This window comes from Armatimonadota bacterium (assembly GCA_037138755.1).
Classification (GTDB): domain Bacteria; phylum Armatimonadota; class Fimbriimonadia; order Fimbriimonadales; family Fimbriimonadaceae; genus Fimbriimonas.
Map to the genome: position 1 here is coordinate 1547137 of JBAXHT010000001.1, position 57671 is coordinate 1604807.

Genomic DNA, 57671 nt, shown 5'->3' on the forward strand with positions numbered 1-57671 from the left:
AGAGCAAAAAGACCACACTGAAGAACTTCGTGCAAGTTAAAGAGATCGAGCCAGGAGTGTTCGAGTACTACGAAAAGATCGTCAATCCGAACCCCGACAAGACTCCAAATAGCGATATTGTCAAGTTCAAGGAGAGTCTTGGTAAAGCGCTTCCCGCTGGGGTTTCTCTCGATGACGAGGACGCCAATCTCGTTGCCAAGCAAATGGTCGTCAGCGTCTCCAGAATCATGTTTGGTCCGGACGACCACTTGTTTGGATCAATCATTACCAACCCCGAAGGTGCCGGCCGACGCCTGAAAGTCGGCCTTGGGAAGGTTTTGGATACTGCATTTAAGACTCACCTGTCGGCAAAGCTCAACGACGGACAGCGGAAAGAAGTTATCGCCAAGCTAATGGCCGAAGTGGATGGCGAATCGATCAAGAACTCCAAAAAGTCGGACGCATCGCCGGATAAGGCTGGCGAAGGCTCGTTTGTGGGGATGTCGGTCAGCGTAAAATTCCCGGGTGAAATCATCTCCACCAACGGAGAAATTGACCCTTATACGGGTGAGGTGTTCTGGGACTTCCTCTCGGCGAGCGCCGAGATCGAGCCTCTCGAACTCCGCGTCAGGTTTCGAGTCAAGTAGAGCACCTGCTTGAAGTGTGACAACTTTTCACGGCTATAGATGCCAGTGTTTCATAGCGGAAGAACACTGTTGACCACCCGCGGGCCGAGCAGGGGTCGGGCTGATTCGAAGCGAAACCAAGTTTGCGCACTGCAGATGAACCAACGGAACCTTCTAGGCTTCCCGCCGTCCATAATTACGGTATGCGCCGACTCGCCTTATTACTGTGTCTCGCCCCTTGCACCTTGCTCGCCTGGAGCGCCGATGGGCACATGCAAGTCGCCGACATCGCGTGGACAAAACTCACCCCAGCCGTCCAAGCCAAGCTCGCCAGAATCCTGGCTGCCGGAGAGCCAACGTTCACTCCGCTCAATAACGACGTTCGTGACTCTTTCCGCAAGTCGTCCACCTGGGCCGACTTTATCAAGGGCACAAAGCCGAGCATCTATGACGAGATGATCAAGGCGAACAACACGCGGTTCGAGCCAAACATCGAAAGCACCCCCGGAAACGAGGGCGTGAAGTGCAAAACGTGGCACTACTACGACGTCCCGATCCGCTACCGAGGGGCTGAACCTTCGGTTCGCCCTAGCAACGCTCTGGTTGCCCTCACCTTTTCCATCAACGAAACCGCTCGGCTCAACAAGCTCCCCGACGCAAGCCCCCGCGAGCAGGCTTTCTGGGTCTACTGGATCAACCACGTTGTCGGCGACCTGCACCAGCCGCTGCACTGCACCAGCAACCACGAGCACGATGAGGCCGGTGACGACGGTGGAAACAAGTTTATGATCACCGCACCGGACAACGACCGCTCGATCCGCCTCCACGGATTCTGGGATGGTGCGGTTGGGAAAGCAATCGCCAAAGACCGCGAAGCCGGTCTGAACGCCAATGTCGAGGCAGTCACCGAGCGTTGGGTCGCCGATCCCACCCTCCAACCCACCGCCGCCCAAGTGAAGAATCTCGACATCATGTCCTGGCTCAAGACTGGTGCCGCCCTCGCTGACAAGTTCAGCTACGACGGACTGAAGCCCAACGACAAACCGAACGAAGAGTACATGGAAGCCATGATCACCCTCAGCAAGAAGCAAGTTGTCCTTGCCGGGTACCGGATGGCGGCGATTCTGAATAAAGCTCTGGGTTAGGTCGGCAAAAGAAACGACTAGTCTCCACGCGTCGAATAGCGTAAAGTAGAAGCATGAGCCTCGTTGCCGTAGCTTTGTCTCTTCTTCTGTCTCAAGGCGGACAGAAGCCGAAGTCCACTCCTACTCAGCCGTTGCAAACAGCCCCGACATTGGGAACTGTTCAACTTCCTGGCGACAACGGGAAAGTGGGGGTCACCTATCAGCTTGGAGCGAAGGGACGCGAAATCCATTTCACGCTCGACTCCGCGACTGTCGGAATGAACTTTTCCGCCCCTGAGGACTCGCTCGTCGCTGGTGAAAATCAGCGCATCCTTGTCCTAAACTTCACAGTTCAGAACCCGCAGAAAGAGGAGATGGGACTCAGTGCGACGACGTTTGGGTTCACAGCGGTATCACCTGACGACGAGAACTTCAAGTTCAGCGGGTACCTACTAGGCCAGCCTAAAAGGGGCAGAATAAGCCAGTCTCTGAAGCCAGCCCAGAAGGTCAAGTGCGTCGTTGCGTTTCCGATCTATTCCACCGGCCCCGTCACCAAAGTGATGGTCAACAAGGGCGACGCTCCGATCCTTCGTTACGACCTCACTGGCAAGCTGGCTAAGATGGAATCCGCCTTCAGTAAAGACGGAATTGACCTTGACCAGACCACTAAGTTCCCCCTTCTGGCCAAAGGCGAGTCGCTCGACATGGGTGAATTCGGCGTAACCTATAATGGCTGGGAGTTCACCAGCGAAAAGATCAAAGGCTATGAGCCGTCGAAAGGTTTCAAATACCTGGTGATCAAGACCAGCTATAAGAACTTGGTTGCCAAAGACTCTTTCCTAAGCTTTGCCTACTTCGACTGGACAGTCAGCGACGCCTCCGGACAGAAGCTCCCCTGGAATAAGGACATCCTGTTCGAAGGCAGTGACACTCCCATTTACCAAAAACTGGTCTTTGGTGAAGACGAGATCAAGGGTCGCGTTTACTACCAAGTCCCCGAGACAATGACGTCCTTCGCCGCAACCCTGACCCATGTTGCTTCAAAAAGAAAAGTGAAACTCCAAACGAACTAGCAAAACGTCCTCTACAATAAACCCATGGCTCTGACGGAACGCGAGAAGATTGCACACCTGTATCGAAGGTTCTCCTTCGGGGGAACGGTGGCGGAGATTGACGAGGGCACTAGTGTTGGAGTCGAAGCAACGATTAAGAGGCTGATCGACTACGATACGGTTCCTCAAAATGTGACGGCACATCCTTATGAGTTTTCTTTCCGCGAAAAGGAGGAGGCCGACTTCGGCATCTGGCGATTCAGGCTTTGGTGGATCCTGCACATGGCTGCCAGTAAGCGACCGGCTCAAGAAAAGCTCTCGCTCTTCTGGCACAGCCACTTTGCCGTCAGCGACGCCAAAGTAGAACACGCCGGTCTGACCCTCGAGTATCTCCAGACCCTCCGAAAAAGTGCCAACGGCAAATTTGGCGATCTCCTCAAAAACGTCGCCAAAAACCCCGCCATGATGAAGTACCTCGATATGGATCGCGCCTTCCGAGGACGCCCTAACGAGAACTTCGCCCGCGAAGTCATGGAGCTATTCACCATGGGCATCGGGAATTACACCGAAAAAGATGTCCAAGAGCTCTCTCGGGCCCTCACCGGATGGGGCTACATCGACACCTTTTGGGAAGGCGGCAAGGACAACACCGAGCGGCTGATGACGCTGTACCGCGACAAACGCCCGTCCGGAGCCTTCTGCTACTTCCCGACCATGCGCGATACCGAGCCCAAGACCATCCTAGGGCAGACCAAAGACTTCGATGGCGACACTGCCTTGGATATGCTTGCGACTCGTCCCGAGACCGCCCGGTACATGAGCAGAAAGCTCTGGGAGTTCTACGCCTACAAGGACCCCGAGCAAGCCATCATCGACCGCCTTGCCGGAATCTGGACGAAGACCAACGGTGACATCAAACAAGTTCTGCTTGCCATCGCGCGCTCGCCAGAGTTCTACAGCGACAAGTGCGTGATGAAGCACTACAAGAGCCCTGCTGACTACGTTGTCGGAACCGTGCGCCAAATGGGTCTTGGCGAATCAATTCTCGCCATGCGCGCGAAGGATGCGAACCCGACAACACCCATCAAGCAGGAAGTTATCGATCAACTGGGTTACATCCAATACCAAATGTTTAAGATGGGTCTGGATATCTGCTACCCCAACGACGTGAACGGCTGGAAATGGGGCGAGGAGTGGGTCTCCACCAGCATGATGACGTACCGGATGCAGTACCACGGCATGATGATCTGGAATGACAAAGGCCCCTACACGGCTGCCCGTAATACCCAAGCTCTCATGCAAGCTAGGGCGCCAAAAACCGCTCCTGAAGCCAAGCAGCGCTTCCTCGAGATCTTTGACCTTCGCCTCTCTCCGAGCGCGGACCAAGTGATACAAAAGGTATTTGAAAACAACCCAACCAGCTACACCGACACCGGAGCCTGGGCTGGCACCCTCTACGCCTGCCTCAAACTTCTTTCCGCCTGTCCAGACATGCATGTCTGCTGATTCTCAACCCCCTCTCCCACCTGTCATGAAAGAGCGGCAGGGGGTGAGGGGAAAGAGTTTTCAAAGAAAACTGAAACTTTGGCGGTAAACTGAACGCAGGAATAGATATGCCAGTCGCACCCGAACGAATCGTTGGCCCGGACCTGATCGACATCTACCGAAAAGTCGACGAAGGAACGCGCCTCAGCTTCGAGGACGGCATGCGCCTCTATCAAACGCCGAACCTCACCGCCGTCGGCTACATGGCAAACATCGTGCGCGAACGACGTCACGGAAAGAAGACCTACTTCGTCGCTAACCAGCACATCAACTACACCAATATCTGCAACAAGTTCTGCAAATTCTGCTCTTTTTACGCCAAGAAAGGCGGTCCCGAGCCCTACGAGATGTCTCTTGACACCGTCAGAGAACGGCTGAGCTGGCACCGCGATGTGGATATCACCGAGGTCCACATGGTCGGCGGAATCAACCCCCGCCTCCCCTACCAGTACTATCTCGACCTCGTCAAAACCGTCAAAGAGGTCCGCCCCGGCGTCCACGTCAAGGCATTCACCGCAGTCGAAATCACCGAAATCGCCCGCCAAGGTAAGTGCACGGTTGAACAAGCTCTCGCCGACCTCATCGAAGCCGGTCTCGACTCGCTTCCAGGTGGCGGAATCGAGATCCTCTCCGACCGCGTTCACCAAGAGCTCTTCGGCAAAAAGCTCAACGGTGACGAATGGAAAGAAGTCGCCCGCGCTGCCGCCAAGCTCGGCCTGCGCCAGTACGCGACCATGCTCTACGGCCACATCGAAACTCTCGAAGAGCGCGTCTCGCACCTCATCCAGCTCCGCGAGCTGCAGGATGAAACCCAAAACTTTCTCACCATGACCCCACTCGCCTTCCACCCCGAGAAGACGGAACTTGAGCACATCCAAACCCCAACCGGAGACATGGATCTTCGAGGAATCGCGGTCACCCGGCTCATGCTCGACAACTTCGAACACGTCAAGAGCTTCTGGATCATGAACACCGCTCCCATTACCCAACAAGCCCTTTGGTACGGCGCTGACGACGCCGACGGCTTCGTCCACGAATACGAAATCACCTACAACGAAGGCGACTTCGGCAACAAGAAGCAGGTCCTCACAAGGTCAAACATGGTCAAACTCATCGAAGAAGTCGACCGAATCCCCATCGAACGCGACTCCCTCTACGAAGAAATCAAGCGCGAGCCAAAGAAGCCACTGGTTCCAATTGCTGTTGGCTAACGATCAGCGACGAAGCGCCGAAAGTCCCCTTTTCTTTCGATAAAGAGGGGATGCAAGGATGAGCCTGCTCACAACCGACCAGGCCAACGCCGCCAGCGCACGAGCTGGTGGTAGATAGTATAGAGAGAGTTACTTCGCGACAAACCCCCTCAATATTGGTCTGGCCTCGGCAAAGTTATGGTCGTCCTTGACCAAGGCATGCTCACCCCCGAGGAGTACGACGCCAAGCGCAAAGCGATCATCGACTCGATTTAGATCGCGGTGAGGTAAACATCGGAGAAATGTTGTTGCTTACTACGCTTCTCATTGCAGCTGTTCAGAACTCGGAATTTGATCCCGGTCCGAACCCGCGTTTGATGCAGCATCCGACGATCAACCGAACGACGGTCGTCTTCGAATATGCTGGTGATCTTTGGTCGGTGCCTCGCACTGGCGGCGATGCGAAGCGGCTGACGAGTTCGCCCGGGCTGGAATCGAATCCTAGCTTTTCGCCGGACGGAGAAACCATCGCGTTCACCGGCCAGTATCACGGGAACTTCGATGTTTACACCGTCCCGGCAAGCGGCGGTATTCCAAAGCGGCTCACTTACCACCCGGCCCGAAAGCTCGTGATGGGCTGGACTCCCGACGGAAAGTCCGTCATGTTCGCCTCCACAATGTTCTCGAACACGGCTGCGCCGATGATGTACACCGTAGGCACTGAAGGCGGGGTTCCCAAACAACTCCCGTTCCCGATGGGAACGATGGCGTCGATGTCGGCCAACGGCGAGCAGATCGCCTACGTTCCGGGCTACAAATGGCAAGAAGCCTGGAAGCGGTACCGAGGAGGACAGGCGTACTCGATCTGGATCGGAAACATGTCCGATTCTAGGGTCTACGAAATCCCCCGAAAGGGATGGGAGACGTTCCAGCCAATGTGGATCGGCGACAAGATCTACTTCCTTAGCGACGAGAAAGGGCCCGTCGGGCTGAGCAGCTTTGATGTCAACTCAAAGAGGGTGGCCGAAGAAATCCCTGGTAAGGGCTTCGATCTCAAATCCGCATCCGCCGGACCAGGAGCAATCGTCTACGAAAAACTGGGCTCGTTGAACCTGTTTGACCTGAAAACGAAGGCTTCGACCCGACTCCAAATTAACATCGAAGGCGACTTTCCAGAAGTGAGAACGACCTTCAAAGACGCCTCCAAGAACATCACTGGAACGGCCGTTTCCCCGAGCGGACAGCGCGCCGTTATTGCTGGTCGCGGCGCAATCTTCACTGTTCCCGCCGCCAAGGGCGATGCAAGATTGCTGACGCCCCAAACCGGCGTCTTCCGTCGCGACCCTTCTTGGTCGCCCGACGGCAAAACGATTTCGTACATCACTGACGAAGCCGGGAAGCAACAAATGGCACTGTTTGATGTTGCATCCTCGACGACCAAGCTCGTGGACCTCGGCGATTCTCCAGCCTACTATTACGGCTCAGGCAGCGCGTACTGGTCGCCAGATTCGACCAGGATCGCTTACTGGGACAACCGAAACAAGCTTTGGGTTCTGGAGCTCGCAACCGGCAAGAGCACGTTTGTGGATCAGACGCTGTTCACTGATCCAAATGTCGCTCAGCTGTCTCGTTGGTCGCCAGACTCAAAGTGGCTCACCTATGCGCGCGACCTCGAGAGCCACATGCAAGCGGTGTTTGTGTACAGCTTGGAGTCTGGAAAATCGACTCAAATCACCGACGGACTGAGCTTGGCGAAGAGCCCCATATTTGATCGCAACGGCAAGTATCTGTACTTCTATGCCAGCACCAACGCGGGTCCCGCGACAAGCTGGCTCGACATGTCGAGTATGACCAACCCGGTCATTTTGAGCTCGGTCTATTGCGTCGTTTTGCGGAAGGACCTTCCGAACCCTCTCAGCCCCGAGAGCGATGAAGAGGTGGTTCCTCCTGCAGCGGGAAGCGAACCGGCCAAGAAACCTGAGGAACCCAAGTTCTCGATTGACCTGGATGACATTGATCAGAGAATCATCACTCTGCCAATGCCAATCGGCGAGTACACCGGGCTCGAGCCGGCCACCGGTGGCTCGTTCTTCGCAATGTCCACACCGCCTCATGTGAACCCAATGGCGGGTTCGCCGATTTCATCGGTCAGTAAGTGGAGTATGGATTCCCGAAGAAGCACGCCCTTCGGATCCGCACTTTCGATCACCACCACGCCGAGTGGAGCGAAAGCAATGGTCGTCGGGCCAGCTGGTCCCGCAATCGTTTCAACGATGGCTCCTTGGGGACCAGGCGAGGGGGCGATCGACCTCTCCGGCCTCAAGTTGAAAGTGAACCCGCGAGAAGAGTGGCGGTCGATTTTCAATGAGATTTGGCGCAACGAACCGATGCTGTTCTATGCCGCAAATCTTCACGGTATCAACGCCGAGGAAATGCGTCAACGTTACGAGCCGTTCCTAGCCGGAATCTCGTCGCGCAATGATCTCAACTACCTCTTCACCGATATGCTCGGCGAGATCGTTATTGGTCACATGTGGGCCTCCGGTGGAGATATGCCCAGCGTGGGCGGAACTCCGGGCGGGCTTCTCGGTGCGGATTACACCATGGAGAATGGCAAGTACCGCCTCAATCGCATCTACAACGGGGAGCGATGGAATCCAGGACTTTACGCTCCGCTTGCTCAACCGGGAATCAACGCGAAGGTGGGCGAGTACATCTTGGCAATCGACGGGAAGGAGCTTGTTGATTCAAACGACATTTACGAGCTGCTGGAAGGCAAAGCCGGGAAGCAGGTAAAAGTTCGGATCGGGCCTAATCCTAACGGAACCGACGCCCGTGAGGTCACGGTGGTTGCGATCAATAGCGAAGGTGCGTTGCGCAACCGAGCTTGGTCAGAAGACAACCGGCGTTATGTCGATAAGATGACGAACGGTCGTGCGGGTTACGTTCATGTTCCGGATACAGCCGGTGGAGGTTGGACCTCCTTCATACGTTACTACTACTCACAGGTTGGAAAGGACGGAATTGTGGTTGACGAGCGCTTTAATCAGGGCGGTCTGATCGTTGACTACATCGTTTACGAAATGAGCAAGGTTCTGGACGGGGCCTTCACGCCTCGTGATGGACGCGACTGGCCGACTCCAGGGGCAACCATTTTTGGCCCGAAAGTCTTGATCACCAACCAGTTCGCAGGTTCGGGTGGCGACATGTTCCCTTGGCTGTTTAAGCATAAGAAGATCGGTCCAATCATTGGGAAAAGGACCTGGGGAGGCCTCGTTGCCTCGTTCGGCTTTCCGACTGTTGATGGCGGAAACATCAACTCGCCCAACTGCGCGTTTTACAACGTTGATGAAGGGAAGTGGGATGTGGAGGGGCACGGTGTTGATCCCGATTTTGACATCGAACTCGACCCATACCTGTGGCGCCAGGGCAAGGATTCACAATTGGAAAAGGCAATTCTCGAAATCAACAAACGCCTAGCCAACTACAAGGCTCCTGCTCTGAAGCGACCAACCAACCCAGACAAGAGCAAGATCGGCAACTGAAGCTCTGAGTCGCTTCTTCCTGGGGATCACCGCGGGGAGAAGCGACTTTTAGAGTAACTCGAAAAGGGATTCTAGTTTCGTAACGGCTTGCCAGTTTCAAGCATGTGCGCGACTCGAGCTTTTGTTTCGGGCCTTTGGCAAAGTAGGAGGAAGCGTTCGCGTTCGAGGCGGAGGCAGTCTTCGTAGGAGGTTGCTTTCACCATGCAGTGCTTCAGCTGGTCGCCGATGAGTACGTCGTAGGCGGTGTAGGTGGGGTCTTTGAGCTTTTCGTCGACCATGCCGGCGGTGTGCGGGGGCATCGGTGTCCAATCTTGGGCGGGTGTGGGCTCTACGGTCAACGCTAGCTCGCGGGCGCGGGTGATGAGCATATCAGGGTGGAAGGCGACTTTGTCTTGGTCGCGCAGGAATCCGTTTTGGCGGGCTTCGACGGCGTTTGTGGCAACGTAGCCACTGGTCATGAGTCCAATGGTGTCGCGCATCATCTGGGGGCCGCCCTGGCTGCGCTGTCGCATCATTGTGACGCCACGTCCGCCGGGGATGAGGCCGACCCTTGACTCAGGAAGTCCGATCTGGGCGTCGGAAAGGGCAACGACCTGAGGGCAACTCATGGCGAGCTCCAACCCGCCGCCGAGGGCGTAGCCGTGAAGTGCGGCAACGACTCGCCGAGAGGCGAGTTTCTCGCCGAGGGATTGAAGGCGCTCAAGAGCGGATTCGATCCCGATCCAGTCTTCGCGTTCTATGGCGTCGAGGAAGAATTTGAGGTCGAATCCGACGGAGAACGCCTTGGTGGATGAGGCGAAGACGAAGCGGCCCTCGGGCTCTTGGTCGAGCAAGGCGTGGAGATCTTCGACTCCTTGGGGCGGCACGGAGCCCATCTTGGTCCGCAGCTCAAGACTGCGGACGCCTTCGCCGAGGTCGCGGACATCCACGAGACCTTGGGTTGCGACAATCGGGTAGTCGGTGAGCGGGCGGTAGGCGGGTTCGCGGACGATTGCGAATCGCTCAAACTCGGTTGGAGCCAGCTGACCTTCAGCGGTGTAGAACTGCTTATCGGCACCCAGAACCGTCTGTGAACCGATCATGTCGATCATCTCGAACGGCCCGGCTTCCCAGCCGAAGCCCCACTGCATGACTCGGTCGAAGTCTTGGACGGAGTAGCAGATGGATGCTTTGAGGTAGTCGGCGTAGCGAAGCGTGGGCAGCAGATAGAGCCGAAGGAATTCGCCGACTTCGTCTCGTGCGGAAAGGCCGATCTTAAGCCGCTCGGCAAGAGGCTTGCGTAGGTTGTCGGTGACGGTGGGAAGGTTGGGCTCGATGCGGGGATGATAAGCGTGGGTGGTGAGGTTGAACGAGAGGTAGTCGTGGCCAATTTTGTCGTAGTAGCCCTTTCCTGCCTTGTTACCGATATTCCCATGGCTTAGGAGGTGGTCCATCGACTTGGGGTTGATGAGGGTGCCGATGTAGGGATCTTCGGGGCAGCGAGCAAACTGATTCCGGGCGATATCTTGCATGATATCAAGTCCGACAATGTCGTTGAGGCGGAATGATCCAGATCGGGGACGACCGAGGAAGGGGCCTGTGATCAGGTCCACTTGCTCGATGGAAAGCTGAAGCTTTTCGGCGATATGAATGGCGTGGTACATCGACCACATTCCGTAGCGGTTGGCGATAAAGCCGGGGGTGTCAAGAGCGTGTACGACCCGGCGGGCGACACGCTTCTCGAGGAATTCGGTGACCGCTGCGTGGGCTTCGGGGGTAGTGTGGTCGGTGTCAATGAGTTCGAGGAGTTTGAGATAGCGCGGAGGGTTGAAGAAGTGGGTTCCGAAGAATCTTTTCTTAAAGGAGTCAGATCGGCCCTCGACGAGAAGGGAAATTTCTAGGCCGCTGGTGTTGGTGGAAATCAGGGCGTCTGGATCGAGCAAGGTTTCGAGTTTGTCGTAGAGGGCTCGCTTTGCGTCGAGCTTTTCGATGATGGCTTCGCAGACCCAGTCGGCACCTTTGACCCAGTCGAGATTCTCTTCGATGGAACCGAGACGGATTTTGTCTGCGGTGCCTCGAACGAAGAAGTGAGGGGGCTTTGCGGTCTTAGCGCGGTCGAAGCATGCGTTGACCGATTGGGTCGTTAGGTCTAATAAGGTGACGTTAAAACCAACATTTGCTAGGTGTGCGGCGATGCCAGACCCCATGGTTCCTGCGCCAATGACGCATACTGTATTACCTGTCTTCAACCGATTGGCCAGTGAACCCACAATACTGCTAAGGATACCGACCAAGAAAGGTTCCTGGCTTCCCTTCATTGACAGGTAAAAATGCCGAAGCTATAATTGGCATACAAACCAAACACACATGATGAAAACTACCGAGGTGAACACCCATCGCAGGATTTAGGGGACGACGTCCCGTCCGACCAGAGCCAGGCCCAGATATCAACGGCCGGCTTCTGAAGCACCGTGAGCTACGAATTGTCGGCTCAGAAGGTGAACAGCTAGGGGTCATGACGACCCGAGATGCGCTTGATCAGGCACGAAGCCAGGGGTTGGACCTTATTATGGTCGCGCCTCATGCGCAGCCTCCGGTGGCAAAAATTGCCGATTATGGCAAGCACAAATACCTTGAGGGCAAACTTGGAAAGGATAAAAAGCCCAAAGGACAGGAATTAAAGGGTATAAAGATAAGTCCGCGTATCGCAGAAAACGACATGGCGCACTTGTCACGGAACGCAATCAAGTTCCTTGAGCACGGCGACAAAGTCAAAGTCACCTGCATGTTTCGACAGCGCGAGCTTGCTCACCCAGAAAACGGATTGAAGCGACTCGAGCATTTTGCCGAACTGGTGAGCGAAGTGGGTACGGTCGAAAGACCACCGAATTTGGATGGGCGCCAGATGATCATGGTGCTGATGCCAAAGCCGGGAGTGAAGAAGAAAGATGCCAAAGATCAGGACAAACAAGTCGGCAGCGAAGAGGTTCAAGATCACCGGGACGGGGAAGATCACTCGACGCAAGAGCCACAATAACCACCAGTTCCTGCACAAGCGCAATAGCACCAAGCGTGCTCTTGAAGGCGAGCCGGTACTGTTCCGAGGCGAGACAAAGCGCGTTAAGCGACTTCTCGTTCTGTAGTTTTATTCCCGACTTCGTCGGGACCCGACCCCTTACCGCTACCGCTCTTGATTGAGCTGGGACCCGGTGGAAAGATACTAAACAGGAGATAAAGAATGGCAAGAATTAAACGTGGCCTTATGCGCCACAAACGCCACAAGAAGATCATTGGCAAGGCCAAGGGTTACTTCGGGCGAAAGAAGAACGTTTTCCGACGTGCTAACGAGCAGGTCATGAAGTCGGGGCAGTACGCCTTCCGAGACCGACGAGCCAAGAAGCGCGATTTCCGTCGCCTTTGGATCGTTCGTATCACCGCTGCTTGCTCGCACTGCGACATCAAGTACAGCCAGCTGATCCACGGACTCAACACCCAAGGCATTCAGCTCAACCGCAAAATGCTCTCCGAGCTCGCCATCGCTGACATGAGCGCCTTCAAAGCCGTCGTCGAGTCGGCTCGAAAGGGACTCTAACCGGAGTTCGGACGTCTTCGTCCGCTTCCGAAAATCATCGCCCTGGACCGATTTGGTTCAGGGCGATTTTGGCTTTTGTGACGATTTTGCAATCGGCAGCCACAGTCAAACCATTGGCATCTTCCGGTCGAACCCGCTCGCTTGTTTTCATCCATACCGCCAACGTTTCGCGGCACTGCGGTTGTGTCGATAAGCACGGAGAGTTGTTTGGTCTCGAATTGAGGCCTAGCTTATGGCGAAGCAGGCATCGGAAGCGGTTCAAAAAGGATCGCATTCTGTTTCTCCAATGCTACAAACGCGCCGGTTTTCGAAATCCATCGGCGTCCCTGATTTCGTGAGTCGCCCGATTGATTGTCGGGGATTATGAGTTCGGAACCAGCTCCACCACGCGGCTGCGGCACACGGAACAGTTTGGCGTCCTTCATGAGATATAGACTGCCCCCATAGGGTGCGGTTCCGCACCTAATCACCATCGTGGAGCGATCCGCCACCGCAACTGCTTTGCCTGTGGTTGAGCCTTCTGGAAGCGGAACCGGATCAACCATTCCGTCCTTAACGAAGTGCGGCCAGTATTGGAGATTGTGTGGGTCTCGGTAGTGAACCACCACCGAATCGTCGAAGCCGACGAGCGGGTCAGTGTAGTCGGGTCGGAAGCCTTCGGGTAAGGGGATCGGAGTGAGAGGGCCCCCAGCTGATCTGTAGGGCACATATCCGCTTGCTGACTGGCTACCGTAAATCTGTGTGTTTTCGTAATTCATCCCATACACCGTGCCCGAGGCAGAAATTTGGAATGACTGCGGAAACGAGTTGCGGTAGATGGGGTCAAAGATGAAAAAGGTTCGTCCAGCGGCGATCCAAGGGCTCTCGTCGGCAGGCGAAAAGCTCCGGATCTCCTTGACCACTCCTGTGGATGAAATCAGGGCGATGTAGGAGGACTCTGTGAGGATGAAGCTCGATCCAGCTGCCGCGATGAGATCTCGATAAGATATTCCCCCAAAGTATTCCGTGCTGAGGTCTGGGTGAGTAGCACCACTCAAGCCAAGTGGCTTTCCATCGATTCGAATCTCATGATCCATCTGCTGGACCACTCGTCCATCGGCTAGGATTCCCGAGGGTCGTCCAGCCAATTCCTTGGTGTTGCCGTCCGGTCGCCGCAAGAAGATTCGTTTGTTTCTGTTTGATCCTGGGTCAAATGTGGACGAGTAGAGAAGTGTCCCATCGTCCGCAAAACCAATGGGTAACGCTTGCCCAAGGTTGGTCCGCTTGAAGTCCAGGTCACCCGCGACAGGAGCAAAGGGACCGGTAAGTAGCTTGAGGTTCTTACGTTGAATTGCCTCTCGTTGGAGCTTGATGTATTCGCCCGTGTAGCTCGTGTTGCGGTGATACCTATAAACCAGGGCGCAAGCGTACGCGCAGAGCAGAAGTTTGCCGAAAGTAGCGAAGGTCAATCTTCGCTTCGGGCCAGAAGTCATGCCTGCCGCCGTCATCAAGTTCCAGTATGTCCAACTTCCAATCCTCAGGAACAGCGTTCCATCGCAGTAAACTCGTAGAACAACTCGAAGAAGAGGCACTATGCGATACCATCACCTCGGCCAGCTACCCAAGAAGCATCATATCCAGTTCCGAAAGCCTGACGGGGGGCTTTATACGGAGCAACTGTTCAGCACTCACGGCTTCAGCAATGTCAGCTCGACGCTCTATCACATTAACGAGCCGACGGAGATGGGGCCTTGGCGAGACTTGGGGTCTTGTGCGCCGCAGTATCTGGAAGAGCAGCCGGTACACCACCGGCACCTGAAGACGGCGCAGCTAAAGCCAGCAGGCGACGCGGTATCGGGTCGGAAGTGCTTGATGGGCAACAACGATATCGAGTGGAACCAGGTTCTGGTCGCCGAGCAGATGGATTACTTCTTTAAGAACTCGGACGGGGACGAATGCTTGTTCATCCATGACGGAAAGGGAACCATGGAGTCGTTGTACGGCACCATCCACTTCCGAGAAGGCGATTACCTGGTTATTCCTCGCGGGACAATCTACAAGCTCAACTTCGAGACACTTCCGGTGAGAATGCTAGCTATCGTGAGTCACGGCTTTATTGAGACACCACGGCGATATCGAAACGAGTATGGGCAGCTAGAAGAGCATGCACCCTACTCAGAACGCGACTTCCGCCCGCCGTCCGAACTGCCGGTTCATGATCAGCGCGAGGAAACCAAAGTGGTGATCCGAAGCCGGAACCGGATGACAGAGTACACCAGCCCTTACCATCCTCTAGACGTCGTCGGCTGGGACGGTTACTGCTATCCGTATGCCTTCAACATCAACGACTTCCAGCCGATCACGGGCAAGTTGCACATGCCCCCACCGATCCACCAGACCTTCCAGGCTCCGGGATTTGTCGTCTGTTCGTTCTGTCCTCGCATGTTGGATTACCATCCAGAGGCGATTGTGGTTCCCTATGTACACAGCAACGTCGATTCCGACGAGGTTCTTTACTATTGCAACGACAAGTTCGGCTCTCGAAAGGGGATCGAAGAGGGAAGCATTACGCTTCACCCGCTCGGGATTCCGCACGGGCCGCAGCCAGGGGTTGTGGAAAAGGCGATTGGGGCGACCAAGACGGACGAGTTGGCTGTCATGGTGGATACATTTAAGCCGTTCAAGCTGACGAAGTACGCGCTTGAGATTGAGGACGAGAACTACTGGAAGAGCTGGAGCAAGTGAGTTTGTAGGCTCGAGGCTCTAGCCGCGAGCCTAGAGGCCAACCAAAAGAAGGCTTCTAAGATGTCCTTAGCCGCCTTCTTCAATATTTACGTAATTCGCTGCTTAGCCTTCTTTGTGGACGAACTTCTTGCCGCCCATTTCAGATAGCTTGGCTTTTTGGTTTTCGGTCAGAATCTTCCCGAGTTCGGTATTCATGATCTCACCGTTCTTCTTCTGCTTCTCTTGCATCTCTTCGCGAGTGATTTCTTGATCGCGCATCTTTTGCATCAGTGCCGTCATCGCTTCGCCGGAAGCTTTCTGCAAACCGTCGATCTTCTCCTGCTGTGCCGACGTAATCTCAAGAGCCTTGGCGACGTCCTTGTTCAGGACCGATCGAAATCCGCTTACTTGAAGATAAATCTGACTAAGCCGCTTGACCTGATCTGGGGTCATCATCCCCTCGATTTCCTTCTTCATGGACTCCTGTTGCTTGCCCATGATTTCCTGCATCTTCTTGCGACCTTCTTCCGAACGCATGTCCTCAAAGCTCATGCCCGAGTTCTGCATGACCGACATAAACCGCTCGCGCATAGCATCCGGTGCGAAATATTCCGCAAGCTTTAGCTTCTGGTCATCTGAAAGACCGAGATCGGCATAGATGGATTCCTTCAGGTCCTCTCGCATGAGGATCATGAGCGGGCTGTCCATGCCCATTCGGCCCATCATTCCACCCTGGCGGCCACCGCCACCTTGGGCGAATGAGGCGCAGGCGACGACGGCTACGACGAGAGAGAGAATGATTTTCTTCATTTAATTGCCTCCAGATTTCTTCTGGTCTTTAACGGGAGCCTTCACAGGTTCCTTCACTTCGGTCTTTGTGCTTTCCGGCGGGATCGCTTTTCCAAGAGCGTCCTGGTTGAGCTGGGAGAGCTTCTTGGTTTGATCCAATCGGAGTTGACGTGCTTCATCTTCATCTTTCACGATTCGCGGCGTCAAAAGCACTAGTAACTCGGTTTTGTTCGAGATTTTAGAGTTTGTTCTGAACAACTGACCCAGCAATGGAATATCTCCGAGGACGGGAACCTTGTTCGAAGTCGTGCTCACGCTGTTCCGAATGATTCCACCAAGGATGATGGTTTCGCCGTTCTTGACACTGACAACAGTATCTGCTTCTCGCTGGTTGACGATCGGCGCATCAAAGGTTGTGTAGCCTTGGAGATCGTTTGCAGTCTGGTTAACGTCCATCGTGACGTACCCGTTGGCGGTGATTCGCGGGGTGACGGTCAAGACGATTCCTACGTCGAGGAACGCGTAGTTGAAGATCGTGTTTCCGTTGGCATCGATACGGCTGTTAGTGACGTAAGGGATGCTTTGGCTGATATTGATCTGCGCCTGCGTGTTGTTCGAAGTGAAGATTCGCGGTGTTGAAAGGATTTGGAACTTGGTGTCGGTCTGAATTGCGTTCATGAACGCGGTCAGGTTTGCGCCGCCGAGGGTGTATCGGAAGCCTTGGAGGGCAGGATTTGCCTTTGCCTGGTTGAAGTCTGTTCCCACCGTACCGGTTTGCCCAGGAGTTCCGAACTGACCGGTGCTGGTGTAGTTCCACTCAACACCGAGCTTATTCGTCGAGTCCAAGTTCGCTTCGACGATGATCGTCTCGATCATGACTTGCTCAGGAATTCGGTCGAGTTGCTCAAGGATCTGCTTTATGAGAGCCGCGGAGTCGGGGTTTCCGACAACGATGATCGAGTTGGTGTTTGGATCGGGGATCGCGGTGATCTGACCAGTAAGGTCTCGGATAGGGACGAGTCGTCCGTTGGCGTCTCTACCAGTTTGAGTCTGATTTTGGGTTTGTGCGTTTGTCCGCGCTCCTCCTCCTCCACCGAACTGACCAAAGAATCCTCCGCCTTGTGCGAAGACGTTGGTCATAAGGTCGCCCGAGGTTGCATTCGGGTCTTCCATGTCCACAAACATCTGGTTGTCTTCGATGGTGCCACCGATTCTCTGAGCATTATTGTTCGCCCGCTGAGCATTGTTGGTGTTGGTTCTCTGCTGGGTTGGGGTGGTGTTGCGGTTCGTTCTACCAGCGCCTTGGCGTTGGCCGAAGGATTGGTTCAGAAGGTTTGCCACATCGTCTGCTTTGGCGTTATTTAGCGGGAACACGAAGGTCGTGTTCTGGAACTCGACTGGTTTGTCGATGTCTTTGATGACCTGTGCAACGATAAGCTGGCTTTCATCGGTCGCGGTGATGACGAGTGAGTTGGTGCGCGTGTCGCTAGCCACGGTTCCGAAGGCAGCCTGAGTGGAGCCGAATCGGGCGGCCTGTTGGAATCGGTCGCCAATATTTGCACCCGAGCTTGTGGTGCCTCCTCGACCTCGCGGGGCGTTGTTGGTGAGAACGTTTTGGATGGTTGGGGCAATCTCGGTTGCAGTTGCGAACTCTAGTTTGTACACCATCGTTTTTTGAGGCTGATCAGTTTCTTTGTCGATCTGCTTGATGACCCGTTCGACTTCAAGTTGCTCTTTGTCTGGAGCGTTGACAATGACGGAGTTTGAGAAATCATCGGCAGAAGCACGAACGTTTGAACTTGACTGGTTTCGATTGCCGCCCAACATGCTCATTGGGTTGAAGCCCCCGCCTCGTCCGCCACGACCGCCACCCTGGAAGCCCATCCCTCCGCCACCGAACATGCTCTGGAAGGGGTTCGAGTTGGTTTGTCCAGCCGAGACAAAGACTTCATTGACGACCCGTGCAACCTGGGTTGCGTTTGCGTATTTGATCGGATAAAATTTGAGTTTGAGAGGAGGCTGATCGCCACCACCCATACCAGGGAAGCTCATTCCGGTTGGCATCCCGCCACCCTGACCAAAAATGCTCCCCATTCCGCCACCGCCGCGGGTCTCGCGCTTCTTGATAACTGCCATGCCGGACTCAGCCGTCATGTCATAGCCCTTTAGGTTGAGGGTCTTTTCGAGAATGGTGAACGCGGTGCTGAGGTCCACACTTCCGGCCGACGTGATCGTGAAAGGACCCGTCAGGTTTGGATCTTTGATGATCGTTTTTCCGCTCGTCTTCTGGAACATCTGAAGGACGAGGTCGATGTTCGCATTTCGGAAGTCAAGCTTGATTTTGGCTTTCGATGTCATCTTCAGCTTTTCGGCCCAGGAACCGCTGGAGCTTGAAGTAGAGGCTCCACCTCCCATATCGAATTGAGCGGAAGCGACTGAACCTGCTACAAGGGCTAAGGCGAGCGAAAAACTACGAGTTGGGAATTTATTCATTACTGGTTACGACGTCCACGCCGTCCATTTGTTTGGTCGTTGCCACCGAAACCTTCGATAGCGGGGAGAGTTGCCATGTTTTGTGGCGACTCGGCAAAAACTTGCCCGCCTCCACCGATTTGACCTGCCAGACGTGGGGCAGGGCCGGGATTAACGGGCGCTACAGTTTGCGCGGCGTCAGATTGATTGCTGCCGAAGAAAATCTCTTTCTCAAAGCCGTCTGCAGCCCTCAGCACGATCGAGTCTGCCTTCACTTGTTTCAGCGTCATGGATTTCCACTTTTCGCCAGGTTTAAGGAAGACGCCTTCGCCGGTTCCTCCGTTTTCGAGGAGAGCGTTCTGACCGCCGTTGACCTCCATGTTGCCGGTGTAGATCCATCCGGTTTCACCGGAGGTGAAGATGGGCGGAATCGCGTTGGAAGTTTTTGCAGAACCCACTGCAATTCGTTTCTGGACGGCGGGCTTGAAGGCGTTGGGGAGCTCGCCACTGATTGAAGCAAACTGCGCTTTTTCATCCTCAGGCAGGTATTCAATTTCCCCAGACTTCTTCTTCTTGTTCGCGGTGGGAAATTGCATGGCGGTTCCTTTCTTCGCAGTGGCTCCGCTTCCGCCCCCCATCATGCCGAAGGCTAACGCAATCACGAGAACGCCAACGAGGAGAGGCATGGAGCTTTTCTTATTCTGAGTTGTGGCTTTCGACATTTTTAGCTCTTCACTCCGGAATTCCTTTCGGGCTTTGTGTTGCCCGGTTTAGTGGTCGCCTTCTCAGGCTTTACAAAATCGTGGAAGGCCACTAGTCCGATTACAGCGGTCACCTGATCCGAATCATTTTGCGAAGCGGCGTATTGAATCGAATTCACAGCCAGCCTAGCGTCTGACTTTTCAATCTTTTCAACCAGGGTTGCTACGCTTGTATACGAACCGTCAACAGATAAGTTGTACTGAATTTGTAGCAAAGCGGTTCCATCCAGGGGCTTTTGGGGGCGAAATGAGACTAAACTCAGCTTGGAATCCGATACCAGTCGGCCGACCTTTGCCAGCGACACGGGGGTGATGTCAGCAACCTTCTCCTTCCACAGCTGCTTTTCGATTATCAGGTCGGCAGAGTAAATGTCGGCTTCAGTCTTCTTTTTTAGCGCTGAGTACTCAAGGCGTTTCTGGTTGTTCTTTCGAGCCATTTCCGTGGTCGAAACCTTCTTGTTCATGAACAAGCCAACGATCGAGCCGCATAGCAAGACAATTCCGACGATTGCGAGAAGGCTTGGTACCTGGTCTTTGGGGTCCTTAAAATTGATCATCTACTTTTTCTTCTTGCTGGTTTGGATGACCGGGAGGTTTCCGACCGGGAACGCGGTGATGTTGAACTGGATGATCTTCTCACCTTCAAGCTCGCCCGCGTTGGCACTAATGAGTCGAACGTCGCGGAAGCGCGATTGTTTACTCAATTCTCCGACATATGTGGCAACAGCCTCCGAACTCTTCGCGCTGCCACGGAGTTGGAGAAGTTTTCCTCGCTCCAAGTTGAGCGAAGTCAGCCAAGCGCCTTTTGGCACCAGCATTGTCGCGACTTTGGTGACATCGCTAATCTTTTGGGCAGGCATAAAGGCGAGTTTGAGCTGTTTGGCTTTCGGTCCAACCTTGGATAGTTCCGAGGTTTTTGAATCGAGGCCAATTTTGAGGAGCTTTGTCAGGTTCGTTTCTTTCTTCTCAGTTTTTGCAAAATCTTGCTGTTTCAGCATGAGCTCGTTGCCAACCATCGCCGCGACGCAGAATCCACCAGCAAACAAAACGTATGCTTGTCGATGAGCGATCTTGCGCTTCTTCTCGATTTTCTCTCGGCGATATTCATCGGGTTCGAGGTCCATCGGGATGGCGGCGGAGCCAGCTAGCGAGACGAGGAAGCCGCCGAGCTTTTGCTCAGTGCCTTTGAATTCGACACCTTGAGCAAGAATCTTCGATCCCGATACAGCGGCCACGCGGGCAATCTCGTCGTCGAGACGGTCGAGCGTAACGGTTTTTGAGACGGCAAGCGTGCCTTCTTTGAAGCCGTCAAGGTTGACCAGATCGCCGAACCGCTCGGCGATGATGCCGGAGACCAGGCCCTGCTCCTGTGCTACTTTCAGGGCGTAGGCTTGGGCAGGAACGATCTGCTGAACGGTGATACCAAGGCCATCGCAGACCGAGAGGAGCTCCCGGACGTCGCTCGTCTTTGCTGCAAAAACATCGCTTAAGCGCCCTTCGGAAGAGCGGACGGCAGACGGAAGAAAGTCGAATGCAAGCTCCGAAACTTGGATCGGGAACACGTCACCGAGCTTCTGCTTGAGGACAACGAGAGTGTCGTTTCGGGCTGCCTCCGGCAATACCATGGAGCGGTGCATTACCAGGCGTCGAGAGAGGACGACGACGGCATTTTTTCCGCCGACTCCCTCGATGGAACCCAAGGAGACGCCTTCTCGGGTCTGCGTAGAGTCGACAAAATGAACCCGCGTCCAGTCGCGATCCCATTCGATAATCAGGTTTGGTCGTGTAGGTTTCTGGTTCATCTAGTTTTCCAAAAGCGTGGTTTGGGTCGTTGCCTCGTCCCATAGCCATTGGGTGGCGAGGTTGGCGTAAGGTGGGCGTTCGATGCGGAGGACTTTCATGACGCCTTGGTCGATCTGGACCAGGGCTTCGATTCCGTATTCTGTTTGTCCAGATTTCCCGAGGACTCGGACCTGGAAGCACTGGCTGTTCACGTTAAGCCGATCGGCAACAGCTCCGGCGAATGCCTGGTCCGCAGCAATGCTCAAGAGTTCGCTGAGCTGGGTGTAGCCTCCGGTCGGTCGACTGTCTACCATCTGGGTAGCTTGGTCTTGGCTGATTCCAGGGATCGTCTGGAGGACAGCTTCAGGTGCCGTATTGACGTTGATCTTCCCGCTGAGTTGCTCGCCGGGTGAAACGGTCATTCGATCCAGGACGCTTCGAACGACCGCTTGGTTATTGGCTACTCCAGGAACACTGAGAACTTGGCTCAGGGCAGTGTATGTCGCGTTCGGCTGAGTGGCGCGTTGAGCAATGATTTGCTGAGCGCTTTGGATTGGGATCTGGGCTTGCTGAGCGAAATTCTGAGCGTTGAGCTGGGGGTTGTTAACGTTTACACGGCCATCACCTTCCGGAGTACGGGCGGCTGAGAAGTTTTGGGTCGTGATTAGCTCGATTAGAGCAAGGTCGCTGACGGCCGATGAAGCGGCAGTACTCGACGTGTTATCTACAGGAAAGAAGACGTTTTGTGGGGTGAACCCCTTAATGTCCAAGATTTCGTAGACCGATTGGAGTTGGTTCTCGTGCGCGTTATAGGGCTTCGCGAGACGGTTGTAGTAGTCGTCTTTTGCGCCTTCCGGGCGGCTGTCGACGGCAACGTCGCGCCAATCGAGGAAACTGTCGATCTGCTCCTGGGTGAGATTAAGGTTTGCGAGGTGATCCTGAGTGACGGTATTCAGGTCAATTCGAGCCGCATTGTCAATAATCTGGATTCGGAACGAGTCCTGCCCCATCATAAATTCTTCGGCGCCGTTGTTTCCAAACGTTGCCCAATCGTCTTCAAGAGTGACTGGTTGGTCCGTGGCATCGACGACGGCTTGCAATTCTGCCATTGCACGCTGAACACCCGCCATGGCTGCCGCTTCGGCTTTTCGGGTTTCGTTACGGGCAACAACGGCTTTGAAGGCAACGGTTTGGTTTTGGGCATACACCGCCACGACAGTGACGACCAGTGCCATTGCGGCTAGGGCGATGATGAACGAAACTCCTCGTTGACGCGAGAAAGCAGGTCGGCGCTTCGAGAGTCTGTTCATTGCGTTGAACTCCCGGCAGTGACAGGATTATCAGGGGTCACGTCGCTCAGCGGCAGTCGAACGATGAATACGTGCTCCTTTGAGTCGCTCGTCCTTGAGTAAGTTACTCGGACCGCTGAGGGAAGTCGCGGAACGTCCATCGCTGTGGAGTCCCAAGAAAGGTCCCAACTCTCGCCATTGTAAAACTCGAATGAGATTGATTCGATATCCGAATCGAGTGAGGACTCAAATCCACCCTGAGAAGAGTCACCGTCAGCCGGAGTTTGCCGGCGGAGGAATAGTCCCGTTGAGACTGGTGCATTGCCGATTGCAGATTGCGAGATTGAGATCTCGCACAGGCCACCGCGCGGACCGTAAGTCTGGTTGAGAGTTTCGAAGTCGTCCTGAGAGTTAACGTACTCGGCAGGAAGTTTTTCGGATAAGGCAGTGAAAACCAGTCCGGCGCCCGACGTGGTGATGCTTTGATCGGTGTCACCAGCTGCATCGCCACCTAGGTAGTAGCTTGCTGGGTCGGTCGTCACGGTCGAAAGGCAGGCCGCCGAGATGAGGGTCCGCAACCGGTCTTCAAACTGCTGGTCTCGAGTTGCCACTGTTCTGTATGCCTTCGCCGAAGCATTGTGTCGCACAGCGACGTAGGTCGCCTGGCCAGCGGAGGCTGCGATCAGCGCAGTAATCACGATCGCAACCATGAGCTCTACTAGAGTCAGTCCGCGAACTCTCATTGCGTGGTCTCCGGTGGAGTAAACAAAAGTCCCCGCGCTCGTCCCTCTTGGGCGGTTGTGTCGCTGTTCGACTTCTTGGCGATCACGAGAATCGTGTCGAGGCTATCGACGCCGGACGGTTGAACCTCAACGGTGAACTCGTAGTTCGGCTCGCCGTACTCCTCGAAGTTTCCATCGGTATCCGTGTTAGTGGCGTTGCCAAGAGCTATGATCTCGTCGAGCTTCATGTGTGCCAAGCGGCTGAGCTTTTCGGACTCTCGCATCCGAATCTCAGTCTGGCTCATCGAACCAATCGCGCTCATCCCGGCAGTGACACCGACCCCAACAAGGACGGCGGCTGCCAGAGCCTCCATGATGGTGAAGCCCTTAAGCCGTACCTTTCTGTTCAAGGTTTCCTGCCTCCCATTCGGAGTTGTTTTGTGCGGCGGGTGCGCCTCGGCTAACGGTGACGTTGCCTTCTTTCGTGACCGTAAGACCAAAAATGACCCCGTTTTGCTTGAAGCTAGCGGTGGTCGCTTCGGCGCTACCATCAGCGAAGAATCGAACACTGAACTCCGACGTTGTGTCTGCGTCCGAGCCCTTCGCTACGTCAGAGACTGACCAAGTGTTAAGCAGTTTCTGCTCCGTCGGGTCGCTAGTTCCGGTGGTCGTGCCAGTGGTCTGTCCAGCACCTTCTTCTTCGGGACTGTAGCGGAGCGTGTTAGTGTCTCCGTCAAAGCTAAGCACTTGGATATTTCGACCGCTGATCGCCGCAGAGTGCGCTCTTTCGGCAAATGTCTCGATGGTCTGGGAGTCTCTGAGCGTTCGCTGGCTATCCTGGAACGCGACAAGGCGCGGCGCAACAATGCTTGCGACTAACGCAAGCACTGCTGAAACCAGCATTGCCTCAACCAGGGTGAATCCACGACGACGCATCAAACCGCTCTTTACAGATCCATGTTGGTGACGTCGTCGTCGGTGTTTGCCTGTTTGTCTGGTCCGTAGCTTCGGATGATGAACGAGTCATCGCCCGCCATTCCTGGCCAGGAGTATTCGTAAGGCATCTTCCAGGGGTCCTCAACAATGTCCTTTTCGACGTATGGCCCCTTCCACCCTTCAGCGTCTGAGGGAGGTGTGGTTAAAGCCTGGACTCCTTCTTCAGACGTGGGAAATCGGTCGCAGTCAAGCCGAAATCTCTGAAGAGCACTTCCGATAGTGGATATATTTGCCTTTGCAGCTGCGATTTTAGCGTCGGTGCCCGCCCCAAGCAGACGAGGAACGACCAACGACGCGAGAACGGCGATGATCAGAATAACGACCATAAGCTCCATGAGCGTAAAGCCGCGTGTTTTACGAATTTTGCGAGAGAGTTTCATGTTTCACTTCACGAGAGTTGCTGAGTTAAGAATTGGGACGAGAATTGCTAGAACGACAAAACCAACGAAAACGCCCATAAAAAGAACGATCATTGGCTCCACCATCGACGTTGCACGGCGCAAGCCGTTGTCAACTTCGAAATCTAGGGCATCTGAGACACGGGTGAGCATCTTTGGCAGGTCGCCGGTTTCTTCTCCGACCGCGACCATGTGGGTCAAAACCGCCGGGAACGCTTGAGTATCGCGCATCGCTTCGGCGATGGGCCGACCTTCCCGAACGGCGTCGCGGACTTCGACTGCCGAACGTCGGAAGACGCGGTTGCCGGCGGCGATTCCGGCGAGTTCCAGTGCGTCGAGAATCTGAACGCCGCCAAAAACGAGGGTGCCGAGAACCCGAGCGAAGCGAGAAACGGTGGCTTTCTGAATGATCTTGCCGATGAGGGGAATCTTTAGCAGTATGCGGTCGCGGATTTCTGCACCCGCCTCGGTCGCAGTCCAGAGCCTGTACAGGACCACTGCGCCAATGATTCCGCCGACGATTATCAGCCAGTTTGTGGAGATGAACGCACCAGAAGCCATCAAGATCTTGGTTGGCGTCGGTAGTTTGTCGCCCTGGGCGGCGAAGGTGTCGCTCAGTTTCGGAATAACGAAGGTGAGGATGAAGATGACGACCATGATCGCGGTTCCGCCGAGGATCGATGGATAGACCATTGCGGATGCGATGGTGCTTCTTCGCGCAACTTCTTTCTCTTGGAACTCCGAAAGTCTTGCGGCGACTTCGGCGAACTGACCGGAAGCTTCACCTGCTTGAAGGGTTGAGGTGAAGACTTCCGGGAAAATTTTGGGAAACTTTCCGAGCGCGGCGGAGACAGACGCCCCGCCCCGAACATCTTCGAGGGCTTCTTCAGCGATTTCGGTGAGATACTGGTTTTCTGATTGCTCGGCGACGACTTGGAGGACACGGTCGAGGGGCAGTCCTGCGTCGGCGAGATCCGCCATCCGGCGCGAGAACATTGCCAGATCCGCTCGGCTCGGCTTGCCTCGGGTCTTCTTTTCTTCACCGCCACCGAATCCGGCTCGGGCGGCTTGCTCGTTTAGATCGAGCAGGAAGCTTCCGGTTTGGGTGAGCTGCATGACGGCGGCCTCGCGGGTGTTTGCTTCAACAAACCCGCTCTTGCGCTGCCCGGATGGCTCCAGGACGGTGAATGAGTACGTCGCCAATTAGAGTTCCTCCCTCTGGCAGACACGGAGGACTTCGTTGGGCGTGGTTTTACCGAGGAGAACGTTGCGCTTGCCGTCACTGAGTAGCGGTACAAGACCTTGGTTCTTGACGGCGTAAGCTTTTATCTCATTGGCTGACTGTCGGTCGACGACCATCTTCTTGAGGGCTTCGTCCATGACAAATAGTTCGTAGAGACCTTGTCGTCCCTTGTACCCCGAGCCGCCGCACTTCTCACAGCCAGCACCTTTTCGGAAGTTTGCAGTCTTCAGGTCTTCCTCTGTGATTCCGAGAGCCTGGATGAACTCCACGCTCGGCGGACCGCAGGGCTCGGCACAGTTGGAACAGATGCGTCTTACAAGTCGCTGGGCTACGACGCCAAGCAGGGAAGACGATACCAGGAAGGGTTCGACGCCCATGTCGAGGAGTCGGGTGACCGCACCGGGCGCGTCGTTGGTGTGGAGGGTCGAGAAGACCAAGTGGCCAGTGAGCGACGCATGGATTGCGATTTCGGCGGTTTCAAGGTCTCGGATTTCACCAACCATGATGACGTCGGGGTCCTGCCGTACAATGGAACGGAGTCCGGCGGCAAAGGTGAGACCGATGTTGGAGCGCACTTGCATCTGACCAATTCCGGCGACTTGGTATTCGACCGGGTCTTCGACGGTGAGAATGTTGGTGGTCGGACTCCAGATTTCGCTGAGCGAAGCATACAGAGTCGTTGACTTTCCCGCACCAGTCGGACCGGTGGCAAGGATGATGCCGTACGGTTGGCCGATGACTTTGCGGTATCGCTCAAGCACTTCAGGGGCGACACCAAGCTCTTCGAGGCCCATCATCGCGGTGCCTTTATCAAGGATACGCATAACGGCGCGCTCGCCGTAGACGGTGGGGAGGATGGAGACACGGACGTCGATCTGGCGTCCGGCGATGGTGATCTTGATACGGCCGTCCTGAGGAAGTCGCCGCTCGGCGATGTTCATCTCGCCAAGAATCTTGATGCGCGAGATAAGGGCCGCGTGCATGCGCTTAGGCGGCTTCATGGCCTCAAACAGCATGCCGTCGACGCGGAACCGGACCTTAACGTCCTTCTCGTACGGTTCGATATGAATGTCCGAGGCTCCGTCGCGCACCGCTTGGGCGAAAAGGAGGTTGACCATCTGGACGACGGCGGTTTCGCCTGCCATCTTTTGGAGGTCGGCAAGGTCGGTGACGTCGTCGCCGTCTTGGATCGAATCGGCATCGTTCGAACCGGAAACTTGGCTAAGGATCTTTTCGAGGAAGATCTCTTCGATTTTTTCTTTAAGCTCCGCGGGATCGGCAAGAACGGGTTCGACTTCGGTGTTAAGAAGAACTTCTAGGTCTGAGACAGCCGGCAACGATTCGAGGGAGCCAATGGCGACCAGCATTTTGCCGTTGGTTCGCTCGAGCGGTAAGACTTGATTCTTGAGGGCGAATTCTCCGGGAATCAGCTCGATGAGTTCAGTGTCCAGCTTGCGGCCTTCGAGGCGCACTTGCTCGAAGGGCATTGGGCTAGATTCAGTGATTGCGCTCATCGGGAACTTTAAGAATAACGCACTGACTACCCCCATTGTTCGCAAGATGGTTGCAGAAATCAGAACTGTGCCAGATTGGGACTAAAATAGAGGTGTGAATTGCGTTCGTCGGCTTTGCTTGATGTCGGGGTGTTTGCTACCGGTATTTGCTAATGCAGTCTCGGACGAGGCGATTTACTGGAATAACGTTGGGTTGAAAGTGGTGAAGTCGGCGATGATTCCGCCGCCATTAATCGCTCGAAACCTCGCGATCTCCTCGATTGCTCAGTTTGACGCCTCGGCGGCTATAAGACGAACAAGAGTGAGCTACATCTACAAGGGCATGACGGACGAAGTTGGAGTGCCGGAAGATGCGGCGGTCGCAGTTGCGGCGGCGACGGCTCTTAAAGGAGCTTTTCCTGAGCAAGCATTTATTGTTGAGGAAGCTTGGCGTCGGCGACTGCCGGAGTTTAGGAAAAAGAAGCACTGGTACGAAGCCCAACGGATCGGTGAAGAGGCGGCGAGGGCCATCCTTCGAGCCCGGGCAGACGACGGAGCAAAGGATGCTCAATACACCGACCCTGGGGGTACAGGGATCGGCGAGTGGCGACCGGTAAAGATTCTTGAAGAACCAGATTTGAAGCGGTACGAACCAAGCGTGCTTCCGGGGTGGAAGTTTGTGCGACCTTTCGCGATTCCGAACAACCAGGCCTGCTTTCCGTCGGGATCCATTGCACTGGACAGTGCGGAGTATGCAGCTGCAGTAGAAGAAGTGCGGCGCCTGGGCGGCCGTGTAAGTACGGAACGGACGAAGGAGCAGACGCTGATCGCGCAGTTTTGGCAAGGTCAGGGTGGAACTCTGACCCCGGTGGGCCAATGGAATGATTTGGCGACTCGCGCAGCAGTGAAAGAGAATCGGACTTTTCACCAGAATTTGTTCATGTATGCCGTCTTAAACGTGGCCCTGGCCGATGCTGGTACTGCGGCTTGGGACTTCAAGTACGAAACCCGGATGTGGAGACCGCAGACCGCAATCCGAGAAGCCGACAAAGATGGGAATCCTGGAACGCAAGTTGATCCCACTTGGAGGAGCCTCATCGTGACCCCGAACCACCCCTCCTGTGTTAGTGGACACAGTGCCTTCTCGGCAGCGGGTGCGGAGGTCCTCAAGGCTTGTTTTGGTCGAGATGATATCGAAGTTGAAGTAGCGAGCGACAGCACCAAGAATTGGCAAACTCGGACGATTCATGGCTTTACCAACACGGCGAAGGAGTGTGGTAGAAGTCGAATCTATGGCGGAATTCACTTTGAGTTTGATAACGTCATGGGGCAAGAAATGGGTAGAAAAGTTGCTAAGTTTGTCCTCAATCAGGCTTGGGTGAAGGCGTCACTGAATTAGATTGGCAAGGTGATCATATTGCGGGAGTGCCGTTTTTCTAATCTTCGCCTCGGGCTGAGAAGAACCTTATGAGGAACTTTTGCGAAGCGAGAATTCGTAAAGTGCGTCAAACGGATTGACGCCATGAAAGGAACTCTTCTTCTAGCCGGTTCTCTGGGAATTGTGTTTGGGGCAACAATTGCTTCTCCGCCAGGTCAATCGCAGGATCATGTTCAAAGGTTCGTGGACGGCTTCGCTAAGTTCATGAGCGAAAGACCAGAGGACGGCCGCTTTGGAATCAGTCGCCTCCCGTCGATCCACAATCGGCAAGTCGCGAACACTCACGGAGTACCGGAGGCGTTTCAGACACTTTCAAAGGATCACTACCTTGGGGTGTTTGCACTAGGGAAATTCAAAAACGGCGTCCCAGAGCGATTCAACACTCAGGGCGCGTATTGGGACCTAGAAGAGACTCCAAGTGAGTGGTTCGGGTCGATTCGCGCTGCGTACGACGCCAATTCGGCCTTTGTTAATAAGTACCTAAAACCGGCGGCGGGTAGCCTCTTGAAGATGAAGCGTAACCAGGCGCGTTTTGAAGAGACGTACGTAGGCAACCACAAAGTAGTGATCGAAGCTCGAAAAATCTTTGCCAGCGATGACTCTTGCTACAAGTGTCACGCAGACACTCAGAAAGGGCAACCAATCGGCATTATTGGTCTGGCCCGAATTAAAAGATAAAACAGATCGCCCCGAGTCAGTAATGATTCGGGGCGATCTGTTTCACCTACTTCCTTGCGGAATTAGGCAATGATTTCGGTGACGGAGCCCGCACCGACGGTTCGTCCACCTTCGCGGATGGAGAACTTAGTTCCGACTTCAACCGCGATTGGGTTGATGAGCGTGATGGTCATCTGGACGTTGTCGCCAGGCATACACATCTCAGCGACGGCGCCGCCTTGACCTCGGATCTCGTCGATGGTACCGGTAACGTCAGTCGTTCGGAAGAAGAACTGAGGTCGGTATCCAGGAACGAATGGGGTGTGTCGTCCGCCCTCTTCTTTCGAGAGAACGTAAACTTCGCCCTTGAACTGAGTGTGTGGCTTAACGGTTCCTGGCTTACAGATAACCATTCCGCGCTCGATGCCTTCTCGGTCGATACCTCGGAGGAGGAGACCGACGTTGTCACCAGCTTCGCAGTAGTCGAGGGTCTTTCGGAACATTTCGATACCGGTACAGACCGTCTTGCGGCTGTCTCGGAGACCGATGATTTCGACTTCTTCCATCGACTTGAGCTGACCTCGCTCGACACGACCGGTCGAAACGGTTCCGCGACCAGTGATCGTGAAAACGTCTTCGACAGCCATGAGGAACGGCTTGTCCTTATCTCGCTCTGGGGTTGGGATCCAAGCGTCGACAGCATCCATCAAGTCGGTGATCGACTTAACGTTCTTCTCGGCGTAGTCAACAGTTCCACCCTCGACCTGGTCGAGAGCCTTTCGTGCCGAACCGATGATGACCGGGGTGTTGTCGCCGTCGAAGCCGTACTTCGAAAGCAGTTCTCGGATTTCCATTTCGACAAGCTCAAGAAGCTCGGCGTCGTCAACTTGGTCAGCCTTGTTGATGTAAACAACGATGTAAGGAACACCGACCTGGCGAGCCAGGAGGATGTGCTCTCGAGTCTGTTGCATAGGACCGTCGGTACCAGCAACAACCAGGATTGCTCCGTCCATCTGCGCAGCGCCGGTAATCATGTTCTTGATAAAGTCGGCGTGGCCAGGACAGTCGACGTGCGCGTAGTGCCGCGTATCGGTCTCGTATTCCTGGTGCGAGATGTTGATGGTTATTCCTCGTGCCTTTTCTTCAGGTGCCGAGTCGATTTCGTCGTATCGGCGTGCCTGGGCGAGGCCCTTGGTTTGGAGAACGCCGGTGATTGCGGCGGTCAAAGTGGTCTTGCCGTGGTCAACGTGGCCGATGGTGCCAATGTTGACGTGCGGCTTCTTTCGTTCGAATTTAGCTCTTGCCATGTTTGTTTTTTCCTAAAATTGGATCAACTGAGGGCGACCCGTCGCCCAACTTCGGTCCGACCCACACCGCACGGCAGGGCTACAGACAAGCGAGAAGTATACCGTTGGATGTTAGGCGAACGCAATAAGAACGAGCAGATTCGGTAAGCGGGTGGCTCCTTCGCCGTTCGATATCTGTTGAAACATCAGATTGAGATTTGACCGTAACGGTGATGTTCCGTCTGAAGAACGGGTGGAGAACTTACATGGAGTGGCAAGGCTTCAATCAGAAGCAAAAGACTTGTTGAAAAACATTTTTAAAGAGTGCACTTTCATAATCCACTCTTAACAGAGGAGGCGTAACGTTGTCTCTTGGGCACCCCAAAGGTGTCGTTTCGGAGAACTATTCATGCTACGTCGCGCATTTACTCTTATCGAGTTGCTCGTGGTTATCGCAATCATCGCGATCCTTGCAGCCATCCTCTTCCCAGTTTTCGCCCAAGCCAAGGTTGCGGCAAAGAAAACCGCTGACCTATCCAACCTCAAACAGATCGGAACCGCTTCCATGATCTACACCGCCGACAACGACGATGTTTTCATGCAGCAAGTCGGCCAGAGCTGCGATAACGAGTGGAACTACAACTCTCGCATCTACTACCCATCCAACTGGAACGCAACCCAGAACGCAGTTGAAGCAGGTGGATGCATGCGACGAATCCGTGGTGGTCGAGACGCAGCCGGTAACTCCGTCCAACCATACGCCAAGAACCAACAGATGTTCCAAATGCCCGATGCTCCTGTTGTTGAGATTGGAGGCGGAGACTGGAATACGGCCGCAACAAACCTTGCTGCCCAGCCAACCAACATGTCCTACAGCTTCAACGGACTCCTCGGAACGAGCTCAGCAACTGAGCCTGCTTCTCCCGCAACCGTTCCGATGTGGTGGCCAATGTTTGGGAAGAAAGCTGAGCGTGGTGGCGGCTACTCGAACCCGTTCCTCATCTGTGCGATTGAAACCGCCCAATGTAAGTTCAATGGCGGCGGACCAATCGTCAGCGGAGTTGGCTCCTGCAACGTAGGTCGAGATGACCGATCAACCACCAACCCCAACGGTATCCAATCTAGCTTCGGAAACGTCTCCTACGGAACAACTTGGTGCTTCAACAAGACCCAAAACTGGGTCTACGCAGACGGCCACGCAAAAACTCGACCGACCGGTACTGGCGATCCCAAGAACGATCCGTTCTTCCCATCGGGCACTTACCTCACCAACGGCGTTCCTAGCCAGACCAACATCTACATCGACAGTCAGTGTCACGTCCCGCTCTTCCGACCTGACTACGTTCCAAACTAAGAAGATGAAAGCACGCTTCATCCTCGCAGGTCTCGCCGCGCTCCTCGCCTTCGGGTGCGGAAGCGGTGAGACCGTCTCAGAAACGAAGGTCACTCCTTCCGGTGAGCTTGAAGGTAAGGAACCGACTTTCACAATGGTTCCTGCGCAGAAGGATCCCAACTATAAAGGCGGAAACTAGATTCTGCCCGCCCGAACCATACGTGCTCCTCGTCAATCGAGGAGCATTTTTTTGTCTTCCGGTCCAAGCTTAACCGAACTGTCAAGTCACGTTCAGATAGCATTCAGGTTCAAAGTCGATCATCTTCATATCGGCCCGGCCGATATCGGAGTCATCCAATGCGGAAAAACAAAATCGGACTTATCGCCCTCGCAGCCCTCGTGTCTGTAGGTGCGGTTTTCACCATCAAATCAGCGCAAGCGTCAGACCACGCCGACACCAAGGAAGTCGTTAATCGGGCAGGAACTGACCTCACCGACGTGTACATGTTCCAAAGCCCCGAGAACTCGGATCGTTACATTCTGGCAATGAACGTTAATCCGCTGATCGGTCGCGGTGCATCGGGCGGCGTCTCATTCGACCCGGACGCGCTCTACCAGTTCAAGATTGACCAAAACGCTGACGGCATTGAAGATCGAGTAATCCAGGTTTGGTTCGAGGGTACTGGTCCAAGCCAAGTAGTCCACGTTTCACCGCCAACCAAGCCAAACGAGCTTGGCGCAAGCAATACGAAGGTTGCATCCTACGAAACGAACGGCGTGATTAATCAGGTGTTCTTCCCTCGGACAAACGTTCGAGTCTTTGCAGGAGCACGAGAAGATTCTTTCTTCTTTGACTTGGAGCAGTTCTTCAACATTCTTCCAGATCGTGGCGTCCCTCCTGGGTTGACAACTCCTCCGGCTAACCCAAACCAACCCATGCAGACAACTTGGCGAACGCCACCGAACGCAGTGGACTTTTTGTCCAACGGTGGCTTCAACGTGCTGAGCATCGTCATCGAAATCCCTAAGGCAGACCTTCTGAACTAAGATGAAAACAATTACAATTCTCCCTCTCGCCGTTATCGCCCTCTCGATTGTCGGTTGCGGCGGAAGCAGCAACAGCTCGCTTCCTTCTGGCAACACCAAGATCGGTCTTTGGGCTACAACCAACGTCAAGTCAGGCTCGGTTTACAACCAGCAGGACCGCCTCGCTAACCCGGTTGTCAACGAAGTCTTTGCAACCTTTGCTAACGATCGTCACAAGACCAATAACCTTGCCATTCCGACCAACGACAAGAATGAGCTGGCGAACGATATTCAAAGCTTCATGGTGGGTACCGCCGGACGTTCGCAGGCAATCACCGATGTCGTCAAGGCCGTTTTGGTACCCGACATCATGATCGCCGATCTTGGCGTCAACGGAAAAGCCGCCTATCTTGGAGTTCAGACCAACGGAGCGACTGGATCGCTTGCTGGTGGAAGAGCTTTGGAAGATGACGTTGTCGACATGTCACTTGGGGTCGTGTTCGGAACGACTATTTCTGCTCTCGGGCTTGCACCGGCAGACGGAAAGGAAATCCCAACTCTGACATCCGACAACGTTGGAATGGGTGGAAAGCACTTCAAATCATCCTTCCCGTACCTTGGTGATCCCCGCTAAGAAAAGACCATAAGCCCCTCGGAAGAGGGGCAGATCGATCAAGTTATGAAATCCTTCGTCCCAATCACGCTTCTTGCGCTCGTCGCCGTCGGTTGCAATGCCGGAATCTCTGGTCTAACACCGACAAATCCAATTGTCCCAAAAGCAACCCATCCCGCCTTCGACCCCGAAGCAACCGCTCGTCAAATTACGTTTCATGAGGAGCGAGTAAAAAATGACCCCACCGGAGCCCTCGGCTGGAACCTTCTTGCCGAATCTTACGCTTCACTCGCTAGCGAGCGCGACGATGACGATGCGGCCATCAAAGCCGAACAAGCAGCTCGAAAATCCCTTTCGTGTCGGCGAAACCGAAACGAAGCTGCCGAGAGCCTGTTGACCAAGTCGCTACTTGCCCAGCATCGCTTCCACGATGCGTACGACGAAGTTTCCCGAGCCTACGAAGCCACTCCGACCAATGAGAACCTGCGTCGTCAAAGAATGGAAATCCAGCTTGAATTGGGCCTCTATGATGCTTTCCGCAAGGAGCTTCCTTACCTGAAATCCAAAACGGATCCAACTTCTCTAGTCGTCCGTGCTCGCTGGGAAGGAATCTCGGGGCGACCGGCGGAAGAAGTGAAAATCCTTCGAGCCGTAGTGAATCAGATCGATGCGATCACATCCCTTCCGGCTTCAACCGTCGCCTGGTACCGGATGCAACTTGGGGCTGCTCTGATGCGTGCCGGAGACTATCAGCAGGCAAAGGTCGAACTCGACCGAGCGTACGATCTCAACCCTCACTCTTACCAAGTCTGTGCCTGGCAATCCCGCCTCGCTGCTGAAACAGCTTCAGTGAAGGACACAATCAACTGGGCGGATAAAACCAGCAAGATTGCCAAAATGACCGATGTACAGGGCCTGGCGGCTCAAGCCTATTTGGCTGAAGGTAACCAAGCAAAGGCAAGCGCTCTACTCGAACAGATGAAGAAGGAGAACCTGAAGAACGGTCAAACAATGGACGTCTCCGCTAAGCACACCCACGCAAAGGCGATGAACCAAACTCGCCATACCCACGACCGCCTCTTCGCCATGGCACTTGCGAACTTGGGTCAGAACCTAGCCTTTGCCCACCACGCCGCCGAAGAAGACCTCCAAAACCGCAAGGACATCTACGCCTACGACACGTTTGCTTGGGCAACCTACCGCTACTGGAAGCTGATCCCTGCTTCCGTCACCGGCGAAGGCGACAAGGTTCTCCGAGAAGCCGAACAAGCCGCAGAAAAGGCCCTGAGTACCGGCTCAAAAGACCCACACATCCTCTACCACGCTGGAAAAGTGTTCGAGAAATCCCAGCCAGATCGTTCAGCGAAACTCCTCGCGGAAGCAAAGCGCATCTCGCCTAAAATCGACAAGCTAATCGTCAATCCGTAGGTACCAGGCTCTCTCGAGAGGCTCTCGACGCCTACCGGTCAACGGCGTTGTGGGCTATTTGCCCACAATGTGAGTTGAAAGAGAGTGAGGAGGAACGACCAACTCACCCCCAGCCTGTCCCACCGAGAGGCGAACCTTCGCTTCATTGTCCCCTTTGTTGAGCACAACGACAACGGTTCCACCATCCGGGTTAACGAATGCTGACGTCAAGAGTCCAGTCGGGGCGCTGCAAGCAACTCGCTTGGCTCCTCGATTCACGAACTTGCTCACCTGGGCGATGTAGTAATAGGTTGGATTGACGATGAGAGACTTGTAATCACTCATCACCATGATTGGAGTGTGGCTCGGATTCTTTGCGTGGTTGGGTCCGCCAAGGTGGTCGAAGAAAAAGCCCCAAACAATCCAGCCCATGGCCCCGTGGTTCATGTTTTCTAGGATGTCCGTTGCATAGAGCTCAGCCGCATGTGCATCAAGCATAAACGTCCCAAACAGCCCTTGCTCGTTGGCGATGTACGGAATGTCAGGGTACATTTTGGCGAACTTATCCAGCGGCTCGTAGAATCGCCCCTCGCCTCCTTCGTACCAGTGGTAAGCAATGCCTTGGTAGTCCTTTTTGCGTTCCGGCGATGTAAGAGTGTCTTTGGCCCAACGTTCAAGGTTGTTCTTGTTATGGTCCCACCCAATAATCTCGACTTCCGGGTGAGCTGCTCGTAGCTTTGGCGCGAGATGGTTGTGGACGAAATCGCCCAAATCTTTGTTCGACCAGCCCATCGCGTCCCACTTCTGCCAAGACGCCTCCGGCTCATTCTGAGGAGTGACGCACCAAATCGGTACGCCGTTCTTCTTGTACTCCGAAACAAAGCGCACCATATAGTCGGCCCATACTGGCTGATACTCCGGAAGCAGTTTCCCGTGGTTATTGATCTTCGAATCTTTCATCCAAGCTGGCGCGCTCCAAGGGCTCGCCATGATCTTAGCGTCCGGTCTCAGTTGCATCACTCGGCGCAAGCTCGGGATCATGTTGTTATCGATGTCCGGTTGAATTGAGAAGTGCTTAAGATCGATATCTCCAGCGGCATCGTCAAAGGTGTAAACCTTCGACGATGCGTCGCAAGAGTTGAGGTTGATCCTAAGCAAGCTCCAGTTCGCCCCCTCCTTTGGATCGAGGTACATCTTCATGACCTTGTCCTGCATCGCGGGCGAGATGCGTTTGAAGTTGTATGCCGCGTTCTCGCTAAATGTCCCTCCGAATCCAAGAATCGTCTGATAGGTCTTCGTCGGGTCGACTTCTATCGACTCTCTCGCGGTCGACTCGCCCCCGATTCGAACCATCTTGGCTAGACGCAGCTTGTTTTGCAAGTCATAAGTGGAGAAATAGGACGTGATTCGAGGATTCATGAATGCGAGGGAAGTGAGAACAGCTAGCATGAGATTAAGCGTTATAGGCCGGAAGACGGAGCACCAGCAGGCGCATTAGGGGCACTTGGAGCACCGGGACCGCCTGGGGCACCGAGCTTTCCGGCTCCGGCTTTTACCGCGTCCTTGACCGTCGCGGGGATGTTTGCGTCGGCGTCAATCGCGGCGTTTCGAGCTTCGGGACTCTCGTAGATCGGCTTTTCCTGAATCACTTGCCCCTTCGCATTGGCGTCATAAGGAGTTGCGGGCTGCTGCTCCGAAGAGCAACCAGTCAGAGCCAAAGCGGCAATACTGAGAACTGCAATAATTGAGGTATTCATATTAAGATGGGTCTGACCCCTGCGAACCGGGGTCAGAAGGTGACTTAAGAAGTGGTTAGTTCCACTCCTTGAACTGTCGCATGCGGTTGTTGAAGTAAGGAACCCATCCGGTTCGGTTTGGATCGAACAGATTCCAGAGACCCCAAACGTTCTGCTGGTTCGACTGCAAGCCGTTGGTGTGTTTTGCGTGGCTGTCGAAGAATGTGATGTTCATTCCCCGATTGATCGGTTGAACACACGCAAATTGCGCAGGAGCCGTGATGTCCGTGGTTGTGAAGCCACCTTGGTTGCTGGTACAGCTCCAGGTTAAAGCCCAGATCTGCACGTCGGGATAAGGCATTCTAGTTGGAACGATCATCGCCGTACCGGCGTGGTTCTGAAGAACTCCGAGGTTGCCGGAACGTCCGGTTCGGCCACCGCCGAATTCGGGCCACCATGGCCATCCGCCGGCACCCATTTCGTCAGTACCTGCTTCAGGGTTGATGGCGTACGAACGAGGGTATCGAGTCGTTTCGTCGCCTGCTCCGGCCGGAACCAAGTTTGAAGTGGATGCAGTTGACCAATTGGCGTCGTTTGCGGGTGATTGGAATATTCCGCCGCTGGTGCGGTTGGTGTTGACCACGCCGACCACGCCGGTTCCACCATTCTTCACGTATGGATAGATGATATCTTTCCAGCTAATGAAGTTAACTGTGTTTGGCCAAACCGCGTTGTTATAGTCCCTCATAGGAGGAACGCAATCGTCATTATCCGAGTTGTAGATCATCATGCTGGTACCCAGCTGCTTCATGTTCGACAAGTCGGCGGTCTTCTTTGCCGCTAGTTTGGCTTGGGCAAAAACGGGGAAGAGAATTGCCGCCAAAATTGCGATTATCGCAATGACGACAAGGAGTTCGATGAGCGTAAACGCTCGATGATTCATTTTCATGGGTTTAGTTCCTTCTTTGGAGCTGATGTTGAGTCTCGTACGATGAGTTGCGTTGCATAAGGCTTGGATGGCTCGACCGGCCGGCTGTTGATATGGTCTAGCAGCATGGCGACGGCGTCCCGTCCCATTCGACCTGCCGGTTGCCGAATCGTGGTGAGCGGTGGGTTTGTAGCTTCGGCATGGACGAAGTCGTCGAATCCGATGACACTCAGGTCATCAGGAACGTGAAGGCGAAGATGGTATGCGGCCCGCATGGCTCCGATCGCAATCTCGTCAGTCAAGCAAACGAGAGCGGTCGGTCGGTCTTTGCGGCTCAGAATTTCGGTTGCCGATTTTTGTGCCTTGACCGGACTGAGACCAGACCGCCCAATCCATTCTTCAGGCGGCATCAGTCCCCGAGATCGAAGCTCCGAAAGAAGCACATCGCAGCGGGTGACGATATCAGGAATATAGTCGTCGCCAACCATTGCGCCGATCTTGGTATGACCAAGATCGACCATGTGCTCAACCATTTGGCGGATACCCATAGCATTGTCCACCCTGAGCATGAAGGGATCGTCGGTGGCAGTACCGGAGAGCGTGACGAACGGAGTTCGCCTGCGGACACACGCCTCGCGAACCGGGTCGAGCAAAGGGTCTCCGCTGAAGATGAGACCATCAACTCGGCCGTCCGTGAGCAAATCGACAAACTCCGAATGAGGCATGCGCCCGTGTTGGGCGAACACCATAAAGTCGTAATGAAGCTCCTCACAACCGATCATGATGCCGTTCAAGATGTTTTGCGTATAAGGAATCAACAAGGCGAAATCGTTCGGTCGAGCAGGGACGAAGCCAACAATCCCGCTTCGCTTGGCACTCAGAGATTTCGCGATTCGATTGGGGCGGTAATCCATCTCTTTGGCTGCATCGAGTACTCGCTGTCGAACTTCGGGTGCAACAGGGCGTGGCCCGTTATTGAGCGCGTAGCTCACCGTGCTCACGGAGAGGTTTAAGTGCCTTGCAATATCCCGAATCTTTGTTGCCATTTGGTTATCGAACCGGTTCGACGAACCGGTTCGATAACACTATACACGAAAATTGCAAAACCAGATCAGCAAATCGACAAAAAATGAAAATCAGGGGCTTCCGAGTGCAAACTCAATCACAAAAGCCGCCGTCCAACCAAACTGTTCGGCACCGAGACCCTTCCCGGTACGACTGTCGTAATACTCGTATAGGTAAGTCTCTTCGGCGTCACACCACCCCAAAATCCGCTCCCGATAAGCCTCCGCCAAGTCTGCTCGATCATAGCGCCGGAACCCTTCGGTCGCGAACCAGGCAACATTGAGCCACATCGGACCCCTCCAATACTGGTCGCTCCGATACTCAGGATGCGAGTAGCTGACCGTGGGCATTCCCGGAAAGAACGCCTCCCCCGAAGCTGCGATTGCAAGCATCGCTTCTGCCCGGTCAAGCGGCGCAATTCCGCAAAACAACGGCATAAATGAAGCCGGGCTCAAGGCCTTGCTGAAGTCGCCGCCGCGCAGTCGATCGCCATAGCACTGCGCCGTGTCATCCCACAGCCTTGCATTTATCTCATTTCCAAGCGAACTCGCCCTTGCTCGCCAATGTTCAGCTCCTTCCAAGCCCAACTCATTAGCGAAGAAATCCATGCTCCGATACAGCATCACCATAAAGCAGTTCAAATCAATCGGATGGACCTTTGTGGCTCCGCCATCCCAACGGGGCGAGTTGTCCCATCCAGACTCCAGTCCAGCCTCGTGCTCAATGTCCGTTGGGGTGTCCTCTTTGGGTTCGCTTGAGTAGTGGAACAGGCCCTCTGCATCACCCCCACGCTGCTCGCGCCAGAATTCCTCGTACCGCGCAAGCTTCGGATAGGCCATCGCCAAGAACTCTCGATCCGGACTCCGGCGGTAAATCTGCTCCAGCGCCCAAGGCATGACAGGCGGTTTTCCAATGTGGTCGATGACACGACCATCGGGCCACACTACGTCAACAAGCATTCCGTCCGGCCGCTGGTTCTCTAGGAAAAGCGCAATCTGGTCGTAGGCTAGCGCTGGGTCCCAACGCACAGTCGCCAGGGCATGAAAAGCATTATCCCAATTCCAAACTCCAGGATAGGTTCTCGGGGACGGACAAATCCCTCGCCGAGGAGACCAAGATGCTTCGGCGATAATGTTCGATTCTAGCGTCGCTACGGCGCGCTCAACCAAACGTCGGTCTCGGGGCGAAAGGGAGGAGAGATCGAGCTCTGTCGTGATTTTCATTGTCGAACCGGTTCGACATACATTGTGACATGTTCAAACCCAATACGCGGCGAGAGAAACTCTCGCCGCGTATTGGGTTTTTTCTTGGGGAGGAGCCTTAGCCGCGTCCGCCTTGGGCCTTCGAGATGATCTCGTTGGCTACGCTGTTCGGAACTTGCTCGTAGTGCGAAGGGGTGACGTTCGGCTGAGCGCGGCCCTGGGTGAGGGAGCGCAGAGTTGTGACGTATCCGAACATTTCGGAAAGAGGCACAACGGCTTCAACGACAGTAACTCCGCCTGGAGCTGGGTTCATGCCTTCGATGCGTCCGCGTCGACCGTTGATGTCGCCGACGACGTCTCCCACGTTGGTGTCCGGGGTGGTGACTTCAACGTGCATGATAGGCTCCTTGATGATCGGGTTAGCCTTCTTCATGCCTTCTTTGAAGGCGAGGATTCCGGCTTGCTTGAACGCGTTTTCGTTCGAGTCAACATCGTGGTAGCTACCATCGGTAACTCGGACCAGCACGTCGACGACCGGGTAACCAGCCTGAACGCCTGCGAGCATTGCTTCGCGGACACCTTTTTCGATTGCCGGGATGTACTCCTTCGGAATCGAACCACCAACGACCTTGTTCTCAAAGATGAAGCCTTGGCCAATCTCAAGCGGCTCCATTTCGATGGTACAGACTCCGTACTGACCGGAACCACCCGACTGTCGAACGAACCGACCTTCGGCTTTGGACTTGCCAAGAATGGTTTCTCGGTAAGCAACCTGCGGCTTGCCCTGGTTTGCCTGAACTCCGAACTCTCGGTTCAATCGGTCAACGATGATTTCAAGGTGAAGCTCACCCATTCCGGAAATGATCGTTTGACCCGATTCAGCATCGGTTTGAACTCGGAAGGTTGGATCTTCCTGAGCAAGTCGGCCAAGCGAAGTGCCCAGCTTTTCCTGGTCTGCCTTCGACTTCGGCTCGATAGCGATTTGGATAACCGGCTCAGGGAACTTGATGGCTTCGAGAGCGACTGGATTGTTTGGATCGCAGATCGTATAACCGGTGATGATGTCGCCAAGACCGATGACGCCAACGATTTCGCCGGCGTAAACCTCATCGATGTCGTTTCGGTTGTTAGCATGCATCTCGAGGATTCGTCCAACGCGCTCGCTTCGGGTTCGGATTTCGTTGGTGGAAGGATCTCGGTAGACGATCGCGACCGGTGAACCCTTCTTAAGGGAGCCCGAGTAGACGCGAAGGAAGGTGAGACGACCGACGAACTTGTCGCTCATGATTTTGAACGCCAGCGCACTGAATGGCTCGGCATCGCTGATCTTCCGGGTCATCGCCTCTTCGGTGTCAGGGTTAACGCAGTCAACTTCCACGCGCTCAAGCGGCGAAGGAAGGAAGTCGCAAACCGCGTCAATCATCGCTTGGACACCCTTGTTCTTGAACGACGATCCGGAGATCATCGGGAACATCTTAAGAGCGATGGTGCCGCGTCGGATGGCGTCTCGGATTTCCTCGACAGAGATATCTTCGCCTTCGAGGAACTTCATTGCGATGTCGTCATCGAAGTCGCCGATGGACTCGAGCATCTTCTCGCGCCACTCGTTTGCCATTTCCTGCATGTCAGCCGGGATAGCTCCGACTTCGAAAACCTTTCCGTCGTCGTTCTTATAGAGCGTGGCCTCCATGGTGATGAGGTCAACGTAACCCTGGTAGTTCGACTCAGCACCGATCGGAATCTGGATTGGAGCGACGTTTGCGCCCAGTCTTTCCTTAATTCGGTTATAAACCGAGAAGAAGTCAGCACCAAGTCGGTCCATCTTGTTCACGTAGATAACGCGAGGAACCTTGTACTTTGTGGCCTGTCGCCAAACGGTTTCGGACTGTGGCTGAACGCCGCCAACTGCGCAGAAAACTGCAACGCATCCGTCAAGGACGCGAAGGGATCGCTCAACTTCAACCGTAAAGTCAACGTGACCTGGGGTGTCGATGATGTTGATCTTGTATTCGTGGTCGCTGTTGCTCTTGCCGCCGTCTGCTTCGAAGCGGGTTCGCTTCCAAGCTGCCGTGGTTGCAGCCGAGGTAATGGTGATTCCTCGCTCCTGCTCTTGCTCCATCCAGTCCATGGTTGCTGCACCATCGTGGACCTCACCAATTTTGTGGGTTCGTCCGGTGTAGTAAAGGATTCGTTCGGTTGTTGTTGTCTTACCGGCGTCAATGTGCGCGGCAATGCCGATGTTCCGAACGAGGTCGAGTGGGTGGCTACGGGGCATGGTGTTTTCTCTTTTTCTAGTGAGTTTTCTAGTGTCTTTCGTGATGTGACCCCGGCACTAGACCGGGGCCCAAATAGATATACGTAAGGATCAGAACCGATAGTGCGCGAAAGCTCGGTTGGACTCTGCCATCTTGTGAGCATCTTCTCGCTTCTTGATCGCGGATCCGTTGTTGTTGTATGCATCGAGCAGCTCGTTGCTGAGCTTTTCGACCATCGACTTACCGGATCGCTTACGTGCGGCGGCGATCAGCCAGCGGAAGGCCAGCATTCGTCGTCGCTCAGGGCGAACTTCCATCGGAACTTGGTAGGTCTGACCACCAACGCGTCGTGGTCGAACTTCGACCGCGGGGGTGACGTTGTGGATCGCCTTCTCGAAAGCTTCGATCGCAGGAACGCCTGTCTTCTCTTCGACAATCTGCATTGCCTGGTAGAAAATGTATTCCGACTTTCCGCGCTTTCCGCTGAGCATCATTCGGTTGATGAACCGTGCTGCGAGTTCCGATCCGTAGATTGGGTCTGGAGCAATAAATCGTTTTGGAGCTGCACCTTTTCGTGGCATTACTTCTTACCTCCAGCAGCCGGCGCGCCAGCCTTTGGCTTCTTCGATCCGTACTTGGATCGACCCTGGTTTCGCTTGGAAACACCAGCGGTCTGTTGCGTACCGCGAATGATGTGGTAGCGAACGCCCGGAAGGTCCTTAACACGACCACCGCGGACGAGAACGACCGAGTGCTCCTGAAGGTTGTGTCCCTCACCTGGGATGTATGCGGTAACTTCGATTCCGTTCGTAAGTCTCACACGAGCGGTCTTTCGAAGAGCCGAGTTTGGCTTCTTAGGGGTCATGGTTCGCACGATGGTGCAAACGCCTCTCTTAAATGGGTTTTCTTTCAACGCCGGGCTCTTTGATTTGACCTTCGGCGCCTTTCGTCCCTTTCTAACTAGTTGGTTGACTGTTGGCATTTCTGATTTCCTGACGCCACTGCGCTCACTTTCGGCCAACAAAAAACCCCTGCTTTGCACAGGGGCAATCGAGTCGATGTTAAATAGTGTTTAACCAGTCTCGATTCCCAATCTGTTGCCCTCCTGAACGATGGCGGTCCACAAAAGCGCGAGGCGCAATCATAGACAGCATAAATTGTGACGCATCGAATGGTGCATTGTCAACCGGTAACGTTTGGAGTGCGCGGCGCCAGCCGCGCTTTTGATTGCAGATTAAAAGCTCTTCCAAGTAAATCGCCCCGCCCTACTGGCCGGAGTAAATCTCTCTCACCAACATTGGGACCGTCGAGGGACAAAGCTCGGGCAAAGTCGGGGCACTCCGAATGAATCTGTAATACTATGCAAGAATGACAAGAGCCGAGCGACCCATAGCTGTATCGCTACTAGCAACGTTCCTATTTGGCTGCCGCCAGCTCCCACCCCCCGCCAACTCACCACCTCCACCTCCCGCCTCCGAACAGCTCAGCGAATCCCAACTCACAACCCTCACCAAGAACTGGAACTGCATCTACACCTTCAAAGATCGCGTTTACTTCGGGAAGCCCGCCGACCACGCAAAGGGAATATTCATCGAAGAAGCCGAACTCGCCGACACGTTCGCATTCTCCACCGACGGCACCAAACTCGCCTACTGGCGGCTCGATGCCTCCGGAAAAATGCCCAACGGTCCCGACGCCCACCGTCACTCACTCATCATCAAAGATCTCAAAACCAGCGACGCAACCACCGTCACAAAGGAACAGGGAACCGCCGACACTCCCGGCGAACAACTCTCATTTAGCTACGACGGAAAATACCTCGCGTACGCCTACGGCAATAAGCTCCAGATTGTCCCCCTCAGTGGGGCATGGAAGTACACCTACCAGGGACGTGCCGTGACCGGCTTCCCCGAAGCCGTCAACTTCGCCCCCGACGGAAAGCACATCGCCTTCTCCCGAGACGGAGACGTGTTTCAAGGCCAAGATCTACGCATCGACAACCTACAAGAAGATCGCAAAGGTGCCGTCTTCCAACCCTTCGACGCCAACAGAATTGCCCCCCTAGCCGAGTTCTTCGACTCCGAAGGTGGGAGTTCCTCCACCCCAACCTATGCAAAGCAAGTTTATTGGCTTCCCGGCTCCAATTCTCTCCTAGCCGTAGTGGCCCGCCAGGGCGGCTCCGGCTGGCGGTGCGTCGCACTACTCAAACGCCCGAAAGATGAAGACGCACCTTACCAAGGCACTGGCCCTGTGAATTACGGCTGGGAGGCGAAGTGGGTGACACCTCGCGAGGAAATGACCTTTAATACCTCGATCTGCCCCGACCAAAAGCACTGGACAAGCCAGCACGCTGGCAGACTTCATTTCTATGACCTCGAAGGAAATGAAGTCGGCTCCCTCCCCGCCATTGACGTCATCACTGGCGATCAAATTATTGCTTGGGCTCCGAAGTAGCTACCCCCGACTCCGAGCCTCATAATCCGCCTTGTACATCGCAACCCCCGCCCGAGCCGCGTCGGAGTCAATCTTTTGCAAACGACCCCAGATGATCGCTCGGAAATTTGGGATTGGGAACAGAGTGCCGCCCAGGCGCGCAACGAACTCATCATCCAACATTATGCTCATCGCCAGAGCGGCGAGAGACTCTCCCTCGTAGGGGTCTTCCGCCTCCGTCACTGCGGCCAAAAGAGCGTCTACCACCGAGCGATCCTCGTCGGTCAGGGCGCGGGGGTAGATCCAGCCGACGTCCTCGTAGTCAAAAACATCCCTCGATGGTGTGTTCGAAACGAGACCCTCGAAAAATTCGGCGACGCTCGGGGCGAGCATCTTGTCCATTCCGTCGTGCTTCCGTTGCATCACGTACCCCGTTGCCGGGCCATGGACGATGACCGCGATCTCGTCGCTCTGAAAATCGTTGTGCATAAAGAACGCCCAGGAATCGTAGACGGATGGTTCAAACGCGGCCCGATCGAGCCCTTTCGACTCCTCGAATTCGATCATCTGACCGGGGAAGCTGTCAAACTTGATGGCGTCGCCAATCGCGTAGATTTCGAGTAGCTCCACGGGTAGAGATATTTCGCCGAGTGCTCCGGAAAAGGTCTCCTCGATCCCCTCGGCGGGTGCCTCCGAGCTCTTAACCCCTAACTGATCAACGATGTCACTGATTCGACTCGCGTCAACAATTTACAGGAACCTCGCTGGGAAGTAAAGAAGAGATTATCAGGTCGACCTCTCTGCCGGGTTACTTCGCCTTGTAAATCAGCAGGCTGTACTTCTTATCCAACTCTTCGAACGAATACTTCTTCCGCTGCGCCTTCCACCAGGCTCCAGACTCTAATTTGCCGAACTTTGCCGAGTTAATTCGTTCAATTTCCTGGCGACCACCCGCTTCGGGAATGTAGCTACTGACGACTTGGTAACTGATCATCAGTTTTTTGCCTTTGTGAAGGGCAAGGAAGTAGTCCGTGCCTCCGCCTCCGATGAAGAAAGAGCGCTCTTGCCCCTTCGAATCTTTGACCAGTGCATGGACGTAATCTCCGGTTTCGAAGCCGGTTACCGTTCCGCTGAGCCAACGTGTAGCCTTGATGATGTCCTTTTGGTTATCGGCCTTCTTTTGCTGAGCAACGACTGTCGCTCCGAGCGCCAAAACCAAAATTGTCGATACTGCGATTGATTTCTTCATTTTCTTATCTACCATCCACTGGCCAGCTGAATCCGTCTTTTTCTGTCAGTGATTTAAACACTGGCTTGCCAAGCACAAATGCGTTGCTGTTGGGCGCCACTTTGCTCTTGAGGTTGTAAGTTACCGAGTGGTAAGTCGCAGCCGACTCATCATCTTTTGGGACCTCGCCAATGATCGAGAACGATATAGCATCTCCCACAAACTTTGCCCCGGTGACCTGAAACACCATTCCGGACAACTTCTTCGACTTCGGTCGGCTGAGGTAATAGCCTTTCGAATCCGATTGAACTTGCTTCAACATGCTCATTTGCTTCCCGGCTCCGAGGTGGACTAAGCTCAGTGCCCTTGGCTCCCACTTGCCTTCATGCATGAAGACGGCAAGCGTTTCCGACTTGTTATAGGCCGCGACAACTCCGCCGTGGTTTTCCCCCTCGAATCCGCTAAAACCTTTGAGCCGGACAACTGGCTTGCCCGTCTTTAGGTTCACCAAGTCATTGACATCGGCAGTGTTCACTTGCGAATGATGCACGCCAAACGTTTTCGAAGGAGAAACTGTGCCTGGGATCAGCTCGGAGACCAGTGCCATCATCATAATCATTCCCATATTCTATTCCGTAGACGCACGGTCCGCCGATTCAGCACGGCGATTCGCTAAAAAAACCTGTATCACGCACACATTAACCTAAGGCCTGTCCTAAATCCACTAGCAGGTCGTCAATATTTTCCAAACCGACGCTGAGTCGGATAAAGTCCGGAGTGACGCCGGTGGAGAGTTGCTCATCCGGATTGAGCTGTTGGTGGGTTGTGGAGGCGGGGTGGATGACGAGGGATTTTGCGTCGCCAATGTTCGCCAGGAGCGAGAACACGTTGAGCTTGTCGATGAAGGCGAGAGCAGCGTCGTAGCCGCCCTTGACACCGAACCCGATGAGCGCTCCATAGAGGCCGCGTTGGTGGTACTTGGCTGCCTCAGCATGGTCCTTGTGGGTCGTCAATCCGGGGTAGTTGACCCAGCTGACTTGGGGGTGGTTGACGAGGAAATCAGCGACTTTCGCGGCGTTTTGGGAGTGACGTTCCAGCCTAAGTGGAAGGGTTTCGATGCCTTGGATGATTTGCCACGCATTGAACGGTGAGATCGCCGCCCCGGTATCGCGGAGCCCCTGAACGCGGGCTTTGATTCCGAATGCAACGTTTCCGAGCCCAGGAAACGCACCAAACACTTCCCAGAACTTGAGGCCGTGATAGGAGGGATCTGGCTCGGTGAAGTTTGCGAAGCGACCGTTGCCCCAATCAAAGTTTCCGCCGTCGACTACGACTCCGGCGATGGAAGTTCCGTGCCCGCCGAGGAACTTGGTGGCGGAGTGGACGACGATGTTTGCGCCGTGCATGAAGGGTTGGATGAGGAAGGGAGTTGGGGTGGTGTTGTCAACAACGACTGGAATTCCGTGCTTCTTCGCGATTACTGAAACAGTCTCGAACGGGAAAGTGTCGAGCTTGGGGTTGCCGATGGTTTCGCCATAGATCGCTCGGGTTTTGTCGGTGATCGCAGCTTCTAGGGCCTCGGTATTGGCAAGGTCGACGAACTTAACGGTGATTCCCCACTTGGGAAGCGTGTAGTGGAATAGGTTGTAGGTTCCTCCGTAAAGGCTGCTGGAACTGATAATCTCGTCTCCGGCTTCGGCGATGGTAGTGAGGGCAAGGGTGATTGCGGCTTGTCCGCTGGCGGTGGCAACGGCTGCGGTGCCACCTTCAAGAGTCGCAACTCGCTGCTCCAGGACGTCAGTTGTTGGGTTCATCAACCGGGTGTAGATGTTTCCGAACTCCTGGAGTCCGAAAAGGCGAGCGGCGTGGGAAGTGTCGTCGAAGACGTACGAGGTGGTTTGGTAAATCGGTACGGCGCGAGATTTTGTGGTCGGATCGACTTTTTGACCGGCGTGGAGGGCGAGGGTTTCGAAGGCCGGAGATGTGGAGGTTGAAGTTGACATAGGTCAATTGTTGACGAACCCATGGACGGTTCGACTACCAAAGGCGTCGCCGCCTTCATTTCATTAGGCGAATGCGTGATTCGCCTAATATCCTGTCTCGATCTGGGGCAAGGAAGAAATGCCGGCGACTAGCGAGCGATGACGACGGGTTCGATTGCATCCATCCAATACTCTTTCTTGCCGTAATACTTATGCAACAGGGTCTCGTAGTCTCGGTTGAGTAGCGTCTCGGCGGTGTACTCGGGGGCAGCGTGAATTTGCTCTTGGGTCAAGCTAAGCTTGACGATTTTGGTTGGGAAGCTGATGTGCTCGATCCAATGAGGTGAAACCAGCACCTGCTTGCCATGGAACACGGCTCCGGTGTCGACAACCAGATATCGGATCGCCCAGGTTTCTGGGTCAAGCACGAAGTCGTTCACATGCCCAATATCCCCGTTCGTCGTCGAGACGTGATAGCCGGTTACTTCGGCGGAACTTCGAAGCTCGGGATCCCAGGCCCTGCTCGTTTCGTCGGTATAAGTCCAGGCCGCGGGATCGCGCATAATCGCCGGGTATCCGCCCCAAACGTAGGGTCCGTTCCAGTAGAGCGGCCAGCCGTAGTAGTCGTAATAGGTCTCTTCGAACTGGCGCGAGATGGGGAGGTGAGATTCGAGATTCGGGCCATCTTCGACCTGCTTCTTTGAGAGGCTTAGAACCAGGTGGCGACTGGCGGTATTGACCTCGATCATTGAGTATGGCGAGAGGAGCACCTTGTGGCCCATGAGCCAGTTTCCGGTGTCTACGACTGCGTAACGAATCGACCAGAATCGATCATCGAAGTAGAACTCCTTGATCTTCCCAAACTCTTCGCCGAAACTGGCGAGACTGAATCCAATAAGCCGATTGATGGTGGTTAGCATTAGGTTCAAATCGCCCCAATGGGCGATCTCTTACCATCGAGCTTGGCAACATATTTCCTCGCGCGGTAGTCCGCACTTTTCTGCCCCTGATTACGTGTCAGCGGTTAGTCAGACAACTTAGAGCCCAAGCTTCGACCACATCGAATCGACTTTGGCCACGACGTCATCCGCCATCGTGATGAGCTTGGGATACGGCCGGGAGAAGCCGTTCTCGCCGGGCCACTTGTGGGTGCAGTCGAAGCCGATTTTGCCGCCGAACCCCTCGGCGAGCGAGGCGTGATCCAATTGGTCGATCGGACCCTTGTTCATGAGCGTATCTCGGGATGGATCGCAGTTCGCCCCGATACGGAAGAGGCACTCGCCGATGTCCTGGACGTCGCAGTCTTCGTCGAAGATGAAGACGAATTTGGTGAACGAGAGTCCGCCGAGGCCCCAGATCGCGTTCATCACCTTGTAGGCGTGGCCGGGATACTTTTTCTTGATCGAAACGAACGCCATGTTGTGGAACGTCGCCTCGACGGGCAGGTTCATATCGACGATCTCGGGGACCGTGAGGTTGATCATGGGCATAAAGATGCGCTCGACGGCTTTGCCCATCCAGCCGTCTTCCATCGGCGGCTGACCGACGATGGTCGCGGGGTAGATCGCCTTGTCGCGCATCGTGATCGCGGTGACGTGGAGGACGGGGAAGTCCTCGGCGAGCGAATAATAGCCAGTGTGGTCGCCGAAGGGCCCTTCGAGCTTCTTCTCAGAAGGGTCAATGTAGCCTTCGATGACGAACTCAGCGTCGGCGGGGACCATGACGTCGACGGTTTTACACTTCACGGTTTCGACCCGCTGCTTGCGAAGGAATCCCGCGAAAAGCATCTCATCAATTCCGGGGGGTAGTGGGGAGATTGCGGAGAAGTTGTAAACGGGGTCTCCGCCCAGGACGACGGCGACTTCGAGGTTCTGCTTCTTCTCCGCAGCGTCTTCCATCTGGCGCGCACCGGTTTTGTGCATCTGCCAGTGCATTCCGCAGGTTCGTTCATCGTGAATCTGGACGCGGTACATTCCGACGTTCCGCTTGCCAGTGTTGGGGTCGTGGGTGAAGACGAGAGGCAGGGTGACGAACGGTCCACCGTCCTCAGGCCAGCAGGTCAGGACAGGAAGTTTGCGGAGGTCGATCTCATCCCCTTGCCAAACGATCTCTTGACAAGCGGCTTTGGTGACTTCCTTCGGCGGAATGTTCTTCATTTCGCCAAGTAGCCAAGGGAGCTTTTTGAGAGCCTCGATGGGACCCTTTGGAAGTTCGGGTTTGAGGAGCTCGGCGATACGTCCCGAGTGCTCTTCGAAGTCATCGCAAGACAAGGCCCAGCTCATCCGCTGGCGGGTTGCCATGGTATTGATCGCAACAGGGAAGTCGTACTTGCGCCGATCCGTCGGCCTGTTCTCGGGGTGAATCGAAGGGTTCCGCATCACCGCGCTTTGGGGGTTTGGGCTGGATGTTCGGTGGGTGGGACCGACCACGTTTTCGAACAGGAGCGCAGGTCCGCCCTTCTTTACCACCCGATCCGTAATCTCGGTGATTTCCAGATACGGCGACACCTCTTCCGTGATTCGTTTGAGTTCCCCCTTCGATTCAAGGAACTCAAGGAAATGTCGGTAGTCGCGGTAGGCCATTGGCTGATAGAGTCTACGCGATGGGAACTTTCAAAGTTTTGTGAAAGTGAATCCTGCCCCTCAGCCTTGTCGTACAATCAATAAAATGGTCGCCGCTCTGACACTTCTCATCTGCAAGCCGGACATCGGTGATGAGATCATCGCGACTCAAGTCCGCTTGGGAAAACTTGGCTTACCGGCATCCAAGGCAGATCTCGCAAAGTTTGATCCAACTCCGGTCGCTATCGCCGCCGACAAGCAGTTTGCGGGCTTGGCAAACTCAGTTCGACCGCTTGCAACTGCCAGGTATCAGAAGCAGCCACTGCCCACAATAGATTGGAATCGGCTGTCGGCGAGTATTGACAAGCTGACCAGTCAACAAACGTCATTCTTTGCTGTCAAAGTCGGCGATCTATTGAGCTTTCCCAGATATTCCAGCGGCAAGGCGCTCACCAAAGAGCTAGCTGCTCAAGCAGAAGCTGATGCTTCATCCGGCAACAAGGTGCGTTGCCTCAAACTTCTCAAAACTGCGCACGCTCTTTCAACGCACATAAGTTGGAACCAGGATTTCGTAGGTGTGTTTAGCGGTCGCGCCGCTTTCGGAATCTATGTTGGCTCAATGAAGAGGGTTGCGATGATTCGTCCGCTCTGGCTAAAGGGCCACCCCGAGCTCTTTCGACCGCTAGGTAACTCAAATTTCAGCCTTCTGTTCAAGCGCGAATACATATCGACGTTGAAAACTGTAGGTAATACGTTTCCGCTTGAAAAGCAGGCACTACCAAAAGACAAGCGTTCACTTGAGGGTTTGTTGGTCGGCCTTCAAAACTGGGAGCTCATGTACCCGAAAGTTAAAAGCGCAAACAGCTGGTCTGAAGCGGCAAAGGGATACTCGTCGGTATTCACAAAGATGAGAAACATCGAAGTAGGAACCAAAACTCAAGGTGCAAGCAGTGAAGATAAATTCACTATGACTCCTGATATGTTGATTGACGGGGCCCTTATCGACGCCAAACTTGCTCAGATGAACCAGGATCTGGCGAAAATTGGGAAGCGTTAACTTCCCAACTTCTCAAACAACGCTGCTTCCAGCTTCTCCCGAACGTCGTCGATCGTAATCTTCTCGAGAACTTCGGCGGCAAATGCGTAAACCAGAAGCCCCTGAGCTTCCGCCAGAGGAATTCCTCGGGCGCGAAGATAGAACAGTGCGTCCTCTCGAAGCTGACCGATGGTGGCACCGTGCGTGCACTTGACGTCGTCGGCGAAGATTTCAAGCTGGGGCTTGGTGTTCATCGTCGCGGTTGGCGAGAGCAGGATCGCCTGGTTGGTTTGCTTTGCGTCGGTCTTCTGGGCGTCTTCGTAAACGAAGATTTTGCCGTTGAAGACGCCGACTCCCGAGTCCTTAAGGATCGACTTGTAGACCTCGAACGACTGGCAGTTTGGCAATGCGTGGTCGATTCGGGTGTGGTTATCGATGATCTGAGATCCAACTGCAACGTTTGCGCTGTTGAGCCAGGTTTCGCAGTGCTCACCACCGACGTAGGCGTTGATATCGCAGCGCGATACAGATGCGCCAAAGTTGATGTTGTTAGAGGTGTAGACCGAGGTGGCTGCTTGATCCACAAACACGTTTGCGATGTGGGTTGAAGCCAGACTCTCGTTCTGAACTCGGTTGTGCTCCAGCCGAGCAGATTTGGCAAGTCTCACTTCGGTGACCGGAATTGTCACTCCGTTCCCAACGAAGGTCACGTACGACTCAAGAACCTTCGCTTCGGCATTCTCGCCGAGGACGATGAGGTTGCGCGGGAACGATAGTGCCGAAACTTCGGTGGAAGACACAACGTGGACGATGTGGATCGGTCGCTCAACCGAGACGTTTTTCTCAAGGAACACCAAGGTTCCGTCACCGAGATACGCCGTGTTCAGATCAACAAATCGGAGATCGTTGGTCGAGCCTAGGCGCCCGTCAAAATGGGCAATTGAGCCGAGATGAGACTTGATCTCTTCCTCAAAGCCACTAGCCTCCGAGAAAGCACCAATGTACGCGCCATTCGGCAGGGAGTCGGTGGAGGACAAATCCGGAGCGAACTGACCGTTCACGAAAACGACGGTAATTGCGTCCACATCACCGAGTAACAGCGAAGCGATATTCTCTCGATCCAAGTTCGCGCCGAAACCGAATCGGTACTTCGTTTCCGTCAGGGCATGAAATGGGGTGTATTTGAACTCTTCATCCCGCGTGGTCGGAATCCCCGACTCGCGGTAGCGACGAATCGCTGCCGCTCGAAGATCTTCGAAGCCAGGAAGGCCGTCAACGGTGAGGACCGGAAGCAGCTCGTCGTATGCCGCGACCAAAGGGTCTGAAGATGAGAGAGTCGCCGTCATGCCCGTGCCGCCAGTTCCTCTTTAATGAAGTCGTAGCCCTTCTCTTCAAGCTCCAGAGCAAGTTCTTTGCCGCCAGACTTGACGATTCGACCGTCCATGAGAACGTGGACGAAGTCGGGGACGATGTAGTCCAGAAGCCGCTGGTAGTGAGTGATCACCAGAATTCCGCGATCTCCGCCGCGAAGAGCGTTCACACCGTTCGCCACAATCTTCAAAGCGTCGATATCGAGACCGGAATCAGTTTCGTCCAGAACGCAGAACTTAGGGTCAAGCATTGCCATCTGGAAGATTTCGTTTCGCTTCTTCTCACCACCGCTGAACCCTTCGTTGACTGAGCGAGAGAGCATTGCCGGGTCAAGCTCCATGAGAGCCGCCTTCTGTTTGACCAGCGCCATGAACTCTTTCGGAGGAATATCTTCCTGTCCGTGATATTTTCGAATCGCATTGATCGCCGAGCGCAGGAAATAAGTGTTGGTCACACCGGGAATCTCTACTGGATACTGGAAGGCAAGGAATAAACCTTCGGCGGCTCGCTCGTCCGGCTCCAGTTCCAGCAAATCCTGCTCAAACAGCTCGACAGATCCACCGGTGACTTCGTAGTCAGACCGACCTGCAAGAACCGATGCAAGGGTTGACTTCCCCGACCCGTTTGGACCCATGATCGCATGGACCTCGCCGGGATTGATGGTCAGGTTGATTCCCTTCAGGATTTCTTTATCTTCAACGCGCGCAGAGAGGTCTTTGATGGTCAACATGGGGTGCAGTGGTTCCTACGTATCATTGAGAAGGAAAGTTGACTAAAAAGTCAAGGTTGACAATTTCTGAACCTAGAGTGAAGTTAGTGCGTCATATGAGATACTTCAGGTTCGCTATGTCGCTACGCTGTTCTCTCATCGGATTTGTGCTGCTGTTGCTCACTTTGGTTGGTTGCGGCGGAGGCGGAGGCGGGATGGCGAGCGGCCTCAATTACCGCACGAACTGGGGATTAAACGGCGCACCTGGGCAGTTGAGCGGTCAGTCCCAAAGAATTACTGTTCGCGATATGAATGGGGTTGATGTCACGAGTGCGGTGCTCCGGAACCCGACGCAAGACATCGAGGATGTCAACTTTGCCATCTCAAACGGCAACTATCAAGTGATCATCCAGCTGTTTTCCGGTTCGAACGCGGATGGAACCCTGATTGGTGAGATACGACGACGGATTTCGCTGAGCGGATCACTAACTCTCAGCTCTGCCGTGGGAACCGCGATCAGCTCGATTGAGGTTTCTCCGACGACGACTAGCGTTCAAGTTGGACGAGGCGAGGTGTTCGTGGCGAACGGTCGAAACTCAGCGGGAACCGCAACATTCATCGTTCCGAACTCGCTCACTTGGACGGCATTGGGTGGGATCGGTACGGTTACATCGGACGGAGCGTTTTCGGCGACAGCGACCGGTTCGGGAAGTGTTCGCGCGACATACACGCCACTGGCACTAAACGGCTCCGCACTGGTCTCGACAACGCCAAGCGGCGCAGTTCAGAAAAAGTGGACGATCTTGGTCTTCCTGAACGCCGCGAACGACCTTCAATCGTTCTCTCAGCTCAACGTGAACCAGATGGAGCAGGTTGCTCAGAACCCGGATGTACGAATTGTTGTTCAGTGGAAGAACTATCCGAGCGGGTTCTCGGGCGGGCTGTTTGACGGTACCCGTCGGTACCTGGTGAAGCCGGATACCACGAGCTCGATTGCTTCGGAAATGATTCAGGACATGGGCACGACCGTCGACATGGGTTCGACGCAGACGCTGAACCAGTTCATTCAATGGGGCAAGGCGAACTATCCGGCTGACCGCTACGGTCTTGTCGTTTGGAATCACGGCAACGGGTGGCTTCGATCACCAGCGAAAGCGGAGTCACGGGCGGTGAGCTACGACGACGAGAAGGGAACTTCGATTCAGATTTGGGACCTTAACCAGGCACTCGGTTCCGAGCAGTTCGACTTCATTGCGTGGGACTGCAGCTTGATGCAGATGTTTGAGGTCGCCTACGAGATTCGTGGGAATACGAAGTACGTTGTTGGCTCGGAAGAGTCGCCTCCGGGTGAGGGGTATCCCTATCAGTTGGTTTTCAACAAATTCAGAGACAATCCGAACGATACGACCTTTAACCTCTGTAAGGGGTTCGTCGACGGGCCGCTTGCGGTGACAGCATATCAATCGCGCAAGATCACACAGTCGGTTCTGGACACTTCGCAGTTCGCTCCCCTTGCAACGGCAGTTTCGACATTTGGAAGCGAATTAAATGCGAATCGGGTTGCTTTGACTTCGCTGATCCAATCGACTCGTTCGACAGCTCAGTCGTTTAGCCCTACTTCAACGAGGCACTATCGGGACCTTCTCGATGTGGCCAAGCGAATAGAGCTCGGGACGACTCTTCCGGGCGTTCTTTCTTCGATCACGGCTTTGAAGTCGGCGGCGGCGAATGCGATTGTGTATGAAGGTCATAACTCGAACTCGGCGAACGCGACGGGTCTGGCGATTGACTTCTCACCCGCCTCGACTTTCAATGCTGCTGACTCACTTGGGAACGTGCGCGCTACGGATTACGCGAAGCTGAAGCTAGCTCAGGATACGCAGTGGAATGAGTATTTGACGGTTGCTCCGTAGGAAGGCGCGGGCTAAAGTTAGAAAAAAGGGCCCGCAACGAAGGCGGGCCCGATGGGCTTGGAGGGTTATTCGTCCGGACTCTCGTAGGGATGTCGGTCCGGATCTTGTTGTGTTCGTCAGCGGAGGCAAACCCACCGACAAGCATTGATTTCCGCACATTCCATGCCCGAACTTCAGCTTTGTTGCTGGGGTGGTCCAAAGCTGGCAAATAGGCGGTTAGAACGCGTCGAGGCAACAGACCGGTCCCGGTCGGAGCAAATCAGCCGCTGCCGTCAGATCAGCCCGCGACCGAACTATGACAAGGTCATTCATCGCCAAGACGAGCAGCCCTGGTTCCCCCATGAATGCCTGTGAAAATTGGCGGATGTCTAACCTGAAACCCGCCTCCGTAGAAGGTGATACGCGAACACCTTCGGGAGAGAAATCGACACGCCAAGGGCCTTGGTTCTCGGGCAATAACTCATCAACAACTTCGAAAGTAAATGAACCGATACGATCCGTCTTTAAGCTCGAGAGCGCCTTGGGAGCGTTGAGAACTCGCCACATGAGGTGCCCAGAGTTGGCGTTCAATTCGGCCCCACGATCCCAGTGCCGAGCGCGATAAGGCGAATCCGATGGCTCGATCCAACTCAGATGAGTCTTATTGATTCCGATGCCGCTGAGTACGCTTAGCAAGGATTCGTAACCTCTCTTGGTGGTCCAAACAAACTCATCCACCTTCTGCTCCACCCAGAAGTTCCAGTCATGGGTGACGATGGCGTAAGCTTCGATTGGATCGCCAACTGTGTAAATCGCTTTGTTAGAATCCGACTGAATGATGCGGTCCCACTGGTTATCGGGACGAAGATTCATGCCTGAGCGTCGGCGGGCAAACACCTCATAGCAAGCCTTGACCTGGTCGCGATCCGCCGCCCCGAGCTTTGCTGTTGGTAAGGTCAGATCGAACCTTGGGAAGCGTCCCATGTCGACTTTGATTCCGTACTTGTATCCCGCTACCTCGTAGCCGAACTTACGATAAAACTTCTCGCTGAACGCATAGAGCGAAGCTAACTCGTAACCCGCCTCTCGGTAATGGCGAATTCCGTGCTCCATCATCGCTTTTCCAACACCGTGCTGTCGCTCGTGGGGCAGAACTGCCACGCCAGCGATTCCGGCGCATTTGAGTTCGGCATCGCCTCGAGTAACGACCATTGGCAGGGAAGCAAAGGCTCCAACGATGCGATCGTCTAGCCGGGCCGCGAAGGCTTCGTCGTGGCGAGGTTTATCTGGCTCGATCTTGACCGGTTCATTGTCCCGATACGTGGGACTCCAGACTTTGAAGAGTTCTTCAAGGTCAGTGCACCGTTCAACACGCAGACTCATTCGGACAGTTTACTTGCGAAGCTCCTGTACGCTTAGGCCCCGCCAGTTCTTCGATTCCTTACTCTGCCTCGCTGCCCACTGTTCGACGAGCTCCTTTGAAGCGAGACGTCGAACATCCGAGTCTGCGTCGAAGCCTAGGTTGAGCACGGTCGCGGTGTCCGGCTGCTGACGGGTGAGGTTGACGACAGCGATGAGGCTGTCGGGTCGTACTAGGTTCGTGACCAGCACCATACCCATCAAAGAAATGTAGGTGACATGCGGCACTGCCGAGAGTTTCCATTTTGATCCGAGCCAGGCGTAGCCCCCGATGACTGCCATCAGAAGCCCCATTGCGGCGGAGACGTAGAAGCGTAGCGTAGTGAGGCCATAAGCGGATACGTACAGACTCATTCGGTAGGCGGCAGATACGAGCATGAGGCCGAGGAGGCCCGACATTGCGAGCACCACCCAGCGCACCGGCCTTCGTTCGGTCGTAGACGCCGTGTGAAGCGAATCTTGCCAGAACATGAGCATTGGCAGGGTCATCACGGCGACTGTAACGAGTTCGAAGAAGCCCCGTCGAGCGTAGTCGGCGTACGACAGGTTCTCGGTTTTGAGAACAACGTCGTTGCCGCCGAACAGATACCTGGCTTGGAAGAGTACGAAGAGCGTAAACAGTGATCCGATGCAACCGAAGAAGACAACGAACGCGCTAACGGAGTCTCGGTTGGCAACCTTGAGCCCGGTCGGAGCCGGAGGTCCCTGAATTTCCATGCGCTTCGACGATTGAATGTCATACACCGAGGGCCAAGGGCTGGAGAACGAGTTGCCGACCGCTAGAGCGAGGTCCCGGGAGATCATCATGAGCATT

53 protein-coding genes (2 of these 53 only partly in view) are annotated in these 57671 nt (G+C 54.7%); 20 read left to right on the forward strand and 33 right to left on the reverse strand.

Annotation, left to right across the window (positions count from 1 at the left end; genetic code table 11):
* From WCK51_07365 to WCK51_07390, 6 genes are all read left to right on the forward strand, one after another.
* A protein-coding gene (locus WCK51_07365; GenBank protein MEI7576694.1) for a hypothetical protein crosses the window boundary here: on the forward strand, window positions 1-626 show its 3' portion. 304 nt of this gene lie to the left of the window's left edge; only the last 626 of its 930 coding nucleotides appear in the window; its start codon lies beyond the left edge, outside the window; the stop codon is at window positions 624-626.
* Window positions 627-808: 182 nt separating this feature from the next.
* Window positions 809-1750, forward strand: a complete 942-nt coding sequence (locus WCK51_07370) for a S1/P1 nuclease (GenBank protein MEI7576695.1) — start codon at window positions 809-811, stop codon at window positions 1748-1750.
* Window positions 1751-1803: 53 nt separating this feature from the next.
* Window positions 1804-2802: a hypothetical protein gene (locus WCK51_07375; protein MEI7576696.1), complete on the forward strand. Its 999-nt coding sequence runs from the start codon at window positions 1804-1806 to the stop codon at window positions 2800-2802.
* A 24-nt stretch (window positions 2803-2826) separates the two neighbouring features.
* Window positions 2827-4287: a DUF1800 domain-containing protein gene (locus WCK51_07380; protein MEI7576697.1), complete on the forward strand. Its 1461-nt coding sequence runs from the start codon at window positions 2827-2829 to the stop codon at window positions 4285-4287.
* 107 nt (window positions 4288-4394) lie between these two features.
* Window positions 4395-5537 carry a CofH family radical SAM protein gene (locus WCK51_07385; GenBank protein MEI7576698.1) on the forward strand — a complete coding sequence of 381 codons (1143 nt, stop codon included), beginning with the start codon at window positions 4395-4397 and terminating at the stop codon, window positions 5535-5537.
* A 281-nt stretch (window positions 5538-5818) separates the two neighbouring features.
* Window positions 5819-9061 carry a PDZ domain-containing protein gene (locus WCK51_07390; GenBank protein ID MEI7576699.1) on the forward strand — a complete coding sequence of 1081 codons (3243 nt, stop codon included), beginning with the start codon at window positions 5819-5821 and terminating at the stop codon, window positions 9059-9061.
* Window positions 9062-9132: 71 nt separating this feature from the next.
* Here WCK51_07390 and WCK51_07395 read toward each other — a convergent pair whose 3' ends face one another.
* A complete protein-coding gene (locus WCK51_07395; GenBank protein MEI7576700.1) occupies window positions 9133-11310 on the reverse strand; it encodes a 3-hydroxyacyl-CoA dehydrogenase/enoyl-CoA hydratase family protein in 2178 nt (725 codons plus the stop codon).
* A gap of 176 nt (window positions 11311-11486) precedes the next feature.
* Between WCK51_07395 and infC the strand changes: the two genes are divergently transcribed.
* The 3 genes from infC to rplT all read left to right on the forward strand — a co-directional run bounded on the left by infC (window position 11487) and on the right by rplT (window position 12632).
* Window positions 11487-12077 (forward strand): translation initiation factor IF-3, encoded by a 591-nt coding sequence (infC, locus tag WCK51_07400; GenBank protein MEI7576701.1) that lies wholly within the window; start codon window positions 11487-11489, stop codon window positions 12075-12077.
* Window positions 11989-12183: a 50S ribosomal protein L35 gene (gene rpmI, locus WCK51_07405; protein ID MEI7576702.1), complete on the forward strand. Its 195-nt coding sequence runs from the start codon at window positions 11989-11991 to the stop codon at window positions 12181-12183. Before infC ends, rpmI begins: the two co-directional genes overlap by 89 nt.
* A gap of 95 nt (window positions 12184-12278) precedes the next feature.
* Entirely contained in the window at window positions 12279-12632 is a 354-nt protein-coding gene (gene rplT / locus WCK51_07410) for a 50S ribosomal protein L20 (protein MEI7576703.1), read from the forward strand.
* A 230-nt stretch (window positions 12633-12862) separates the two neighbouring features.
* On the opposite strand, the gene WCK51_07415 is transcribed toward rplT, so the two are convergent.
* On the reverse strand, window positions 12863-14203 hold the full coding sequence (locus WCK51_07415) for a hypothetical protein (protein ID MEI7576704.1): 1341 nt from the start codon (window positions 14201-14203) through the stop codon (window positions 12863-12865).
* 1 nt (window position 14204) lies between these two features.
* Between WCK51_07415 and WCK51_07420 the strand changes: the two genes are divergently transcribed.
* Window positions 14205-15356, forward strand: coding sequence for a homogentisate 1,2-dioxygenase (locus WCK51_07420; protein ID MEI7576705.1), 1152 nt, complete (start codon window positions 14205-14207; stop codon window positions 15354-15356).
* A 102-nt stretch (window positions 15357-15458) separates the two neighbouring features.
* Here WCK51_07420 and WCK51_07425 read toward each other — a convergent pair whose 3' ends face one another.
* Genes WCK51_07425 through WCK51_07480 form a run of 12 tightly spaced genes read right to left on the reverse strand, consistent with a single transcriptional unit; the run spans window position 15459 to window position 27301 of the window.
* Complete coding sequence (locus WCK51_07425; protein ID MEI7576706.1) at window positions 15459-16145, reverse strand: hypothetical protein; 687 nt, start codon at window positions 16143-16145, stop codon at window positions 15459-15461.
* Entirely contained in the window at window positions 16146-18617 is a 2472-nt protein-coding gene (locus WCK51_07430) for a secretin N-terminal domain-containing protein (protein MEI7576707.1), read from the reverse strand.
* Window positions 18617-19282 (reverse strand): hypothetical protein, encoded by a 666-nt coding sequence (locus WCK51_07435; protein MEI7576708.1) that lies wholly within the window; start codon window positions 19280-19282, stop codon window positions 18617-18619. The genes WCK51_07430 and WCK51_07435 overlap by 1 nt, the downstream gene beginning before the upstream one ends.
* Before the next feature lie 38 nt (window positions 19283-19320).
* Window positions 19321-19914, reverse strand: coding sequence for a hypothetical protein (locus tag WCK51_07440; GenBank protein ID MEI7576709.1), 594 nt, complete (start codon window positions 19912-19914; stop codon window positions 19321-19323).
* Complete coding sequence (locus tag WCK51_07445; GenBank protein ID MEI7576710.1) at window positions 19915-21159, reverse strand: PilN domain-containing protein; 1245 nt, start codon at window positions 21157-21159, stop codon at window positions 19915-19917. It abuts the gene before it with no gap.
* On the reverse strand, window positions 21160-22449 hold the full coding sequence (locus tag WCK51_07450) for a type II secretion system protein GspK (GenBank protein MEI7576711.1): 1290 nt from the start codon (window positions 22447-22449) through the stop codon (window positions 21160-21162).
* The gene (locus tag WCK51_07455; GenBank protein ID MEI7576712.1) at window positions 22446-23171 is read right to left on the reverse strand and encodes a prepilin-type N-terminal cleavage/methylation domain-containing protein; all 726 of its coding nucleotides are present in this window, start codon (window positions 23169-23171) and stop codon (window positions 22446-22448) included. The genes WCK51_07450 and WCK51_07455 overlap by 4 nt, the downstream gene beginning before the upstream one ends.
* Entirely contained in the window at window positions 23168-23560 is a 393-nt protein-coding gene (locus WCK51_07460) for a hypothetical protein (protein ID MEI7576713.1), read from the reverse strand. The genes WCK51_07455 and WCK51_07460 overlap by 4 nt, the downstream gene beginning before the upstream one ends.
* Window positions 23538-24086 carry a prepilin-type N-terminal cleavage/methylation domain-containing protein gene (locus WCK51_07465; protein MEI7576714.1) on the reverse strand — a complete coding sequence of 183 codons (549 nt, stop codon included), beginning with the start codon at window positions 24084-24086 and terminating at the stop codon, window positions 23538-23540. Before WCK51_07465 ends, WCK51_07460 begins: the two co-directional genes overlap by 23 nt.
* An 11-nt stretch (window positions 24087-24097) precedes the next feature.
* The gene (gene gspG, locus WCK51_07470; protein MEI7576715.1) at window positions 24098-24526 is read right to left on the reverse strand and encodes a type II secretion system major pseudopilin GspG; all 429 of its coding nucleotides are present in this window, start codon (window positions 24524-24526) and stop codon (window positions 24098-24100) included.
* A 3-nt stretch (window positions 24527-24529) separates the two neighbouring features.
* Window positions 24530-25747 carry a type II secretion system F family protein gene (locus tag WCK51_07475; protein MEI7576716.1) on the reverse strand — a complete coding sequence of 406 codons (1218 nt, stop codon included), beginning with the start codon at window positions 25745-25747 and terminating at the stop codon, window positions 24530-24532.
* On the reverse strand, window positions 25748-27301 hold the full coding sequence (locus tag WCK51_07480) for an ATPase, T2SS/T4P/T4SS family (protein ID MEI7576717.1): 1554 nt from the start codon (window positions 27299-27301) through the stop codon (window positions 25748-25750). It abuts the gene before it with no gap.
* A 94-nt stretch (window positions 27302-27395) separates the two neighbouring features.
* Between WCK51_07480 and WCK51_07485 the strand changes: the two genes are divergently transcribed.
* Together WCK51_07485 and WCK51_07490 are read left to right on the forward strand one after the other, a co-directional pair.
* Complete coding sequence (locus tag WCK51_07485) at window positions 27396-28679, forward strand: vanadium-dependent haloperoxidase (GenBank protein ID MEI7576718.1); 1284 nt, start codon at window positions 27396-27398, stop codon at window positions 28677-28679.
* 123 nt (window positions 28680-28802) lie between these two features.
* Window positions 28803-29396 carry a hypothetical protein gene (locus tag WCK51_07490; protein ID MEI7576719.1) on the forward strand — a complete coding sequence of 198 codons (594 nt, stop codon included), beginning with the start codon at window positions 28803-28805 and terminating at the stop codon, window positions 29394-29396.
* Window positions 29397-29458: 62 nt separating this feature from the next.
* On the opposite strand, the gene tuf is transcribed toward WCK51_07490, so the two are convergent.
* Complete coding sequence (gene tuf, locus WCK51_07495; GenBank protein ID MEI7576720.1) at window positions 29459-30682, reverse strand: elongation factor Tu; 1224 nt, start codon at window positions 30680-30682, stop codon at window positions 29459-29461.
* Window positions 30683-31070: 388 nt separating this feature from the next.
* On the opposite strand from tuf, the gene WCK51_07500 reads away from it, so the two are divergent.
* The 5 genes from WCK51_07500 (at window position 31071) to WCK51_07520 (ending at window position 35061) form a co-directional block, all read left to right on the forward strand.
* Window positions 31071-32015, forward strand: a complete 945-nt coding sequence (locus WCK51_07500) for a prepilin-type N-terminal cleavage/methylation domain-containing protein (protein MEI7576721.1) — start codon at window positions 31071-31073, stop codon at window positions 32013-32015.
* Between the two features lie 4 nt (window positions 32016-32019).
* Window positions 32020-32193 carry a hypothetical protein gene (locus WCK51_07505; protein MEI7576722.1) on the forward strand — a complete coding sequence of 58 codons (174 nt, stop codon included), beginning with the start codon at window positions 32020-32022 and terminating at the stop codon, window positions 32191-32193.
* Between the two features lie 158 nt (window positions 32194-32351).
* Window positions 32352-33041 (forward strand): DUF4331 family protein, encoded by a 690-nt coding sequence (locus WCK51_07510; protein MEI7576723.1) that lies wholly within the window; start codon window positions 32352-32354, stop codon window positions 33039-33041.
* A gap of 1 nt (window position 33042) precedes the next feature.
* Complete coding sequence (locus tag WCK51_07515) at window positions 33043-33654, forward strand: DUF4331 family protein (protein ID MEI7576724.1); 612 nt, start codon at window positions 33043-33045, stop codon at window positions 33652-33654.
* Window positions 33655-33699: 45 nt separating this feature from the next.
* The gene (locus WCK51_07520) at window positions 33700-35061 is read left to right on the forward strand and encodes a hypothetical protein (GenBank protein ID MEI7576725.1); all 1362 of its coding nucleotides are present in this window, start codon (window positions 33700-33702) and stop codon (window positions 35059-35061) included.
* 54 nt (window positions 35062-35115) lie between these two features.
* Here WCK51_07520 and WCK51_07525 read toward each other — a convergent pair whose 3' ends face one another.
* The 8 genes from WCK51_07525 to rpsL form a co-directional block, all read right to left on the reverse strand.
* Window positions 35116-36489 (reverse strand): glycoside hydrolase family 30 protein, encoded by a 1374-nt coding sequence (locus tag WCK51_07525; protein MEI7576726.1) that lies wholly within the window; start codon window positions 36487-36489, stop codon window positions 35116-35118.
* Between the two features lie 11 nt (window positions 36490-36500).
* Window positions 36501-36797 (reverse strand): hypothetical protein, encoded by a 297-nt coding sequence (locus tag WCK51_07530; protein MEI7576727.1) that lies wholly within the window; start codon window positions 36795-36797, stop codon window positions 36501-36503.
* A 55-nt stretch (window positions 36798-36852) separates the two neighbouring features.
* Window positions 36853-37719 carry a prepilin-type N-terminal cleavage/methylation domain-containing protein gene (locus WCK51_07535; protein MEI7576728.1) on the reverse strand — a complete coding sequence of 289 codons (867 nt, stop codon included), beginning with the start codon at window positions 37717-37719 and terminating at the stop codon, window positions 36853-36855.
* Window positions 37720-37721: 2 nt separating this feature from the next.
* Window positions 37722-38750, reverse strand: a complete 1029-nt coding sequence (locus WCK51_07540) for a LacI family DNA-binding transcriptional regulator (protein MEI7576729.1) — start codon at window positions 38748-38750, stop codon at window positions 37722-37724.
* Between the two features lie 90 nt (window positions 38751-38840).
* A complete protein-coding gene (locus tag WCK51_07545) occupies window positions 38841-39992 on the reverse strand; it encodes a trehalase family glycosidase (GenBank protein ID MEI7576730.1) in 1152 nt (383 codons plus the stop codon).
* Between the two features lie 97 nt (window positions 39993-40089).
* Entirely contained in the window at window positions 40090-42246 is a 2157-nt protein-coding gene (gene fusA, locus WCK51_07550) for an elongation factor G (GenBank protein ID MEI7576731.1), read from the reverse strand.
* A 90-nt stretch (window positions 42247-42336) separates the two neighbouring features.
* Complete coding sequence (rpsG, locus tag WCK51_07555) at window positions 42337-42807, reverse strand: 30S ribosomal protein S7 (GenBank protein ID MEI7576732.1); 471 nt, start codon at window positions 42805-42807, stop codon at window positions 42337-42339.
* Window positions 42807-43208, reverse strand: a complete 402-nt coding sequence (rpsL, locus tag WCK51_07560) for a 30S ribosomal protein S12 (GenBank protein ID MEI7576733.1) — start codon at window positions 43206-43208, stop codon at window positions 42807-42809. Before rpsL ends, rpsG begins: the two co-directional genes overlap by 1 nt.
* Before the next feature lie 386 nt (window positions 43209-43594).
* Between rpsL and WCK51_07565 the strand changes: the two genes are divergently transcribed.
* Window positions 43595-44680 (forward strand): hypothetical protein, encoded by a 1086-nt coding sequence (locus WCK51_07565; GenBank protein MEI7576734.1) that lies wholly within the window; start codon window positions 43595-43597, stop codon window positions 44678-44680.
* Here the strand turns inward: WCK51_07565 and WCK51_07570 are convergent, their stop codons facing one another.
* The 6 genes from WCK51_07570 to WCK51_07595 all read right to left on the reverse strand — a co-directional run bounded on the left by WCK51_07570 (window position 44681) and on the right by WCK51_07595 (window position 50451).
* Window positions 44681-45289 (reverse strand): hypothetical protein, encoded by a 609-nt coding sequence (locus WCK51_07570; protein ID MEI7576735.1) that lies wholly within the window; start codon window positions 45287-45289, stop codon window positions 44681-44683. It lies immediately after the preceding gene.
* Between the two features lie 178 nt (window positions 45290-45467).
* Window positions 45468-45908, reverse strand: coding sequence for a hypothetical protein (locus WCK51_07575; protein MEI7576736.1), 441 nt, complete (start codon window positions 45906-45908; stop codon window positions 45468-45470).
* A 4-nt stretch (window positions 45909-45912) separates the two neighbouring features.
* The gene (locus WCK51_07580; GenBank protein MEI7576737.1) at window positions 45913-46506 is read right to left on the reverse strand and encodes a hypothetical protein; all 594 of its coding nucleotides are present in this window, start codon (window positions 46504-46506) and stop codon (window positions 45913-45915) included.
* A gap of 79 nt (window positions 46507-46585) precedes the next feature.
* Window positions 46586-47890, reverse strand: a complete 1305-nt coding sequence (locus tag WCK51_07585; protein MEI7576738.1) for an O-acetylhomoserine aminocarboxypropyltransferase/cysteine synthase — start codon at window positions 47888-47890, stop codon at window positions 46586-46588.
* Window positions 47891-48018: 128 nt separating this feature from the next.
* A complete protein-coding gene (locus WCK51_07590; protein MEI7576739.1) occupies window positions 48019-48789 on the reverse strand; it encodes a PRC-barrel domain-containing protein in 771 nt (256 codons plus the stop codon).
* A 117-nt stretch (window positions 48790-48906) separates the two neighbouring features.
* Window positions 48907-50451 carry a menaquinone biosynthesis decarboxylase gene (locus tag WCK51_07595; GenBank protein ID MEI7576740.1) on the reverse strand — a complete coding sequence of 515 codons (1545 nt, stop codon included), beginning with the start codon at window positions 50449-50451 and terminating at the stop codon, window positions 48907-48909.
* An 85-nt stretch (window positions 50452-50536) separates the two neighbouring features.
* On the opposite strand from WCK51_07595, the gene WCK51_07600 reads away from it, so the two are divergent.
* Window positions 50537-51487 carry a hypothetical protein gene (locus WCK51_07600; protein MEI7576741.1) on the forward strand — a complete coding sequence of 317 codons (951 nt, stop codon included), beginning with the start codon at window positions 50537-50539 and terminating at the stop codon, window positions 51485-51487.
* Here the strand turns inward: WCK51_07600 and sufD are convergent.
* Both sufD and sufC read right to left on the reverse strand, forming a co-directional pair.
* Window positions 51484-52812, reverse strand: a complete 1329-nt coding sequence (gene sufD, locus WCK51_07605) for a Fe-S cluster assembly protein SufD (GenBank protein ID MEI7576742.1) — start codon at window positions 52810-52812, stop codon at window positions 51484-51486. The two genes, WCK51_07600 and sufD, sit on opposite strands and share 4 nt — an antisense overlap.
* Complete coding sequence (sufC, locus tag WCK51_07610; GenBank protein MEI7576743.1) at window positions 52809-53567, reverse strand: Fe-S cluster assembly ATPase SufC; 759 nt, start codon at window positions 53565-53567, stop codon at window positions 52809-52811. Before sufC ends, sufD begins: the two co-directional genes overlap by 4 nt.
* 116 nt (window positions 53568-53683) lie before the next feature.
* Here sufC and WCK51_07615 point away from each other — a divergent pair, with 116 nt between their 5' ends.
* On the forward strand, window positions 53684-55459 hold the full coding sequence (locus tag WCK51_07615) for a clostripain-related cysteine peptidase (GenBank protein ID MEI7576744.1): 1776 nt from the start codon (window positions 53684-53686) through the stop codon (window positions 55457-55459).
* A 216-nt stretch (window positions 55460-55675) separates the two neighbouring features.
* Here WCK51_07615 and WCK51_07620 read toward each other — a convergent pair whose 3' ends face one another.
* On the reverse strand, window positions 55676-56821 hold the full coding sequence (locus tag WCK51_07620) for a GNAT family N-acetyltransferase (GenBank protein ID MEI7576745.1): 1146 nt from the start codon (window positions 56819-56821) through the stop codon (window positions 55676-55678).
* A gap of 9 nt (window positions 56822-56830) precedes the next feature.
* A protein-coding gene (locus WCK51_07625) for a DUF4173 domain-containing protein (GenBank protein MEI7576746.1) crosses the window boundary here: on the reverse strand, window positions 56831-57671 show its 3' portion. Its footprint extends 620 nt past the window's final position; only the last 841 of its 1461 coding nucleotides appear in the window; the start codon falls outside the window, past its right edge; its stop codon occupies window positions 56831-56833.

Bases quoted from the DNA above. Each gene is read 5' to 3' on its own strand.
- WCK51_07510 (MEI7576723.1), top strand. From the start codon at position 32,352: ATGCGGAAAAACAAAATCGGACTTATCGCCCTCGCAGCCCTCGTGTCT.
- WCK51_07425 (MEI7576706.1), bottom strand. From the start codon at position 16,145: ATGAAGAAAATCATTCTCTCTCTCGTCGTAGCCGTCGTCGCCTGCGCC.
- WCK51_07525 (MEI7576726.1), bottom strand. From the start codon at position 36,489: ATGCTAGCTGTTCTCACTTCCCTCGCATTCATGAATCCTCGAATCACG.
- WCK51_07540 (MEI7576729.1), bottom strand. From the start codon at position 38,750: ATGGCAACAAAGATTCGGGATATTGCAAGGCACTTAAACCTCTCCGTG.
- gspG (MEI7576715.1), bottom strand. From the start codon at position 24,526: ATGAAACTCTCTCGCAAAATTCGTAAAACACGCGGCTTTACGCTCATG.
- WCK51_07445 (MEI7576710.1), bottom strand. From the start codon at position 21,159: ATGAACCAGAAACCTACACGACCAAACCTGATTATCGAATGGGATCGC.
- WCK51_07380 (MEI7576697.1), top strand. From the start codon at position 2,827: ATGGCTCTGACGGAACGCGAGAAGATTGCACACCTGTATCGAAGGTTC.
- WCK51_07430 (MEI7576707.1), bottom strand. From the start codon at position 18,617: ATGAATAAATTCCCAACTCGTAGTTTTTCGCTCGCCTTAGCCCTTGTA.
- WCK51_07575 (MEI7576736.1), bottom strand. From the start codon at position 45,908: ATGAAGAAATCAATCGCAGTATCGACAATTTTGGTTTTGGCGCTCGGA.
- WCK51_07595 (MEI7576740.1), bottom strand. From the start codon at position 50,451: ATGGCCTACCGCGACTACCGACATTTCCTTGAGTTCCTTGAATCGAAG.
- WCK51_07375 (MEI7576696.1), top strand. From the start codon at position 1,804: ATGAGCCTCGTTGCCGTAGCTTTGTCTCTTCTTCTGTCTCAAGGCGGA.
- WCK51_07580 (MEI7576737.1), bottom strand. From the start codon at position 46,506: ATGATTATGATGATGGCACTGGTCTCCGAGCTGATCCCAGGCACAGTT.
- WCK51_07465 (MEI7576714.1), bottom strand. From the start codon at position 24,086: ATGCGTCGTCGTGGATTCACCCTGGTTGAGGCAATGCTGGTTTCAGCA.
- sufC (MEI7576743.1), bottom strand. From the start codon at position 53,567: ATGTTGACCATCAAAGACCTCTCTGCGCGCGTTGAAGATAAAGAAATC.
- WCK51_07390 (MEI7576699.1), top strand. From the start codon at position 5,819: ATGTTGTTGCTTACTACGCTTCTCATTGCAGCTGTTCAGAACTCGGAA.
- sufD (MEI7576742.1), bottom strand. From the start codon at position 52,812: ATGACGGCGACTCTCTCATCTTCAGACCCTTTGGTCGCGGCATACGAC.
- WCK51_07490 (MEI7576719.1), top strand. From the start codon at position 28,803: ATGAAAGGAACTCTTCTTCTAGCCGGTTCTCTGGGAATTGTGTTTGGG.
- rpsL (MEI7576733.1), bottom strand. From the start codon at position 43,208: ATGCCAACAGTCAACCAACTAGTTAGAAAGGGACGAAAGGCGCCGAAG.
- WCK51_07420 (MEI7576705.1), top strand. From the start codon at position 14,205: ATGCGATACCATCACCTCGGCCAGCTACCCAAGAAGCATCATATCCAG.
- WCK51_07565 (MEI7576734.1), top strand. From the start codon at position 43,595: ATGACAAGAGCCGAGCGACCCATAGCTGTATCGCTACTAGCAACGTTC.
- WCK51_07520 (MEI7576725.1), top strand. From the start codon at position 33,700: ATGAAATCCTTCGTCCCAATCACGCTTCTTGCGCTCGTCGCCGTCGGT.
- WCK51_07585 (MEI7576738.1), bottom strand. From the start codon at position 47,890: ATGTCAACTTCAACCTCCACATCTCCGGCCTTCGAAACCCTCGCCCTC.
- rplT (MEI7576703.1), top strand. From the start codon at position 12,279: ATGGCAAGAATTAAACGTGGCCTTATGCGCCACAAACGCCACAAGAAG.
- WCK51_07530 (MEI7576727.1), bottom strand. From the start codon at position 36,797: ATGAATACCTCAATTATTGCAGTTCTCAGTATTGCCGCTTTGGCTCTG.
- WCK51_07370 (MEI7576695.1), top strand. From the start codon at position 809: ATGCGCCGACTCGCCTTATTACTGTGTCTCGCCCCTTGCACCTTGCTC.
- WCK51_07435 (MEI7576708.1), bottom strand. From the start codon at position 19,282: ATGCCTCTCCTCGTTGGCGTTCTCGTGATTGCGTTAGCCTTCGGCATG.
- rpsG (MEI7576732.1), bottom strand. From the start codon at position 42,807: ATGCCACGAAAAGGTGCAGCTCCAAAACGATTTATTGCTCCAGACCCA.
- WCK51_07600 (MEI7576741.1), top strand. From the start codon at position 50,537: ATGGTCGCCGCTCTGACACTTCTCATCTGCAAGCCGGACATCGGTGAT.
- WCK51_07505 (MEI7576722.1), top strand. From the start codon at position 32,020: ATGAAAGCACGCTTCATCCTCGCAGGTCTCGCCGCGCTCCTCGCCTTC.
- WCK51_07615 (MEI7576744.1), top strand. From the start codon at position 53,684: ATGTCGCTACGCTGTTCTCTCATCGGATTTGTGCTGCTGTTGCTCACT.
- WCK51_07480 (MEI7576717.1), bottom strand. From the start codon at position 27,301: ATGAGCGCAATCACTGAATCTAGCCCAATGCCCTTCGAGCAAGTGCGC.
- WCK51_07590 (MEI7576739.1), bottom strand. From the start codon at position 48,789: ATGCTAACCACCATCAATCGGCTTATTGGATTCAGTCTCGCCAGTTTC.
- WCK51_07440 (MEI7576709.1), bottom strand. From the start codon at position 19,914: ATGATCAATTTTAAGGACCCCAAAGACCAGGTACCAAGCCTTCTCGCA.
- WCK51_07385 (MEI7576698.1), top strand. From the start codon at position 4,395: ATGCCAGTCGCACCCGAACGAATCGTTGGCCCGGACCTGATCGACATC.
- WCK51_07455 (MEI7576712.1), bottom strand. From the start codon at position 23,171: ATGAGAGTTCGCGGACTGACTCTAGTAGAGCTCATGGTTGCGATCGTG.
- WCK51_07450 (MEI7576711.1), bottom strand. From the start codon at position 22,449: ATGAACAGACTCTCGAAGCGCCGACCTGCTTTCTCGCGTCAACGAGGA.
- WCK51_07620 (MEI7576745.1), bottom strand. From the start codon at position 56,821: ATGAGTCTGCGTGTTGAACGGTGCACTGACCTTGAAGAACTCTTCAAA.
- fusA (MEI7576731.1), bottom strand. From the start codon at position 42,246: ATGCCCCGTAGCCACCCACTCGACCTCGTTCGGAACATCGGCATTGCC.
- WCK51_07545 (MEI7576730.1), bottom strand. From the start codon at position 39,992: ATGAAAATCACGACAGAGCTCGATCTCTCCTCCCTTTCGCCCCGAGAC.
- WCK51_07500 (MEI7576721.1), top strand. From the start codon at position 31,071: ATGCTACGTCGCGCATTTACTCTTATCGAGTTGCTCGTGGTTATCGCA.
- WCK51_07515 (MEI7576724.1), top strand. From the start codon at position 33,043: ATGAAAACAATTACAATTCTCCCTCTCGCCGTTATCGCCCTCTCGATT.
- WCK51_07535 (MEI7576728.1), bottom strand. From the start codon at position 37,719: ATGAATCATCGAGCGTTTACGCTCATCGAACTCCTTGTCGTCATTGCG.
- tuf (MEI7576720.1), bottom strand. From the start codon at position 30,682: ATGGCAAGAGCTAAATTCGAACGAAAGAAGCCGCACGTCAACATTGGC.
- rpmI (MEI7576702.1), top strand. From the start codon at position 11,989: ATGCCAAAGATCAGGACAAACAAGTCGGCAGCGAAGAGGTTCAAGATC.